Below are 57,671 nucleotides of genomic sequence, written 5' to 3' on the forward strand. Positions count from 1 at the left end.
CATGGCTCGACTTCAATCACAACGGAGGGCGGATGATGAGCTGTGTCCATCTTAGAAAACTGTATGATCTCTGCACCGCAGAGGGGGTCAAGCTCGGTGGTAGCGACTTGGTGCGGTTTGTATGCACTCAATGCGACGAGCAAGAAGTCTGCCCATCGATCTTGATGGAAGAGTACGAAGCGACGCACCATGACGAAGACGAAGGCACGGAGGACTCGTCGGAGCAGGCAGAGAACTAATCGAAGGCTTTGATTTTCACGTTCCGGAACCAAATGGGTGCTCCTGCATGCTTGCCTTGCAAACCCACGCGGCCTTTCGTCGCCAACGTGCTGAAGGGACGGCTAAGCCACGGAGGGATCTCCGACCCGTCCGGGTTCGTTTTCGCACTGGTCCATTTTCGCATGTCCATCGATGTGACGTGCTCGCCATTGAGCACGACGTCGATTTGCTGGCCTTTGCAATAGACGGTCATCCGATTCCACTCGCCCGGTTTTTTGACCACTGATTGGTTGGCAGGCCAATGGCCAAAGATCGCTGCGCATTGCCAACTCCGCGGCTTTGACGACCACTCTTCGGCAAAGTCATCGGCAATTTGGATCTCGACGGAATTTGGAATCCAAGGGGGGGGAATCGATTTGGGGCCGTTATCGTAACTTTCTGCAAAATCTCTACAATGGCACGTCCGCTTGTAACTCAGCCGATCCGACTTGTCGCCTACGCATCCACGCCCCCCTCCCGAAAATGATTCTTAATGCCTAACGTTGCTGCCGATTTTAACGGACTTCATATCGCAGCCCTGGAAAGCCGGCGCGCAGACGATATGGCTCGACTGATCACTCGCCATGGGGGGGTCGCTCACGTCAGTGCGTCGATGCGTGAAGTTCCGATCGATCCGAACCGCGAGGCGATCGATTTTGCATACCGCGTCATGACGGGGCAAATCAGCACGATGATTCTGACCACCGGCGTCGGTTTTCGCTATTTTCTCAAAGCGATTGAGCGGCACCTGGACCAACAACGATTCCTGGATTCGTTGTCCGACATTGTGACGATCTGTCGCGGCCCCAAGCCCGCTGCCGCGATGAAAGAAGTTGGCTTGACACCCACCTATCGCGTGGGAGAACCCAACACGTGGCGAGAACTATTGCAGACGATCGACTCCAACGTCTCGATTGCGAACCAAAATGTGGGGCTGCAAGAGTATGGCGTTACCAACGCGTCCTTGGTCGCTGGGCTGGAAGCTCGCGGCGCCACGGTCGAACCGGTGCGAGTTTATGGATGGGAGTATCCTGAGGATACCGGACCGCTCGAGACCAACGTCCAGGCCTTGGCTGCAGGCCGACGCGACGTGTTGCTGCTAACCAGTGCCCACCAAGTGGTGAATTTGCTTCGTATGGCAGAGCAATTGAAGCTCACCGAACCGCTTCGGCAAGGTTTGCAGGGTACCGTGATCGCGTCGATCGGTCCAACAACCACTCAAATGGCTCATGAATGTGAGTTGCATGTCGACCTTGAACCCTCGTACCCCAAAATGGGGCATCTCGTCGTCGAAACAGCGGCACAATCGCAATCGCTGGTCGCAAACAAACGTCGTATCAAACCGCTAACACCTCATCAAAGCAAGCACGTGAATCCCCATCCATCCAACGATAGCCTTTTCATGAAAGCGTGTCGAAGCGAGCCCACCGAGCGGACGCCGGTTTGGTTGATGCGACAGGCAGGTCGGTACATGGCAGAGTACCGAGAGGTTCGTGCGAAGCAATCGTTCTTGGATCTGTGTGCCAACCCGAAATTATGTAGCGAAGTGATGTGTACCGCCGTCGATCGACTGGGCGTTGACGCGGCCATCATCTTCTCGGATTTGCTTCCGATCCTGGTGCCGATGGGATTTGACTTGGAGTTTGTCAAAGGGGATGGCCCGGTGATCCACAACCCAGTTCGCGTTGCCGCGGATGTCAATCGAGTGAAATCGCTTGAGCGACCGGATGAGCTTGGTTTTGTTTATGAAACCGTTCGCCAAACGCGGGCGGACCTTCCAGCTTCGATCCCGTTGATTGGCTTTGCGGGTGCGCCCTTTACGTTGGCCAGCTATGCCATCGAAGGAGGCGGAAGCCGACAGTACTCAAACACCAAACGATTGATGCATGCTGACAACCGAGCGTGGTCGGATTTGATGGATAAACTGTCGGATGCCATCACGATCTACTTGAACCACCAAATCGCCGCCGGAGCTCAATGTGTTCAGTTGTTCGACAGTTGGGCGGGCTGCCTTTCGCCAGCCGACTACACGACCTTCGTTTTGCCGTGGATGAAACGGATTATCGCAGGCATCGATCCCTCGGTCCCTGTGATCAACTTTGCGACCGGTAATCCAGAACTGCTGCCTTTACTGCGCGGCGACCGGCGAACGGTCGTGGGTGTCGATTGGCGAATTCCGCTCGATACGGCGTGGCAACGGATCGGACACGATTGTGCCGTTCAAGGCAACTTGGATCCGTCGGTCTTGTTGGCCGACCCCGATCTGATTCGCGGCGCCGTGGATCAACTGCTCGGATCGGTTGGCAATCGGCCTGGACATATTTTCAACCTTGGTCATGGCGTCTTGAAAGAGACGCCCGTCGAGCACGCGATCGCACTTGTCGAAAGCGTCAAAGATCTGAGTCAGCGCCCTTAGTTTGCCATCAAGAAGGGGCTGACCCACGGATGCCTGCCAGCAAAATCATCTGCCCATTTTGTTCGTTGCACTGTGACGACCGGTTTCTCGAGCCGGCCGCCCAAGGGGCATGGGAGGTCGACACCGATTGCCCGAAGGCGGCAGGGGAATTTGCGCGGGCACTCAACACTGCGCCGGTGGCCCGAGTCGACAGCTCCGACGCGACGGTCAATCAAGTCGCGACGTTTGTCGCAGAGCAGTTTTCATCAAGACCGATTCTCAACGTGGTGACGGCGGGGACCGACCTTGCAACGGCTCGACACTTGCAAGGCATGGCGTCGGCGGGGAAAATTCAGCTGCTGATCGATGATTGCCCCTCCGCGACCGCGTGGCGAACTGCAAGCGGTCGCGAAGGAAGTGTCACCGCTACGTTGGCTGACATCCGCGGGCACGCGGATCTGGTCTGGGCTCTGGGAGATGTGGAACGAAGCCATCCAAAACTGCTTCAGCGAATTGATGCCGGAGCCAAGCAGGGAATCCTAACCGAGCGTTTGACCGCGACGGCGGTTGCCAATCTCTTCGCATCAATTCGGTCGGGCAAACCGATGGGAACCGCACAATCCATCCGAGAGGCCAAGTACCTTGCGATCCTGGTTGGCGAGGGGGCGTTCGAATCCGATGAAGCGATCGAGACCGCAGAGTTACTCGCCAAACTACTGTGGTTTCTCAACCAGACTCATCGAGCGGTTGTCTTGAGCCTTGATCCTGCGGCGACCAATCGAAGTGTCTCCGCCTGGCAAACCAATACCACGCTTGAGAATCTATCGGACGACCGTTGGTTCTCCACGCCGATCGATGTGCGCATCGGTAACCGCTATCATCACCCTCGCACCGCGATCGTTCAGATCGGAGGCTCCGACCCAGGCCCCGATCATGCAACCGCCTACATGCCGGCGCGGACGATCGGAGTCGACCAAGCAGGTGTCGTCATCCGCGGCGACTCGACGGTGACGCTGCCGCTTGAAGCCATCACCGATCGTAACCTATCGCTCGCGATTGAGTGGTTGCAGCGTTGGCTCTAGCCTTGGCAAATCATTTGGGCCGCCATGATTCCGACCGCTCAATTCGAACTCAAATTTTGATCCGACATGGTACCCCACGCACTGGTCGGGCATCGCACACCAAATCGCCCCGGTTGCCGCGTCTCCGGTGCAATGTGCAGGTCCAATGATCGCCGGTTCAAACCGCTTCAGTTCACGCACCGTTGCCTTGATCCGGTCGCGAGACGCGTTGATCAAGTGCATTCCACCAAACACCGCGTGAAGCGGACGGTGGTTCGTTAGCGAGTCGATGTACTTCAACGTATTGATGACGCCTGCATGAGCACACCCCAATAACACGACGGTGCCTTCGGGTGAATCGAAGTACAACGCTTGATCATCTCGCAAAGGATCATGGTCGGTGCAACCATCATCCAAGAAAAAGGTTTCCGGATCGGCTTCAAAGTCAACGGTACGCGGTACCTCGCCCGTAGCAAAGAGTCCTGGGAAAATCTCGGTCGGTTTCTCGGTCGCAACCAGCGGGTTTCTCAGCCGGTGAAGGGCGAGTTGAGTGGATTCGGTCAAGCCCACATCCCGGACCGTCCGCCGCCCGGCGTGTTGGCTGTATTTCGGTGCAAAAGCATCAGGATGAGCAAACAGTTTTACCCGAGTGTTTTGGTGGATGACTTCGGGCAACCCGCCGGTGTGATCGTAGTGGCCATGACTGAGTACCACTGCATCGACTTGCGTTAGCCGCAGCCCAAGTTTCTTTGCATTCGCTGCGAGCACGACACCCTGGCCCGTGTCGAACAAGACGCGTTGATCGCCATACTCAATCCACACGGCCAATCCATGTTCCGCTAAGATCCCTGGGCCACGGGCTGTATTCTCAACAAGGACCGTGATCTTTGCCTGTGCCCGAGATCCTTCTTTTGCCGCAACCTTCATGAGAAGCCTTCTTCTTTGGTAGTTCTGACAAGTCGGCCAACAACCCTGCGATCGACAAACCGTGCGTTGGCGGACGCTTTCACCGCGCCATCCTGCAATAATTCTGCCGCCATCTTAAAGAGCGGATCCTGTGACGCTTCCACCCAGCCTCGTACAAACGCGGGACGATCGGTTTCAATCGGCTCCCGAAACCGAACGTTCATATCGCCCGTGACCGCGGCAATGCCTTGTGAAAAGAGTGAGTTCGTCATGGCCGCATCAAGTAGCGAGCAGACAACACCGCCATGCAAGATGTTTGGATAGCCTTCGAAGTACCGATCGCAATCGAAGGTCGCCTGAACCACCTTCGGTTCCACCATTTCAAACCGCAACCCCAATCCGTCTGCTAACCGATTGCCACAGATGACACAATTCGGATGCTCTCGCTGACGAGTTTCCGAATATCGAAAAGTGGAAGGCATCGAGGTGGTCCTCTTACTCGTTTGCAGAAAAAGGTCACGCGTCATTTTAGCGTATCGACGATCGGCTCGGGAACGACCCGCGGGCCAAGGGAGTGTGAAAAGATTCGAGTGACTGCGCCGACGGAATGACTCGCACCCGTCGACGCAGCACCCACGCGGCAACGTCATTCAAGCTGCTGCAAAAGGTCCTCAATGTTTCCCGTCAAATGGCATTGCAAGTCCAATCCAGACGAACGCAGGGCCTGTGCGGAAATCAGGTCGATGCCGCCGCACCAAACCTGATCCACTTGCAACTCCAACAAACGCTGGACTCGCTGTTTCGAAGTCCAACCATCCGCAGCCATGACGAATCGATCAACCGTTTGCCCACCTTCGACTGTCACAACTAAAAACGATTTTGCACAATCGAAGCGGGGTGATACACGTTGGTGAAAAATGGGCATCGCTACCTTCATCGACTACACTTCTACTCCTATCGACGATGCGCCGATTTCAGTGCCTCAAGTTCAGTGCCTCAATATCGAATTCCCTCTGACAGCACCAAAGCAATTGACAAAGCAATTGATGTGCCAATGCGGTTTCATCGCCTCGCGGCAGACCTAAGCACTTTGCACCAAAGAACTTATTCCAAAACTCCCCGCAAGAAGGTCTCCAAGACGACCATTGCAAAAATGCAGGTGTGTTGCATTGCAGCGTTGCAACGTTGCAAGCTTGCAAACACCCAACTGCAGGTGGGGTTGCAATGGGGTTGTTTCGGTTGTGCCGTCCAGATGCTGCTACGATCGGCCAGAACGTGTCGTTTCTTTTCCTACACACACCGCCAAACGAAAGGAAAGGTCCTATGTTTAGGTAGGGCAACTGTTTTCATGATATCGATTGGGGCAACATTCGATGGGCCGACGAGGACACAACGGCGTTTCGCTGACGGAGATGACGATGGTCATCTTGATCGTCGGGATCGTTGTCGTGATGACCGTACCTCAAATCACACGTACTCCCCCGCCATCGAGAACCACGACAACCCACCATCAGATCGCAGTGCTACGAAAGGCGATCGAGATGTATCACCATCATACCGGCCACTACCCACCCGCAGACCGATTGCCAGAGGCCATCACCGCTCTACTGAACGGACCGTTTCCCGTTCCCGCGCTCGGTTCGCCGAATGACGATGGCAGTGTCTACTACGACCGGGACCCTGACTCCAGTACGGTTGTGGTTCCGAATCCCGACTTGCCCAGCGGTTGGGCGTACAAGCCCGCGAATGGGACACTGAAACTGAACGTCGCAATCGGCCAGCGAGGGTTTAACTGGTGACCCACCCTGCGCCCTACACGGTTGGACGGGATCCAGCTTCGTCGCGAGGAGTGCCAGCTTCGTCGCGAGGAGTGATTGTGATCGCCGACGATGATCCTGCTCTGCGAAACGTTCTTCGTTTCACCATGCAGAGGATTGGCTTTGCTGTCGAAGGGTTCGGTGATGGGCAACCGACACTCGAGCGCCTCCGCCGCGGAGGGGTCGACCTGCTGATCACCGACCACCAAATGCCTCGTTGTAGCGGTGTCGAGCTGTTGCAACGCATGGTCGCGGACGAATCGATTGACAATGTGCCCACCATTCTGTGCACCGCAAAAGGGCTCGAACTGGACACAAGGAATCTTGCGTCAAAGTTTGATTTGTTGTCGATCGTACTCAAGCCCTTTAGCCCGCGGAAACTTGGGGAGTTCGTCAGTCGCTCTTTGGCTTCGGTGACCCCCTCCTGTTGAGACGTCGTGCAGTTTTTTAGGCTCATCCGGCGGAAGCGTGCGCAGGAGGTTTTCGAGGCATCTCTCCGGTGTCCAATCATTGCTGGCAGGAGCTATTTTCACTTGTTATCGTGCAGTTGCCAGGAGAAACGGAGTTGAGCTCTGCAGCGTTGCAACTTGACAAGGGATATCCCGGTCGACGGTGCGCCAAGGGTGCTAGCGGTTCCCGGCGGACGACCGTCCGTCGGGCACTCTTTTCTAAGAGATCATTGGACACCGGAGCCATACCTCCAAAAAACCTCGAGTCTGGGTTTCGCGCGCTTCCGTCGGATGTGCAGTTTTCAAGTGATTGAACAATAAGCGTTTACGGGCTTCACCCTCCATGCGGGCATTGGTATCTACACAAGTCTGAACGGGAGAGCGTTGGCGGCCATTTGCTTCAGTTGACCGATGTCGATGTCGGGCGATTCTAGCAGATCGGTCATCGAGAGCAGGATCATGTAGCCAGCTAGCAGTGCCGGTGGCGTGGACAGAACTCCATATTTCATTTGTCGCCCGCTCAGACGGATCAGAATTTTTTTGGTTTTATGGGCTTCTTCGCTTGGATCGTTCTGCAGCCCCATCACCACGACGCACGCCATCGAAGCAACCAAGATGCGACGAGCGATCGCTTCACCGCCTTGCTGCTGCCATTGCTCAAGCTCTTGCCCATGGCTTTTGAGAAGTTTGAAATACGTTTCGATCAGCCAACGCCAGTAATACCAAAGTGCGATCTGGTAGCTGCTAATTGACGCGTCGCGAACATTGCAAAGAAGTGTCCACTGGGCCAGGACGTAATTATCTTCGTCAAGCAATCGTGTCACGACCAAGCGAACCGAGAGCGGCTCGCCACTGATGAGACACTTTTTCCCGTCGACCACTTCGCTGTGTTGCCGATGCAAGACGACTTCTGTCTCGGCGACTTCCTGCGTGACGGTTTTGCCGTGATAGAGAGCCTCGCCGCAGGGCTCAAAGAGAATCTCACGATCGAAATGGTCTTCGATCTCTGAAAGCAAAACGCTTTGGCTGTTCCATTTCACTCGGCGATTGTCGCAGCGAACCAAAAACAGGTGTCCTTGCTCGTCCCACTGACGCATCCGCCCGAGCGAATCGGCTTCTCGGTCAATGACGTGAACCAGCTTGCGGTCGAGCCCCCATTGCCGCGATTGATCCATCGTGGGTGTCAATTCGTCCAAACGATGAACGTCGACCGCTGGCGGGTCCGGGGAAGTCGAATGAACGGCGCTGCCCGTCTTGAGATGCATTTGCATCGGTGCGATCGACGCTCCGCTTGCACCATCGATCAGCAGCGAAGTGGACATCTCGTAGCCGATGTCTTCTTTGTGAGTGATCTGGCGGAGATCTTTTTTGGCGGTGTGACTTTTGTAGTCGATCTTGCACCAATCGTGAGCGAGCAGCATGTACTGCGACTGGCTCTGGCTGGCCGCTTGGCGTCCGACCTCGCGAAGCGGTTCGACCAAGTCGAGCAGCGAAACATTGGGGTTGGAAAGAAACCTCCAAGTCGCCTGGGTCGCCGAAAACGCTTGGTTTTCGCCCGACAGAAGAGCTGGACCGGCAGCATTTCGGTTGGCCGATTTCATGTGTTCCTGCACCAATTGCAGATAACGACGTTGCAGACGCGGCTCCAGCCGCGGAAGATTGATTCCATCCAGGGCAGTCTACAAACTAAGGAAACTTGTGTAGATACCAATGCCGTGCGGGAGGCCTGATGAATATCCTACCTGCAGGGCAAGTTGGAGTGAACGCGCAGCGATCACTTCGTCCGATATTCTGGCTCCCTTCTCCCCCGATTTTCGGGGGAGAAGGGCTGGGGATGAGGGGAGCCAGAATCTATCTGCGCAACTTGCGTCGATACCAAGGCGTTCTGGAGGGGTGACGCGAAATTGAATGACCTGTTGATCAGGGCGAGATGGAAACGCCCCAATTCAGCTCTTCGGTGCGTTGATGGCGCGAAGGGGCAATTCGTTAAAAACGGGCGAGCCGAGGTCGGAAAGCTCGCTTCGAGCATGCTGGCGTGATATCATTGGCACTTCCTTCCCGCCCAAACACCCTTCCAACGCGAGTGCCTGTCATGCCCATTATTTTGATCGTGGATGATTCGGAAGTGGATCGCACGGTGATGGCCGGCCTGCTCGGTTCCGACTTGGATTGGTTGATCTCGCAAGCCAGCAACGGCGCCGAGGCGCTGCGGATGATGGCCGATGCAACTCCAGATGCCGTCGTGACGGACTTGCTGATGCCCGAGATGGATGGCATGGAATTGGTCAAGCGGATCTCGCAAACCTATTCCGAAGTGCCTGTGGTGTTGGTCACTTCTCAAGACGACATCAAATTGGCATTCAAAGCGCTGAAAATGGGTGCCGCCAGCTACGTGCCGAAGTCTCAACTCGCCGATCGCTTGCTCGACACGGTTGAGCAGGTGTTGGCCGTCAGCGACATGGACCACTTCGATGATCGTATTGTGCAAGCGACCACCAACACGCGGTATCGCTTCAATTTGGAAAATGACTTGACGCTGATTGCTCCCTTGGTCGACCGAGTGCAAATGGGATTGCTCGGCATGCACCTCTGTTCGCCAACCCAGCGAATGCACATCGGTATCGCGCTCGAAGAGGCGCTCACCAACGCAATGTGCCACGGTAATCTCGAGTTGCCGGTCAGGCATTTGCCGGAGATTCGACGCCAGCTTCACGAGGGCAAGCGTTCCGAGATGGTCGAAGAACGGCGCCATCAGTCGCCGTACAAGGATCGTCGAATTCTGGTCGCCGCCGATTTGACCCGTCAGCGTGCTCAATTCGTCGTCGCCGACCAAGGGGCTGGGTTCGACGAGCAATCCAATCGACCCAAGTCGCTTGATGAAATTATGGAAGGAGAATGTGGTCGGGGGATCTTGTTGATCCGAAGTTTTATGGACGAAGTGGTCTTTAACGAAACGGGGAACGAGATTCGAATGACGTTAAAAGACCTTCGCCCGTCACCGAAGACGAATGAAGGTCGTTCGTCTTAGGAAGCTTTGAATCGATGAAATCGTTGCACGTCTACCTGTACGGTCCCAATCGTGGGCCGATTCCAACCAGTTTTGAGGAGGCTGCGAGCCGGTTGGAGCTTCACCCGCGGCTCCATTTCGAGCCCGACGGGTCATTCGTTTGGTCCCTCGACGCGCAGGAACAGGTCTTCGGCATGCTGTACGACGCCCAACGGCAGCTTCAATATGTCGACCTGCAAGGCACTTGCCGGCTGGAAACCTGGCAGCAATTGGTGGCCGCAGTGGTCGGCGGTTCCGTTGAAAAGTGCATGGTGATGGTAATTCCGACCAGGGAATTGCAAGATCTACCATCGTTCCAGCAGGCAACGTGGGGTTGCTAGTAGATTGGTTCGTCCTCTTTGCGATCGCCGAATCACGCGTAATACCTGCCATTCACCGGAAAAAAGCGACGGTTGTTTCGTTTTTTTGGTGAACTTATTTGGAATCGTGGCGTCTGTACGCGGTATTGGCGCGCAATATGCTTCTCATCTCATTCGTAATCAGCAGTGTCGGTCGAAATGGCAAGGCAATCTGCTGTGAAGAAAGACAAAACGCCTTTACAGGCGAATAAAGGCGTGTTCAACACTTTTCAGGAGGGATTCACCCATGTTAACTGCAACTCTCAACGCAAGCGTCTCGGATTCAGTCACTTTGGTTCAAAATGAGACTCCGGTAAGTGATATCGAGGTCTCTCGCCGTGTTTTGGCGATCCGTTCGAAGTGGAGTGTCGGCGAACGTATTCGCCGCCGTCGCGAAGCGGAACGTCGGTTCACCGATCTCATCGAAGCTTTGGCCTGCAGCGAGGCCGCGTAGTTTGGTTTCGACCACTTTTTGATGCAGGGCCGTCGTTTTCTCAAGCGGCTCGGTCTTGGATCAAGGTGCGTTCGCAAACCGTTGGCTGGGCCCAAAAACGAGCTCAGTCCAGCCCTTCGTTTTCGGCAGGGCGATCCAGCGCCGATTCTCCTGCGATTTTTCCTCGATATCGGCATGCTTCGATGAACGATTCAAGCAGAACCAAGGCTGCGACGGCGTCGATTCGTTTCTTTTTCTTGTTTCGCGTGTAGCCGGCCACTGCCATTCGGTTTGATGCGTCCGCGGTTGTAAATCGTTCGTCGAACAACTGCACTCGCCGTCCCGTTTCCTGCGCCAACCAGCGGGCGAAGTCACGGCACTGGGCGCTTTTTTCGCTTTCGCCGCCATCAAGATGAATCGGCAGTCCGACCACAAACGCAACCACTCGCTCAGCCTTTATCAAATTGCGGTAGTATTCACCGTCTTGCTGCCAATCGATCGCCGAGTGGACTTCATAGGGGCTGGCCAGGATTCGATCGGGGTCGCAAATGGCCACGCCGATCCGCACGCTGCCAAAATCGATCGCCGCGATTCGGCCATTTGTCGGGAAGCCACTACTGTCGAGTTCGCTCTTCATTTTGACAATCGTAGCCAGCGCAGGGTCGATTGAAAACGTGCGACAATTTTCCTCGCATCGCCCAGGGATCCAATCGTGCCGCTTTTGTCGCTATAATCGAAGTTCCGCTTGTGACGAGGCTTAACGGCCGGGTCACGTGCGTCAGTCTGCCTGCCTCGAGTATTCCGTATCAACTTGTTTTTGGGTTCCATCGTTCTTGTAGCTGTTGGCCAGGACCCGTTCTGGCTGCTGAGATCCCTGTCAGCAGAGGTCTTTGAGTATCCCAAAATCATACTGCGTTGAACGACCCGTTTCCCGCCATCCGCATCTTCCCCATACCGACTGAGATCATCGAATGAAGAGAATTGTCTGTCTCGCCTTATTGTTGGCCGCCCTTCCACTTGCCTGCATCGCCGCAGATTTGACCGACCCATGGGAGAAGAAGAAGGCGGAACGCTTCGCAGTCATCACGGCCGAGCAGAAGGAGGGGATTGCGGCAGCCGTGCCGAACGAATTGGCTGCGGAGCCCAAGACAGACCGCCGCATTTTGGTGTTTTTTCGCTGCGAAGGCTTCATTCACACCTCGATCCCTCATGCAAATCTCGCCATTGAGCAACTGGGCAGCAAGACCGGCGCTTTCACGGCGGACTTTGCCGACACTTACGATGTCTTCACAGCCGAAAATCTGAAGAACTACGATGCGATTCTGCTGAACAACACGACGCGGCTGAGGTTTCCCACGCCGAAGCATCAGGACGCCATTCTCGATTTTGTTGCCTCGGGGAAAGGTTTAATTGGAATTCATGCCGCCAGCGATAACTTTGACATGTACCCACAATGTCGGGATCTTGTCGGAGGCATTTTTAAGGGTCATCCGTGGACGGCCGGAGGGACTTGGGCCTTCAAGCTTGACGATCCCGATCACCTCTTGAACGAAGCGTTTGATGGTAAGGGATTTTGGCACCAAGACGAAATCTATCAGTATGACCCTGCATCCTATCAAGGGCCCAAGGTGTTGCGATTGTTGGTGAGCTTGGACATGAGCAAAGAGAAAGTGTCGGAGCGCATCGATGATGGCCCCCGTGAAGTCGCTGTTTCGTGGCTTCGGACCGCCGGCGAAGGACGCGTCTTTTACACGAACTTTGGGCACCGCGAAGAAACCTTTGCCAAGCCGGCGATGCTGAAGCACATTCTCGATGGCACGCAGTACGCGCTGGGTGATTTGCAGGCCGATGCGACGCCAACGGCGACGGCTTCGCAGAAGGAACCTGCGCTTGCACCCGCAACGCCCTAAGCCACCATCCTATCTACTTCAGCCAAAAACAAGGAGCCAATCATGAAACGAAGATCTTTCCTCAAAACGGTTAGTGGCACGGTCGGTGCCGGAGCGCTCGTTGCTGCTGGCATCGATCGAGAAGCGGCTGCCGAGAAGCCGCTGATTGCACCCGCAGCAACTCCGTCTGTGGTCAAGGGAATGCCGCAGCGAGTGCTGGGAAAGACGGGGTTGAATGTTTCGACCGTGACGTTTCCAGGGCTGGCACTCGTTCGAGAAGAACAAGACGCCTGCAATGAGGCGATTCACTCTTCATTTGAACGGGGCATCAACTATTTTGATGTGGCACCGGCGTACGGTAACGGTGACTGCGAAATCAAGATGGGCATCGGCCTGCAAGGTCTTGAGCGTGACGACTACGTCTTGTCATGCAAAACCAAGATGCGAGATAAGGCTGGTGCTCGTTTGGAGCTTGATCGGTCGCTTGAGCGATTGAAAACCGATTACTTCGACCTTTACCAGTTCCATTGCTTCATTGATCCCGAGGAGGTCGCAGAGGTGTTGGCACCGGGTGGCGCGATGGAAACGGTCTTGGAGGCTCAGAAAGCGGGCCAAATCAAACACATTGGATTTTCGGCTCATACGACCAAGTCCGCACTTCGTGCCCTGCGGCATTTTGATTTCGACACTGCGATGTTCGCGATCAACTTTGTCGAGTATTACACGATTGGCTTTGGCAAGCCCGTGTTGGAATTGGCTCAAGAAAAAGGGACGGCCGTGATCGGGATGAAGACGCTTGGCAACGGCCGTTGGCCCAAGGGTGTCGAGAAAACTCGCAAGTGGTGGTATCGAACGGTCGAAACGGATGAACAGGTTCGTATGGCGCTTCAGTTCACGCTTTCGTTGCAACCGGTCGCAACCGCGATACCGCCGTCTTGGCTCGATTTGGTCGATAAAGCGATCGATCAAGCGAAAGGGCTGACGCCGGCAACGGACGAAGACTTTGCCAAAGCGCAGAAGCTATCCGAAGGTTGTGAAAGTGTCTTCCACCAAGTCGAGCAGTCGGTGGCACAAAATACGGGTCAACGCGAATTCTATGCCGACAGCCCCCATGAAGGTCCGCCGTGCATGTTCAGTTAGTTGAAGTCCTCCCTGTTGATTACAACGAAGCGTCACAGACCGAAGCACTATTGAGGTTGCTTCACGAGTACGCTTCGGATGCCGCGATTGGAAGTCCTGGGTTGCCCCGATTTGCGGCCTCAAATTTGATCGACGAGATGTCGGATCGACAGGGGGTGAATGCGATGATCGCGTACGCCACCACAACCGACCCCGATGACAAAACGTCGTTTTTGCGTCAGGCTGCGGGTGCAGTTGTTTGTATCGAATCGTTTTCTACGTTTGCAGCTTGCGGCGTGATCAACATTCACGACATCATGGTCAGCAAACCATTTCGCGGGTGCGGAATCGGAAAACAATTGCTTGCAGCGGTGGAGCGATTAGCAATGGATCGAAGGTGCGCAAAGATCACGCTTGAAGTCTTCGAGAACAATCACGTCGCTCGGCGAGTGTACGAGCGTTGCGGTTTCGCGGCACCGATTGCACCGCAGGAACTTGGTAACACGTTGTTTCTGGCCAAGCCACTCGATGCCAAGCCACTCGATGCCAAGCAGCTCTAGGCCAGCCCCCAGCGGCGGCGAAGGGACCATTCGGTGACGAGGGCGCCAGTGAAAAGTAGGAAGAGCAGCCAACCGCTCAGGGGGTCGTCACCAAGTGTGGCTTTTTCGATCACCGGTGCTTCCGCTTGACGCCGCCGTTTGGTGATTTGTGCGATGAGTTCGTCGATTTGCTCGTAAGAATAGGCACCACCACCATGTTGGGATGTGATTTCCGCGAGTTGACGTAGGTAGACAGGATCGGCGACCGGTGACGACATTTCGCGGCTTTGGTCGATCACCTGAAAAGCTAGCGACTCGGGTTTGATGGTTGCGTTTGCATCCGTCGGGCGAACCCTCAAGCGATAGTATCCCGGCGGCAGCGTAGGGATCTTGCCTGAGAAGGACCGCTGGCTCGCAGTCGACGTTTCGGAAACATCCGATACGGGCGTGACCTCGCCCGATTCTTGAATCACCTCTGCGATCCAATCCAAGGGGGTATTCGCTTCGCCGACGGACGAAAGGGTTGCCTGGAACGCGATGTCGGCGTCGACGGCGAAGCGTCTTGCATCCATTTGCAAATCAATGCGGTCACCCGCATCCTCCTCGCGTGACAACAACCACAGCATCAGTTGTCGCCAGAATCGGCGATGCTCTTCGCTTTTTCCCTCGCGCCACCACTGCCAAGTGGAATCAAATGCGAGTGCCGCCGTGCGTCCGCGTCCATACTCGCCGATGACCAGCAAAGGTTCCTTTTTCGTGGTTTCCAATAAGACTTGCACTCCGGGTGCGACCTTGGGGCCTGCCCACCGATTTGCGCCGAGCAGGGGGGGCAACCGTTTCCAAACCGAGGCAGGGTCCTTTCCACCAAAATCGGTGATCGGATGATTGCGTGACAATTGAGCAGCCAGCGGGCCAGCGATCTGATCAGCGGCATTTGCGGGCACTTCTGCATCAATGTCTCGTCGAAGTGACGGATCCAGCCGAACGGGAATCACATCAGCAAGTGGCGAAGAGGCGTAGCCGCCTGCGCCGTAGGTGTGGTATCCGCCGAGCATCACAAGGCCCGCCCCTTGGGATACCGATTCGGCCAGATTCGCCAGCTGCTCGCGTCCGATTGCGTCGGCATCTACGTCACCGAGGATGTAGATGTCATATTTGCCAGGCCGAAACCCGTCGGCCAAAGGAAGCGGCCATCGCGAAGCGGTATCACGTGGAATCCATTGGTACGATAAATCCAAGTCGGGGAACCGTCGCAAAGCCATCCGTAAAAAGCGTTGTTCGTACAACGATTCGCCCTCGACGTACAGAATCCGTCCCCCTCCCTCGCGGACACTGACGAACGCCGTTTGGATATTGTTTGATGTGATCGTTTCGCCCGACTGTGTTTCTGCTTGGACATTCAATCGATAGGTCCCCGGCTGCGGTGCTCGGACCGGAATGGTCACTCCCTCAGTCAGCTTCGCCGTCTCGGCGATCACGCGTCGCTGAGCGGCAACGGTCACGTTGCCATCTTGATCGACCCAGTTCAGTTGGACCGGGACCGCCATCCCCGCCATTCCACGCAGATGGACCTGGAAACTGACGTCGAAGGTGTTCCCGGCAAACAAATGGTAACTCTCGGGCAACGATTCGATCGCGACATCGCGGTTCGCGGTCGGACCGCCCGCGGGCCCAATCGGTACCGTCCATAGTGGCACGCCCCAGGCCTTCAGCGTTTGGGCAACGCGTTCGGCGCCGGGGCCTTCAAGTGGAGCCGTTTGTGTCCCGTCGCCCATCAGCACCACGCCGGCAAGCGGTTGCCCCTGTGCCAGCGCGATGGACGAGGTCGCCGCCGCGGCCAAGTCGGTTAACTCGCCCTCCGGAGCAATCCCGTCGAGCGCATCTTGGACCGCAGCTAACTCCACCGCGTTCTTTTCATAACCCATCAAGCGAACGTTCATGGTTTCCCGGATCGCGTCCAGGCCAACGGCTAGTTGCTGCCAAGCCTGTTGCTGATGCGTCCACCGATCCGCTCGTTCATCATCGGGAAGGGTCATGCTGCGTGACACGTCGACCGCGACGACCAAGGTCGCATCCGCGGCTCGCGTCTCGGTGCGGACAAGTCCTGGGCGAAACAGTGCCAGCACAAGGACCAGCGCAGCGACCGAGCGGAGAGCGATGAGCCAACGTCGATGAATTTGATTCTCCGTCGGCGGTGTCACCAGGATCAACACGATCACAACGGCAATCGATGCCATCACCGCAACGACAGCGGAATCATAAATCGGTTCGAGTTGCAAGGACGTCACGCTGTGGTTGCTCCTTTGAGACGAGGCGGCTCGGATCCCGTCTGGTGGGTGCCAACTCGTTTCGACTTCGCTGGCCCTCGATAGAACCGATTGCCCAGCAACTGTTCCAGCAGAAAGACCAGCAGGGCAAGCAGCAGGGCAGGCGAGTGGAGCGAAACCCGTTGGCCATCTTGATCACTACTCAGGTCGATCTCATTTTGGTCCGTTACCCACTGGATCCGGTCACTGGCGAGAAGTGTTGCAGCCTGGTCTTGATCGATACGTTCCAAAACGGTTGCGGCTGGGTGGACGTTCGCCGAAAAGCCGGCTCGAAAATCTCTGCCGCGAAGCCAATAGGTGCCCGGTTGATCGATGTTTGCAATACTGACCTGCGAGGCATCTCGATCGACATCGATCGGTACCGCGCTGGCATTTCCGGGAGGGAACAATTGAAAACGTCGGAGGTCGCGATCGGCGATAGTCGTCTCCGGTTCACGAGCATCACGCGAGGAGACAATCGTCGGTTGCGACGAGATTGCGACGGCATGCGGTCGACCGACCAAAAGGGTTGACGTTTCTCCACTGCGTTGTGTCAAGTAATCCGCCATTTGGCGAACCAGCAAGAATGCCGGCCATGCTTCGCTACCGCTAAACAGATCGTTCCATGCCGCTGCGTCGCCGGCCAAGGCTGGAAGCGGCGTTGCCACCACCAGCACGCGTCCGCGTGCTTGGTCGGTGCCGGGTTCCATCGAATCAATTCGCTCGACAATTGCAGGATGCTCCGTGCCAGCGAAACTCGCAAGTTCCCTGAATCGCTCCTCTGGCCTCAATTGCCAATACTGGTTGACGCGGAACGCGTTCCAAGGAACTCCCCCCTCGACGTCAGCAAAGGGGGCTAAGATGGGATGGGAGGAGGATGGCAACTGCAAAAAGGACCCTGGAGTTGGAACCCGCCAACGGCGAACCCGACCGGGCAACAATTCGTCCCTTTTCTGCTCGCGGTCGGCCGCCGGTCCGAGGGCAACGAGCAACCCACACCCTTGGCCAACCACCTCACGCAGCCTGGGGTCGGCAACCGCGTCATTTGGCGGGTCAAGCAGAATGACGGCATCGAAAACGGACAATTCTGCGACGGCAAAGTCGCGATAGTCAACGGTTTCCACCTGGTATTCAGCATTCGGATCGTCGAGAAAAGAGGGAGCGGCGATGGTTTGGCCGATCCGCTTGGGCTCATCCGGGTTGTCACCCACGACTAACACCGGTGACGCGGGCAAGACGTCGATGGTGAAGTACCGCACATCGTCAATGGTTAGTGGATCCTCGCCGACCAATCGGATTTGGCCATGATGGGCTCCAACGCTCAATGGGGGGACATTCAATAACACTTCACTCGAACCACGTCCGCGGATTCGCGTGCTCACTCGATCGACGCTACGTAGGGTTGGACGCTCAATGACTCCGTCACGAACAACCGGTAGCGCCGGATTGGGTTGGAACATCTGCAATTCCGCCGTGACCGAAACATCCGCTGATGTTACATCACCGCCGAGGTCGATCACCGTCGAAACGGGAACCGGTGTCGATGCGGGAGGCGTCGGGTCGTAGATTTTGACGCTCGAGAGCCGGCGATTTGTACCACGGAAGGCTCCGAGATCAAAAAGCGTCACGTTGACCGAGGGATCGGATTCAATCAATTCGTTGAGCGAAGTCTGTTGGATTGCACTTTTCCACGTCGCCTCACTCATGTCGCTAATCACGATCACCGCTCGACTGGTCAGTTCGCTGGACCGCACCAACCCAATGGCCGCCTCGATCCGGGATTCGATCGGCTGCGTGACCACCAACGGTTCGACCTGTTCGATCTGCGAAATGGCACTGGCCGCGTCCAACGCGAAAGCGGGTGGCGTGGCGGAGCGATCGAGCACGGCGATCCTGCTGGCTCTTGGGACTCGTGCAACGATCCATTGGGCAAGGTTGCCAATGCGTAGCATGCGATCATCGTCGGCCGTTTTCCACGCGGCGGTGGGCGAATTGTCGATCACAATCGACAGCGCGATTGGTGCGGTCGTTTCTGTCGACAATCTCGGACCGCTTGCATAAGTCGTTGCTCCCCATATCAAAGCCGACACCAACACGACGGCGGCAAGCCCGATCAAGGTGTATCGCAACGAGGCCGGCTGTGCTCGCATCGTTGCGATGGAAGCCAGCACCAATAGGACAACCCCTAGCACAGCGAACAAACCAATGGTCATCCAAACGACCGACAACGATTGATGGATCAAGGGACGTGCCAGGAACAACGCAACCGCAGCGATCGCGGCGATTCGCAGTGCCAGCAGCCACCAGCGGCGGATCTTCAATCGATTCCGATTCGTCTCATACCGCTGAGTCAGAAACCGAAGTGAGGGGAAAACGACCTTCTTCGGTTCTCGGCGCGCGAGGAAATGCAACACCACCGGCGCGGCTGCCGCGAGAACTCCGAAGATTAAGGTTGCGTTGAGGAAAGTCACTGAGAAGCGATTTTGGGGTTAGGGAGTTCGGGAGTTGGGTTGGACTGATGAAGATGCCGTAGACATGTCCAAGCCGCAAAGCGAAATCGACCTGGCTCCCTTCTCCCCCGGCGCAGCGGGGGGAGAAGGGCTGGGGAAGAGGGGGCTCAGCAGATGCAAGTGGCCGACGAAGTAGCTATAAATCTGGCACGGCGAAAACCCCTCACCCCCGTCCCCTCTCCCCACAAGTGGGGCGAGGGGAGCCAGAGTGTATCGTGTCGTTTGCCAGGTCGAATGCATTTTCGTTAGCCCAGGGATAGGGAGTCAGCCTCGTTTCGCTCTCTCATTTCCTGTCTCTGCCTCTCCATTTAGAAACGTGCTTGGCGCTGCATCAGGTACTCGGTCAACGCCGCATCAAACGGCATGCTGGTGTCGAGCGGCACGTAGTCGATACGCAAATTGCTGCACTTTTCACGGTAAACACTTCTGAACTGCTCGAGTTGGATCAGGTAGTCTTCTCGGAATCCCGTCGCATCCACTGTGATCGTCTCACCGCTTTCGCTGTCCTCAAACTGCACGGGTCCATCGTAGGGAAAATTCACTTCGGCTTCATCGAGAATGTGGAAGACAATCACATCGTGACCTCCGTGCCGAAGCCTTGCCAACGATGCAAGGACTTGTTCGGGATCATCAAGCAAATCCGAGAACAACATGACCAGCGAATGGTGCTTCAGCATCGAGGCAATTTGAGTCAAGCAAGCGCCAAGATCGGTGTTGCCGGTCGGTTCAAGTTGGGACAGCCGTGCCATCACGTCACCAAGATGCCCCCGGCGGCTGCGTGCGGGAAGTTCCGCATGAACCTTTTCGCCCAGTGTCAACAATCCGACGGGGTCTTGTTGCATCGTCATCAAGTAGGTCAACGAAGCGGCTAAGCAAGTTGCGTATTCAAACTTGTTCATGCTTTGCGAATCGGTAAAGCCCATCGATTGAGAGAGGTCGATGGCCAAGTAGCCTGTCAGATTCGTTTCCGCTTCGAAACGCTTGATGTAATACTTGTCCGTTTTCGCGTAGACCAACCAATCGATCAGCTTGGGATCGTCGCCGCGATTGTATCGGCGATGCTCACTGAATTGCACGGAGAACCCGTGGAACGGACTGGTGTGCAGCCCTTGCAAGAACCCTCGAATCACCATCCGAGCGCGCAGGTCCAGCCGTTTGATCTGCTGCAGCGACTCGGGGGATAACAGTGAAGCCATGGAGGAAAGTCTAGTGGACTGTCAAGTTGAAAACTTCGAGTTGGGACGTAGTGGACTTCGCCAGAAGTCCCCAAGACTATTTGAGTTAGGGATTTCTGGCGAAATCCACTACCCTAATATTTGGTGCTGACAGTCCACTAGGACGACTTGGCCATCTTTTCGGGTTCGGGCACGGGCACATCCTTGAGCAGTCGCGCGATGATCGCGTCGGTATCCATGCCCTCGGCTTGGGCTTGAAAATTGGTCGCAATCCGGTGCCTCAGGACCGGCGCAGCGATACGCCCAATGTCACTTGGGTCCACGCTAAACCGGCCCCCCATCGCCGCGAGGGCTTTGGCGCCGTTGATCAAGTTCTGTCCCGCGCGCGGTCCGGCGCCCCAATCCACCAATTCACGGACATAGTCGGGGGCCGTTTCGTCTTTGGGACGCGTTGCGCGGACGAGTTTCGCAGCGTAGCGGATCACCAACGGATTGACGGCGATGCTGGAAACCAGTTTTTGGATATTCAAAATCGCCCGAGACGACAGCACTTTATTGACTTGCTGCGTTTCGCCGCGAGTGGTTGAAGTCAGAATCTGCTCTTCTTCGGCAGCCGATGGGTAGCCGACTTTGATGTTGAACATGAATCGGTCCAATTGAGCTTCGGGCAACGGGTAGGTGCCCTCTTGCTCGATCGGGTTTTGGGTCGCAATCGTGAAAAACGGGGCGGGCAGCGGATACGTTTCGGTGCCTACCGTGACTTGACGCTCTTGCATGGCTTCGAGCAGTGCGGCTTGCGTTTTGGGTGGCGTACGATTGATCTCGTCCGCCAACAAGACATTGGTGAAAATTGGACCCTCGACAAAACGGAAACTCCGCTTACCAGAATCGTCTTCTTCAAGAACTTGCGTCCCCGTAATGTCCGAAGGCATCAAATCGGGGGTAAACTGAATGCGCTTGAAGGAAACGTCCAAGATGTCCGCCAACGTGCTGACCATCAACGTCTTGGCCAACCCGGGAACCCCTTCGAGCAAGCAATGGCCGCGAGTAAAAATTGCCGCAAGCAGTTGTTCAATCGTGTCGGTTTGGCCCACAATGACTTTTGCAAGCTCGGCACGCATCGTTTGTTGGTGCCCAGCGAATTCGCGAAGTACATCACCTAAGTTACGAGCCGCTCCCGCGTTTCGAGCGGGTTCGTTCGGCGTAGCGGGGGCAGGAGGAGGATTGGTCATGGTCGATTACGTACATTCCTTTGCAGAAAATATCGCCTTCGGAAACGAAAGGGCTTCGACCTATCTTAGACAGATCGCGAGGATGACGGGAGGACGCCAAGCCGTGAAGACCCGTTTTGTCTGCGTTTTGATCGCGTTCTTGTTGCCTAGTTTGCTTATTCAACCAGCCTATGCTGAGGTCGATCCGGCGAGCGTCCAACGGGCGATCGATCGCGGAGTTGCCTATTTGCGGGGGACTCAGAATGCTCGCGGTGGGTGGAACGAATACGGAAGCTATTCCTGCGGCTTATCGGCCCTTTGTACGCTTTCGTTGTTGAATGCTGGCGTTTCACGCGAGGATCCGGCGATTGCCTCGGCGATGAAGTATCTACGTAGCTTCGAACCCGATGATACCTATTCGTTGTCACTACAAACGTTGGTGTATTGCCAACTCGGCGCAGCCGGTGATTTACCGCGTCTTCGCCGAAACGTCGGCCAGTTGGTTGCCACTCAGAACAATGGGGGCCCGAAATCGGGCGCTTGGGGGTACGGGAGCCAAATGGGTAGCGGAGATCCGTCGAATTCGCAGTTTGCGCTGTTGGCACTGGGGGCTGCGAAAGACCGTGGCATTGATGTCGACACGACCGTGTTCGAACGCTCGATTAGATACTGGACATCAATTCAACGGTCCGGTGGCGGTTGGGCCTACACCGGTGGCCAGCCACCTACCGGTAGCATGGCCTGTGCTGGGATCGCGTCGATGATCATCGGTCGTGGAGGCATGAAGGGAACGAGTTCGAGGATTGTCGGTGATCAGATTCAATGCTGTGGCAATCCCGCCAACGCAAACGATCCGGTTCAAGCTGGACTCGATTGGCTTGGTAAGAGTTTCTCCGTCGAAGTCAATCCTGGAACCAGCAACTCGGCAACGTATTATTACTACCTCTATGCACTCGAGCGTGTCGGTCGTCTGTCGGGACGACGCTTTATAGGCGGCCACGATTGGTACCGAGAAGGAGCGGAGGCTTTGCTCGAGGAACACGACCAATTTCAAGGTTTTTGGTCAGGTAGCGGCCCCTGGGAAACCAACAACGAGATCGCGACGTCGTTTGCACTGCTGTTTCTCAGCAAAGGAAAACGCCAAGTGGTTGCAGGGCAGTTGCAATATCCAAGCCAAATCCAAGACGAGTGGCGATCGCATCCCGAGGGACTCAAACAACTCGTTCGTCAAGTCGAACGGGATTGGGGACGCGACTTGACGTGGCAAACGATTGTGGGCCAGACGCCCGATGGTGAGGTTGTCGCGGTCGAAGATTTGTTGCAGACGCCCGTCTTGATCATTCGCGGACGTAGCACGCTATCGTTTTCAGCGGAATTAGTCGAACGCCTTGGCAAGTACATCGAACAAGGAGGCACGATCTTCTTTGAAGCCGATGGCGGCGACGGATGTGGGGATGCATCGGCATTTGAGGTGAGTGTCCGTCGACTCTGTGGCATTTGGTTCGAGGGGGCATCGCTCGATCGATTGCCGCCGACCCATCCCGTTTGGTTTGCCGAGCACGAGGTCTCGCCCGATTCGGTGGAGCTGATTGGCAAAGACTTCTGGGTCTACGGCGTCCAGGCTTGTTGCCGCACGGCTGTTTTTTATGTCCCCAACAGTTTGTCGTGTCGTTGGGAGCTTAGTGATGTGCTCGTCGGTCGAAACGAAGTTCCGAGTGCCGTTCGCGGGCAAGTCGACTTGGCGGTCCGGCTGGGCGAGAATGTGATCGCCTACGCCACGGGACGCGATCTGAAAGACAAACTTGAAAAGCGAACGATTCTCGAAGGCGGTGAGGCCCCCGAACCGAATCGGGGGACGATTCACGTTGCGATGCTTGCACTGGGAGCAGGCGGTGATGAAGCTCGTCGAGCGATTCCGAATGCGGCTGAGCTGATTCGGCGACAAGTCAAAATCGACCTGGTTGCGGCAGATCAGCCGATCGGTATCGAAGCCCCCAATTTGAACCGCGTTCCGATCCTCTGGATGCACGGGCGAACTGATTTTTCGCTCAACCTGACGCAACGAGAGATGGTGGCGGAGTTCCTTCGCAACCAGGGGATGATCTTTGCCACATCCATTTGTGGAAACGAAGCGTTTGCGGAGGCGTTTCGCCGGGAAATGGCTTTGGTCTTGCCTGATGCTCCGCTGCAGCGGATGGACGCGTCGCATCCGGCACTGACGAGCGTTTACGGTGGCTTTGATTTGTCGTCGGTCACGATTCGCGAGCCGAGCGATCGGGGCCGAAGCCAAGTGATCGAAACTCGCTCCGGCCCGCCAATCCTCGAATATGCGACGGTCGACAACATGGTCAATGTGTTCTTCTCGCCACTGGACGTCAGCTGCGCGTTGGAGAGTCAGAACTCGGTCCAATGTCCTGGCTACCCCACGGCCGATGCCGCAAAGATCGTTGCCAACATGCTGTTGTACGGATTGAACCAGTAAGGCACCCGTCGAGTCGGCAGGGTAAGGACGGGAGGTGTTAGGACAACATAATCGATTCGTTGTCTTTGTCGAACAGAGCGATCTTGTCGAATCGTGCTGGAATCGTTCCACTGTGTCGTTCGTTGTCCACTAGCGAAAGATTTTGAACATTTTGGGCGTCACCCATGTCGAATTTGCGACCCATCTTTGAAGACGAGCAAGCGACTTATGTGGCGGACACCTGTCAAGCGTTAGCGCGGGGAATCGAGACCGATCAGGTTCAGCTCCATGCTCTGGCTCGTGGGCATTATCCTGGCCACAAGTTGCCTCGCGCAGCATTGAGCGGTGTAAGGACGGTGGGGTATTGGGACGCCATCCATGATCAAGATTGGGGACTCGACTGGCACCGTAACGAAGGCATTGAATTGACGTTACTGGAAACGGGGCATCTCGGATTCAGCGTCGGTGGCCCAGCCCACGAGCTTCAAGCCGGTGATTTGACGATCACGCGACCTTGGCAAGCACATTGCGTTGGGATGCCGCATGTCCGGGCAAGTCGGTTGCATTGGTTAATTCTTGACGTCAACGTTCGTCGTCCCCATCAACGATGGCGTTGGCCGTCCTGGATCGTGCTGTCTCGAAGCGATCGCGACGAGTTGACGGATATGCTGCGTCACAATGAGCATCCCGTTTGGCCGGGCGGCCCCGAGATTTTGGCCTGTTTTCAGAAGATCGCGTCTGCTGTCGAAAGCACGGCAAGCGGTAGCAGTGTGTCGAGGCTTGCGGTGTTGATCAATGAACTGCTTCTCTTGACCCTCGAGATGCTTCGGCGAGCCGATCCCTCCCTTGATCGAGCTTTGTCGAAGACGCAGCGTACCGTCGAATTGTTGTTGGCCGATCTGCAAGAGGCACCGCAGCAGCTTGTTCAAGATTGGACGGTCCGCAAAATGGCGAACTGTTGCGGGCTGGGGGTCACGCAGTTCAGTTCGCATTGTAAGCAACTCACCAACATGTCGCCGTTGCAATACCTGAACCACTTGCGACTTGAAAGGGCGGCACGGCTGTTGGTCGAGCACCCAGACCTCGCCATCACCGAGGTGACTCATCAATGTGGATTCGCATCAAGTCAGTACTTTGCAACGGCGTTTCGTCGCCGTTTCGGCGTCGCGCCGCGTGAGTATCGAAACAGTGCCGCTGCCAAATCCCCGCCGACATCGACATGAGGTGCCGCGTGATGGCCCCATCGCGCGCCGGAGGGTCGTTGCAGCCGAGCTACATCGCCGCAGGGTTGATGTATTCCGCCTGGTCAAGTTTTGAGTCGCTGTTCTTGTCGCGAAGTTGGAACCAGCGTTTGGCTTCACTCTCGTCGCGAGTGACACTGAATTCGTCAAACGTCAAGTTGCCGTCTGCATTCGTATCGAGCCGTTGAAAGGTCACGGTTCGGTCTTGCTTTCCTTGGGAGCTCGCCTTGCTGCGCGAGGGAGGTGCGATTGGCAGCGGTAAGTAGTCGAAGTCAACGATCATTTTCTCCTGAAGCGCCACCTTCAATTCATGCGTGATGGTTTCATAGTCTGAATGGCCATACAGGTTGTGCAACTCGTTGGGATCTTCCTGCAAATCGTACAACTCGTACACGGGCCTCGGAGTGGTAAAGTACAGATTCTCAAACTCCGTTGCCAAGCGATGATCGCCATGAGCTTCGGTGATCTCTTGCCAACTGGGGTTACGCGCACTGTCGACTGGCGAGTAAGGCTGGTGGGGTGTCACATTGTAGATTAACTTGTAGCGCTCGGTGCGAACGCAGCGGCTGTAGTCCACTGCACTGGCCGTCGTGTTGAGCGTGAAGGATGCGCTACCGTGTGGACCACGTTCTGCAAATACAGTGGTGCGCTGCTTTGAAAACGCGTCGCCCCTCAGCAGCGGCAGAAAGCTAATGCCGCTGATTCGTTCTGGAACCGGTAGTCCAGCCGCTTCCAAACAGGTCGGAGCAATGTCTTCGCCCGAAAGCAGAACGCTCGAATCACCGCCTGGATCGATCACCCCAGGCCACCACGCCAGCAATGGCACATTGAGTCCGGGGTCGTGCAGCGAGCCTTTGCCGCTGGGAAAGGCCATGCCGTTGTCGCCCATGAAAAAGACAAGCGTGTTTTCCAATCCTGCTCGTTCACCAGCGATGTCCAGTACGCGTTGGAAGTCGGCGTCGCAATGTTCAATCTCTCCTTCATAATCCGAAAGATCCTTTCGAACGCCGGGCAGATCGGGCAAGTAGCCGGGAACTTCGAGCTGTTCCGCGTCGGGAGCATTCTTGCCAGTGTTCCAAGGATGATGAGGGTCGCTAAAATTCACCCACAAAAAGTAGGGTTTGTCATTCGGACGTTGATCAAAGAACTCCGTCATCGTCTCGGGAACCCTTCCTTGTCCGCTGGCGTCGACATAATCAAAGCGATCGGAAAAGGTCTTCATTTGATACTGCTCAAAAACACGGAGCGTTGCTTCTGGAGCACGACCGGAACCATCCAAGTGGTAGCTGCGTCCACAAACACCAACAAAGTACCCCGCTTCGTTTTTTAGAATCTCCGGAAAAGTGATTTCGTTTTGGGGCAGGGGAGAGGAGAATCGCGTGATTCGGCAAGCGACTGCGGAGCGACCGGTCATGATCGCTGCTCGCGATGGCACACATTGAGGGGCAGCCGTAAACATTCGCCTAAACATCATCCCTTCGGCAGCCATTCGGTCGAGCGATGGTGTTTTCATCTCGGAGCGTCCATAACATCCAAGGTAGGGATAGCTATGGTCGTCGGAAAGCACGAACAGAATGTTGGGCGGAGTGGCTTGCGTCGAAACTACACCAAGCAACAGGCCGAGCAGGATACCGAATATCTTCATCAGGCGGGATTCCAAGGTTTGAAAGTCATGCAGTTTTTATGTTGTTTTTCAATAAGAGCTTAGCAATGTCACCTTTCCCATGGTGAGGTCGTGCCGTTTTTAAGTTGTAACGAATACAGTGTTTAGGTATCCATCCACCCCTGCCCGCGCAGCGCTCGTTGTACCGCGCATCTCGGGTGGTGTCTAATACATCTGCGGGGTAGGTGACGAGATTTCGCTCTGGACTTTCGACAAACCGCTGCGAATGATTGTTGCCTTGCGGTTCGCGCTGGTGCTGCGAACATGGGCAAGCCTGTTGCACGGAGGTCCGGTTCATGGGTGCGGTGGCTCTCGGACTCCTCGGTCAAAAAACCGGCTCATCCGACCGAAGCGCGCGGAACCCAGACTCAAGGTTTTTTGGAGGTATGGCTCCGGTGTCCAATGATCTCTTAGAAAAGAGTCCCCGACGGTCGGTCGTCCGCCGGGAACCGGTAGCACCCTTGGCGCACCGTCGACCGGGATATCCCTTGTCAAGTTGCACCTCTGCAGAGCTCGACTTCGTTTCTACCGGCAACGGCACGATAACAAGTGAAAATAGCTCCTGCCAGCAATGATGGGACATCGGAGAGATGCCTCGAAAACCTCCTGCGCACGCTTCCGCCGGATGAGCCAAAAAACCTATGTGCGTTAGAGCCTCAGCAAGCTTACACCTTCGCAAAAATCGGACAAGCGACGCAGTCCTTGTGGATCGGAATGCAACGCTGCCACGACCTGTCCAACGCATGGAACACATTCGGACCAGGAGCCAAAAACATATCACCGGATTAGGATGTGGGGTACAACGAGCCGCGCAGCGGGAGGGAAATCTTGTAAGTCATTTTCGATTAACAACTTAAGAACGGCACGACCTCTTGAGGAGGGGAAGGAAGCGACACCACGAAGTCGCAGCGTGGGGGCCAAGCCTGGCCTTGTGGGGCCATTTTACGGTTGCGGATCCGTTATGGGAAAGTGTTGGTCCACGATTGCGTAAAATTCTTCCGCGCTCGAAACGCTTGCGACGTGGCTTCGGAAATGCCTTGCGCCCCGTTTTCCCTGAGCATAGCAGCAGGCGTACTTGCGCATCAGAATGGTTCCCTTGTCTTCTCCAAAACGCTGTGTCACCAAACGATAGTGGTGCAGCATCACGTCGCGTTGTTGGGCCAAGGTTGGTTCGGGGGGGATTGTTTCGCCACGAAGCGCCGCCGCAGCTTGAGCAAACAGCCACGGTCGACCGAGGCAAGCACGAGCAATCATCACGCCATCGACGTTGTAGTTGTCAAACGCAGCGACGACCTTCTCGGCCGAATCCAAGTCACCGTTTCCAATCAGCGGGATCGCGCGTAAGTGACTCTTGATCTCACTGATTCGCTCCCAGTCGGCATTGCCGCGAAACATGTCCTTTGCCGTGCGGCCATGGACCGTCAACGCAGCCGCACCGGCCTCTTCGACCACCCGAGCCACTTCGTTACAGTTGACGTTCTCGGGCGAACACCCCAGTCGGATTTTTGCCGTCACGGGGGTAGGGCGGCATGCTTTGACCAGCCGCTGAATGATCTCGAACATCCGCTGAGGTTCACGCAACAAGTAACTACCACTGTGGGCCTTTTCCGTCACCTGACGGACCGGGCAACCGAAGTTGATATCGACAATGCTGACACGATACTCCTCGACCAAGCGGCGACCGACCTTGGCCATGGTTGCGGCGTCATTGTCCCAGATTTGAACCGCCAACGGGCGGGGTTCGTCGGCGACACCCCACAAACGATCCGGATGCTCCGCCTCATTCTCATCGAGCCAAACAAAGCCGCGGGCGTTGACCATCTCGGTCGCAAGCAGCCCCGAACCGCCAAATTCTCGCACAATTTGGCGAAAGGCGGCGTTGGTAAACCCTGCCATTGGGGCTTGCAAAATCGGCGGATCGACGACAAGGTCGCCGATTCTTAACGGAGCGGGCACGAGCATCCTTCGGAAACGAAACGCTCTGTTCTACACCAACTTCTGTTGGCCTGGAACCGCGAACCCAACCGGTGCTCCGGGGCCTTTGATGTTCAGGTCCTTGGGGAACAAATCCAGTTTGGACTCGTTGGTGAGGAAATCCCAGCTAACTTTCTGGCCGGTGTAGGCGGCCATCCGTCCAAGCACCGCCGTCAAAGAACTGTCGGCGGTGTCGCGAAGTTCAACGATCGGTTTTTCGGCGAGAATGGAATCGACCAAATCCTTGTGCTCTTGTTTGTAGGCGGCTCCGATGTCACCGGGCATTTCCCAAATTGTTTTCCCGTTACGATCGACGATCGAGGCTCCACTATTTCCGCCCTTTATCGTCGCGATTCCCTCACTGCCGTAAATCACGTTGCTGTTATCCCCCTGCGTGGATGGGATTTGGCGGCACATGAAGGAGATCACACGGTTGCCTGGGTAGACATAGTCGACCGCGACGTTGTCCCACATCTCGCTGTCTTCGGGGCGGGTGAATCGTCCACCGCCACCATAGGCCGTTTCCGGCGGACCGCCCATGATCCAGTTGATGGTGTCAATGTTGTGAACCGCCTGCTCGGTGATTTGATCACCCGAAAGCCAAATGAAGTGCATCCAATTGTAGAGTTGATATTCCATATCACTCATGCCTTCTTTTCGCTGTTTGTACCAAATCCCATTGGAACAATAGCGAGCGGTTCCGCTGATGATCTCGCCGATCGCTCCTTCGTGAATTCGACGGATCGCTTCTACATAATTGGTTTGTCGGCGATATTGAGTTCCCGTAACAATGGCGGTCTTGTTGGCTCGCGCCTTCTCATCGGCTTCGATGCAGGCCTTGTGCCCGACCGGATCGACGCAGGTCGGTTTTTCCGCAAAGACGTGCTTTCCGGCCTCGACCGCCTCCAGGACGTAGCTGGGGCGGAACCCAGGGGGTGTCGCAAAAAGCACGAGGTCCACATTGGGGTCATCAAGAACACGTTTGTATCCGTCCAAGCCGCTATGCAGGCTGGTATCTTCGACCGCGATCTTGTCGCCAAAGTCCTGGTTCCGCTTCAAACGTCTGCGAAGCGATTCTCCCGTCGCCGCTTCCAAATCGGCAATCGCGACGAGTTGGACGTTGTCGTTAATCGCCAACGAATCCGTGACCGCACCGGCGCCTCGACCTCCGGCGCCGACCAATCCGATCCGGATCTTTGGCGCAGTGGCCGCTTGCGGTTCATCACCACGGATCATACGTGTGGTCGCCATGGCGGACGCGACCGCAGCAGATGCCGCACCGGATTGTTTGATGAATCGCCGACGGTTTTGCGTTTGAGGGCTTGCTGAGGAATCACTCGAATGTTTGTCAGTCATGATTGGGTTCGCTAAGGAAGTAAGAGAGTCAGAGGAATTAGGATTATTTGAGTTCACGGACACGAATGTCCTTCCAACGCACTTCGAAGGGGCCTTGGTCGTTGCCGATTCCATGAACTTGCAGACCGAAGAATCCCTTTTGACTTGAATCAGGGTCAGCAATGTCAGCAATCAATTGACCGTTGACCCAAGTTTGCAGGCGATCACCTACGGCTCGAACGATGTAGCGATTCCATTGGTCATTTTTGAATGCATCCTTGATGGGCTGTTCGGTCGTGATCCATCCACGCGACGTTCCTTCGCTATACAAGTACCCCGATTCACCAGGAGCCGACTCAATCTCGACTTGCGGGCCATGCACGCGGCCGTTCTTGAACTCCTTCGTGCTGACCGAACGGAATTGCACGCCACTGTTGAGTCCATTATCCACTTTGACCTCAAAGGTGAGTTCGAAGTCGCCATAGGATTCGTCGCTACATAAAAAGGAATTGGGACTCCCTTGTGACGTTTTACCGACGATGGCTCCCTCTTCAATACGATAGGTTGCCGTCCCGTTTTTCTGAGTCCAACCACTGAGGTCGGTTCCGTTATAGATGGAAACCCAGTCTTCGCCCTCGAGGTTCGGAGTGGTTTCCCAGGCCACGTCGTTGGTTTGCTCGGTGTTGGTTTGCTCGGGGGGATCCGACGGGTCTTTCACGGCGGCTTGCTCCTGGGTCAGCGTTTGCTCATCGACGTCGGGAAGGGTGACCTCGCCGGTTGCTGCCCATTCGGTGCCACGTTGTAGCGTGACCTGGAACGCGACTCCTTTGATCGCTTCGACATCATGACCAAGCGTGGTATGAAAAACGCGGCCGTTGCCAAATTGAATGGTCATCAAGAGAGGCTCGTGTTCGCCTGTGCCTCCAGTCTCGGTCGCACTGAAGCCTGTTGCCAGAATGTTCATGTTTTCCGCAGGGCCCCGTAGTTTGCCGTACAGTTCGTCGACATGCTGCATGAACGAGCCGGGCAACCCTCGGGTGATCGGGTGGTTGGCGTTACGGACGACCACCATGAACGGCGTTCGTTTCCCATGCGATCCACCTTTTCCCGGAGAATCATCACGGGTAAATCGTTGAAGGTCTTCCTTCCAGCGGACATACGGGCCATCCTTTTCGCTACGTCCGCCCCAACCGCCGAGCCCAATCATTTGATTGTAGGCGACCCATTCGGAGAACGAATTGTCTGCGGCATGGACGCAAACAAATCCGCCACCGTCGGCAATGTAGGTTTCAAACGCCTTTCGCGTTTCCGGGCTCCATGATTGGCCGTTGTAGTTCGAGACGACGACATCGAAGTCGGAAAACGCCGGCTGAAAGCGACTCATGTCTCCGCCCTTGGGCGGCGTCGTTACCACATCAACTTTGAACCTGCCGCAATTCTCGAGCGTCTGCTTGATCACAGGTGTGGTTTGCTGCCAGGCATGATTGTTTTGGCCGTCGACTAGCAACACGGACAATGGCTCTTTCGAAAACACCGTGTTTCCGAGCATCAAGACAAATAGCAAAGTGGCGGCAAACCGCGGGGAATCGTGTTTCATGAGATACTTCGGCATGAACGGTAGGCGAGTGAGAAACGTGGGAGGGGGAGGCAAGGTCGATGCGATCAGTATGGCGAAAGCAACACGTGATCGCCACACCATTGTATCAGCTTTTGAAGCTTGGTTGCGTCGCGGTTGCCGGTAGAAACGGAGTCGAGCTCTGCAGAGGTGCAACTTGACAAGGGATATCCCGGTCGACGGTGCGCCAAGGGTGCTAGCGGTTCCCGGCGGACGACCGACCGTCGGGGACTCTTTTCTAAGAGATCATTGGACACCGGAGCCATACCTCCAAAAAACCTCGAGTCTGGGTTCCGCGCGCTTCCGTCGGATGAGCCGGTTTTTTTAGACGATCGGCGACCGCGTGGCGAGTCGCCAATTGTGGCTCCGCTACCCTAGGCCCTATGATAGCCGGCAAGCCGATTCACACTTCGAATGAGAGATCCACGAATGAGTCAGAGTATCAGGGGGCCGTATCCCACCACACGGATGCGCCGTGTGCGGCGTCACGAATGGTCCCGGCGATTGGTTGCGGAAAACCGATTGTGCGTCAGTGATCTGATTTGGCCTGTCTTTGTGTTCGAGGGCAAAGGGCGGCAACCAATACCAAGTCTGCCGGGCGTCGATCGGCTCGGGACCGATCAAATCGCCCGAATGGCTGACTCGGCTGTCCGGCTCGGGATCCCCGCGATCGCACTGTTTCCCGCCACGCCGATCGAGCTAAAGACGGAGGACGCAGCGGAGGCCCTCAATCAGGACAATTTGGTTTGCCGGACCGTTCGCAGCGTGAAAAAACATGTCGGTGATTCGCTCGGCGTGATTTGTGATGTCGCTTTGGATCCCTACAGCAGCCACGGCCACGATGGGTTGGTCCGTGACGGCTATGTCGTGAATGACGAAACCATTGAGATGTTGTGTCAACAAGCCATCGTCCAAGCCACCGCAGGGTGTGACATCATCGCGCCGAGCGACATGATGGATGGACGGATCGGAGCGATTCGCAAGGCGCTGGACTATGGCGGATTCCATGACGTCCAGATCATGGCCTACGCCGCCAAATATGCCAGCGCGTTTTATGGACCGTTTCGTGATGCCGTCGGTTCAGCCGGCAACCTCGGCACCGCGAGCAAAAGCACCTACCAGCAAGATCCAGCACAGAGTGACGAAGCGATCCAAGAGGTTGCGTTAGATCTTGCCGAAGGGGCTGACTCGGTCATGGTGAAACCGGGCATGCCCTACTTGGACATTGTCCATCGCGTCAAAGCGACCTTTGGTGTTCCGACTTTCGCTTATCAAGTCAGCGGTGAGTACGCGATGTTGTCGGCGGCGGCTCAGAACGGGTGGCTCGACCGCAAAAGGGTTGTGCTTGAGAGCTTGTTGGGATTCAAGCGAGCCGGTGCGGATGGCGTCCTGACCTACTTTGCCGAAGAGGTGGCACAGTGGTTGGTGGAGTAGCGTCCGACCAGGTGCGCTAGCGGGCGTCGCGGCGGAGCCAGCTTGTCACTTCGATTGATTTCATCGGTGCGTCACAGCTGAAATCTTCGCATCGATACAGCGTGGGCTCGCCGTCAATGGCATATCGGCTTTGGTTCAATGCGACCATTGGGCCCGATGGGGGTGGTTCGCCGATGACCCAGGAAAGCGTCGTGTGTGGCCGAAAACGACTTAGTAGCAATGAACGCATCGACTGCATCGTTTCCTTGTCTGAAACCGCCAACACCAATTGCTCGGAATCGTTGTGGAAATGGTCTAGCGCCGCGACCAATCCTGCGCAGGCAGCCGATTGCGATTCCAAAATGTCCGAGGCCATCCTTAGTGTGCGCTCAGCAGCATCACGGAAATCGTCCCGATCACCGAGTCGCGATAATTTCAATAGGCTCATCACAGCCGACGCATTGCCACTGACTAGGCTGCCGTCATGCCAATCCTTGGTACGCGTGATCAGCGTTTCCGAATCATCTGCGGTGTAGAAAAAACCACCCGCATCTTTGTCTTCAAAGTGCTCGATCATCCGTTCCGCAAGCTTGACCGCTCGCGCAACGCAGCGAGCTTGACCGGTGACTTCGAACAGCGAAAGAAGAGCCTCGATCGTAAAGGCATAGTCATCGACGTAGCCTGCGAGATGTGATTGTCCCTGGCGGAATGCATGCTTCAATCGGCCGTCGTCGGTCATCATGTTGCCGAGCGTGAACTTCATCGCGCGTCGAGCGATCTCGATATAGCGAGGGCAATCCAAGACGCCACCGGCAACCGCAAACGCGGAAATTGCCAACGAGTTCCAGGCTGTCAGAATCTTGTCGTCGCGCCCGGGGTGGATTCGGCTATCACGAATCACCCGCAGTTTCTCTCGCTGCCCCGCCAATTGTTCCGCAAGATCAGGCATCGACCACTGCACTGCCCAGCTCTCGATCGAGCGAGGCAAATTCGCGATGCTATTGCCTTCGAAGTTGCCAGCTTCGGTGATGTCGTAAACTTGGCAGAACCGCGCTCCCTCGTCATCCCCGAGTATCTGTTTGACTTCAGCAGGCGTCCAAACGTAGTACTTGCCTTCGACCCCTTCACTATCCGCATCTTCGCTGCAGTGAAAGCCGCCGGAGGGATCGATCATCTCGCGATCAAGATAGTCGAGGACTTCGCGAGCGACCGCAGCATGTCGCTGGTTTCCGGTAACTTGGAACGCTCTTACGTACACTTGAGCCAACAACGCATTGTCGTAGAGCATCTTTTCGAAATGGGGGACCAGCCATTTTCCGTCGACGCTGTAGCGGGCAAACCCACCGCCGATGTGATCGCGGATACCGCCGTCAGCCATCCGGTCGAGTGTCAATTCCGCAGCATCCGCAAGCTCGTTGTCCTCCGTGGTCAGACTTCGGCGAAGCAGCAGGTTCAAATCCGTTGCGTGGGGAAACTTTGGCGCGGAACCAAAACCGCCATCTTTGCGATCAAGGACTTGCAGCAATCGTGAAGTTGCCTGTTGAACAATCGAATCCCCAGGTACAGAGCTTGCAGGCTCTGCAGTGCCGCTTGCGAGCTGATGCAGCGAGTCGGTGATCTTACCCGCGTGATCCTCGACTTCTTCCCGTCGGTTCTTCCAAGCGTCAGCGAGCGCATCGAGAACATTGGTGAAGCCTGGCATACCCCCTCGCGGCGTCGCAGGCCAATAGGTCCCTGCATAGAACGGTTTCCGGTCATGATCCAGAAAGACACTCATCGGCCAACCGCCCCGCCCGGTCATCAACTGGACGGCGTTCATGTAGATCTGATCGATGTCCGGTCGCTCCTCGCGATCGACTTTGATGGAGACGAAGTTTTCGTTGAGAAATCGGGCGATCGATTCGTCCTCGAAACTCTCGTGCTCCATCACATGACACCAATGGCAGGCGGCGTAACCGACCGATAGAAAGATGGGGCGGTCGGTTTCGCGTGCTTTCTCGAACGCTTCCTCGCCCCATGGATACCAATCGACTGGATTATCCTTATGCTGGAGCAGATAGGGGCTGAGTGAGTTGGAAAGAAGATTCATGATGCTACCCGCGGAAGCTACACATCCAGGTTTCGGACGTCGAGCGCGTGCTTCTCGATGAATTCACGACGTGGTTCTACTTTGTCGCCCATCAGCAGACGGAACATCTCGTCCGCCGCACCGACATCGGTCAAGTTGACTTTCACCAGTGTCCGGTTTGCTGGGTCCAGCGTGGTTTCGCGGAGCTCTTCCGCATTCATTTCCCCCAGTCCCTTGAACCGCGTCAATTGCAACCCCTTTTCGCCAGCCGCGCGCACTTCGGCAAGTAGCTCGCGAAGATCCACGAGAGGGCGTCGGATGTCCTCGCCTCGAATCAACTCAAACCGCGGCGTGGTTGCTCCGGTGCGCTCGATCGGAATGATGTCCTCCAGTCCAAAACCGAGTGGCTGCAAGTCCTTCAACCCGCTGTTGATTGTTCGAACCTCGTGAAGCTCGGCCAGATGGGCCATCACTTCGGGCTTTTCCGGTTCCACCTTCGCTTCGGCGTCGTCTTCGTTGATCTCGACCGAATCGTCTTCTTCAATTTCTTCGTTATCAAGCAACCAACCCTTTTCATTCAGCAGCGTTTCGACCTCTTCTTGAGTGTGGAACCAATGTTCTTCGTTCTCATAGGTCAGCAGCAGCGAAGGCAACTTCCCGGCGACCGGATCGAGACGTTCGGCGTGGATACGAAGCGACACACCACGTCGTTCGAGCGCGAGGATCGCGTCTTCCATCGAGGCGAGCGTGGTGCACAGTCGACGCATCGTTTCGCCCTCGGCTCGACGACCGTCTTCGGCCTCAAACACGGTGTCATTGAGACCGCGTTCGAGCAGTTGCCCCTTCATCTCCTCTTCGCTTTGCACGTAATAACGCGACTTGCCATGCTGGACGCGAAACAGCGGTGGTTGTGCCACATAAACGTGACCGCCAGCGACCAATTGGTACATTTGACGATAGAAGAAACAGAGCAGCAGCGTGCGAATGTGGCTTCCGTCCACATCCGCGTCCGTCATGATGATAACTTTGTTATAGCGACGTTTGGTCAAATCCTGATCGGCGCCGATGCCGGTTCCGATCGCTTGGATCATCGATTGAACCTCTTCGTTGGCAAGCACCTTGTCTTCGCGGCTCTTGTAAGCGTTGATGATCTTTCCACGCAGCGGCAAGATCGCTTGGAATTCTCGCATTCGGCCTCCTTCGGCCGATCCGCCGGCCGAGTCACCTTCGACCAGGTAGACCTCGCACTCCTCCATGTTTTTGCTGATGCAATCTCGTAGCTTTCCAGGCAATCCACCACCACCGAGCGCGTCTTTACGTTTGCGCAACAGGTCTTTTGCTTTGCGGGCGGCTTCGCGAGCCTCGGCAGCCAACAACCCCTTGCGGACGATCGTCTTGGCAATTCGCGGGTTCTCTTCCATGTACTTTGCCAACTGCTCACCAACGCCCGTGTTAATGATCCCTTCGACCTCACTGTTGCCGAGCTTCGTTTTCGTTTGCCCTTCGAATTGTGGATGAGGAACCCGCACGCTAATGACCGCCGTGATCCCTTCACGAAAATCATCCCCTCCTGGGATGGTAGATCCTTTGAAAAGATTCTCTTTCTTTCCGTAAGTATTCAGTGTTCGTGTCAGCGCCGACCGGAACCCCGAGACATGCGTTCCCCCTTCAATCGTGTGAATGTTGTTGACATACGATTGAACATTCTCCGTGAACTCGGTGCTGTATTGCAACGCGATCTCATATTCCGTTCCGTCTTTCTCGCCGATAAGTTGGATCACATCGCTGTGCAGCACATCGCTAGCGCGGTTGAGGTGTTCGACAAATTCAACGATCCCACGTTCGTACTTGAAATCCCCCCCCTCGCCATTGCGCTCATCGTGAAACTTGATGTGGACGCCGCTGTTCAGAAACGCTAACTCCTGCAACCGCTTGTTGAGCATGTCGAAACTGTACTTGGTGACGCTAAAGATACGGCTGTCAGCCTTAAACGTCGTTTTGGTTCCGGTGCGTTTGGTCGCGCGCCCTTTGACGACCGGTCCCGTGGGCACGCCCCGTTCGTATTCTTGCGTCCAAGTGAACCCGTCGCGGCTGACCTCGACTTCGGCCCATTGGCTGAGGAAGTTCACCACCGTCACGCCAACCCCATGAAGGCCGCCAGAGGTTTGGTAGGCTCCCTTCTCAAACTTGCCGCCAAATTTCAAGACGGTCATGACGCCTTCGAGCGTGCTGACTTCACGATCAAGCTCTTCGGAGAGTTGGTCATGACGCGTGACGGGGATTCCACGTCCATCATCTTCCACCGTCACGCTGCCGTCGGTATGGACGGTGACCGAAACGGTGTTGGCAAACTTGGCCATGGCCTCGTCAATCGAATTGTCGACCACCTCGTAGACCAAATGGTGCAGCCCTCGGTTCGCCGTATCGCCAATGTACATCCCTGGACGTTCACGAACGTGTTCGAGGTCCGAAAGGTGTTGCAGATCTTTATCGGTGTATTCTGCATTCGCACTCAGTCGGGGCTTCGCTGCCACGACGGGTGCGTCCGCGCTAGCTGATGCGTCGGGCGTTTCGCCAGCATCCGTGACGTGCTTGAAATCGGGATCCGAAGGGGTATCGTCGCTCATGAAAAATCCGAGTGAACATCGCAGTGACTAACACAGGAAAAAACGCCGAAAAATCGACGTTTTGAGAAGCAGAAATTGTACCCTTCTTAGGCCGTTTCCGCGATGGGAGGTCAAATGCCGAAAAACGGCCTTCCGAGAGCTTGAACTCGCCGCTGCAGCTCGCCGCGTCCGACACCTATTGAGCGCGGCGTGAGAGGTATTTTTGGTACGCCTGCACTGCCAATTGGTCACAGCGCTCGTTCTCGAGATGGCCGTCGTGGCCTTTGACATGATTGAAGAGGATCGAGTGAGTTTGCATCAACTGATCGAGCGATCGCCAAAGCTCCTCGTTCTTGATCGGGACCAACTTTGAACCGTCTTTGCGTTTCCAGCCACGGCGTTTCCAGCCCGCCATCCAACTGGTGATCCCTTGGCCAACATAGGTGCTGTCGGCGTGCAGCGTCACTTCGCAAGGCTCTCGGAGCGCTTCGAGGCCTCGGATCACCGCAGTCAACTCCATCTTGTTGTTGGTGGTATCGGGGTCACCATCGCTACGTTCGAGTTCCTTCTCGGTTTTGCTGCATCGCAGAATAAATGCCCAACCACCTGGGCCCGGATTTCCACTGCATGCTCCGTCGGTATAGAGATCGACCTTCTTCATTCGTTATCCTGTTGCCGTTTCCTTTGATGGGTTGAGTGACTCGAGTTCCGCCGGTGACGCTCCTGCAACGGTGGGTGAACCCAGAGGCAATTCTGCTGCGGCCCGATCGCTTAGCCGCCATGGGAGTGTCACCCAAAACGTGCTGCCGCGCCCCAGCTCGCTTTCAAAGTCCACCTCGCCACCAAGCAGCTTTGCAAGTTCCTTGACAATCGAAAGCCCCAGTCCCGTGCCTGCGAATTCGCGGGTCAATCCCTCGTTGTTCAACACCTTCTGGCTCTGCCGGAACTTCTGGAAGATAATCGGTTGATCCTCCTCGGCGATGCCAACTCCCGTGTCTTTGACCGACAAACGAAATCGACCCTCGCCTGCGTCTTCCACGCGGACGGTAATCATGCCACCCTCAGGTGTAAATTTGATCGCGTTGCTAAGCAGGTTATTGATGATCTGACCCAGCTTGTTTTGGTCCTGGTAGGACTTTGGTAAATCCTCAGCCGTTTCCACTGACAACGAAATGTTCTTCTCTTCCGACAGCGAATGGATCATATCGCATTGGGCGGAAACCAGTCGCCCCACGTCAAACTCGCTCCGCCGTAGCTCCATTTTTCCGGCTTCCACTTTGGCCAAATCTAAGATGTCGTTGATCATTTCAAGCAACAAACGCCCGCTTTTTTGGATGTTTGACGCGTATCGCCTCTGTTTGTCGTTGAGTGAGTCGATCCCGGAAAGCACCTCGGAGAAGCCGATGATGCTGTTCAGTGGCGTTCGTAACTCGTGACTCATGTTGGCCAAGAAGTCGCTCTTCAAACGGTTGGCTTCGTAAAGCTGCAAGTTCAATTGAGCGAATTGGTCCACCCGCGCGTCGAGTTCGCGGTTGACTTCTTGAATCTTGTCTTGCGTTTCGGTCAAGTGGCGCAGCATTCGGTTGAATGCATCGGCGAGTTCTCGGAATTCGTCTTCGGTGTCAATGGTCGCACGTTGGTTCGTGTCGCCGTGAGTAATGGCGTCGCTCACGTCACGCAGGTGATAAAGAGGTTGCAACACAAGGAACCGGACAATCGCGTGCAGTACGTACAACGTTGCCGTAATGATCGCCATCGCTAAGGCAATGACAATGGCGCGAATCATGTCCGTCTGGTCAGCCGTTTCCTGATAGGGCATTCGGATGCGAAAGACTCGATACGGATACTGCTCGGCCAATGTCATGGGATCGACATCGGGCGAGGTCGAAAACTCTCTGCCGACCGGATGGTGGCAAGACAAAACACAAGTCGGCTTGAAGAAGACGGGGTAGTAGAAAACATAGCGATCGTCGATCGGCCCGTCTTCGGCAAACACGGTCTTTCCGAGTAGCCCAATCCGACTCATCGCCTCGTTGTCGCCCAAGTCAAGCGGACGCTCCACATCGGGTCGGTCTTGGCCGATTTGGCGAGCAAGCCAAGAACGATACTGCGGCTCGAGTCCCTTCAACAGCTCAAGCTCGTGCGGCGTTTCCGGCTGATCGATCGTGGGGAGCTTTTCGTACGGCATCGAATCTTGCAGTGCCAGCACCTCGAAGTCGATCGTCGCCGTTAGCAGTTCGGCACGCAGCTCGTTGAGCGACTCTTGGTTGCTGGTCACCGTTTCGCTCGGCAGTTCCGCGGACCATTTGGCATCGCTATGGATGATGTAAAGCTCTTCTGCGGCGTAATCGCGAGCCCGTTGGCGCGTCGTGTTGGTGACCAGCCGCTTCGCGAGCAATTGGACCACAAAGAACGCAGCACACATCAAAACGAGAATCGCAGAACCGAAAAAGAGCAGACACTTCCGCTCTAGGCTCATGGATGCGAAAACGCCTTTGATGAAGCGAAACATAAATCTACTGAATCAGGGTTAACTGCGTTTGAGAGGGCGACATTTGCAGGAAGGGGCGTGTTCGACCGGTTGTTTGGCAAACGGTCGGAAGCTCTCGGTTGAGCGGTCCGTCAAGAGTGTGACGAATTGTTCCGTCTAGCGGCACCCGAGTTTTTTAAGTGTGAACAAATGTATCTGCATGACCCCTGTAAAGGGAACTTAATACCCAAGTACCTCAATTTAACCAGTTTTCGCTTCTTGCTTGTCGTTTTTTTGATAACTAGCATAGAGCGGTAATCGAATCGTCGTCGGTTTCCCCGTTTCGTGGGGAGTCACCGCCGACTTAGCTGCCCACCCGAAACCCCGCATGCGATCCACACTGAATGAGTTGTGGAGGAGACGAAACCACTATGAACCGCACGGCCCAACGATTTTACCGATGGAGTCTCGTTAGCTCCCTTATCTTGCTTTTGGGGATTAGCCCCGCATCGGCCGGTTGGCTGTTGCATCACGCCCGTTGTGCAAACCAGGCGGCATGTTGCCCCGCCGAACCGGTTTGTCCCGCACCGGTTCCGTGTTGTCCCGCACCGGTGACTTGCTGCCCCGCGCCCGTGACTTGTTGTCCCGCACCCGTGGTAAACGATTGCTGCGACTCAGGCTCCGTTTCGTATGATGCCGTTACGGTGGAGACCGGATGCTGTGATTACAGTGCCGTCGATGCGGGAATCGTCGAATCAGGAACCGTCATTTACGACGCTCCCTTGATGAGCGACGGTGCCGCCGCGATGGAAAGTGGCATGGTTCTCGAACAGACGCTGGACTCCGGCGAAATCGTTGTCGAAGCGGATTCCCCTTTCGATCAAGCGGTTGAAGAGGAAGGTGCCGTCGGGGCATCGGCGTCCGACGTTCCCCTGACTCCGGAAACCGAGGCCTCGGAAGCGGCTGCAACTGCCGCGGAAGAAGCGGTTGTCGAAGAAGCGGTTGCGGAAGAAGCCGTGATGGAGGAAGCGGTTGTCGAAGAAGCGGTTGCGGAAGAAGCCGTGATGGAGGAAGCGGTTGTCGAGGAAGCGGTCGTGGAAGAGCCAGCTATCGAAGAGCCAGCTATCGAAGAGCCGGCCGCTGAAGAGCCGGCCGCTGAAGAGCCAGTGATGGAAGATCTGTTTGGCTCGAGCGATGCTGCCGATGCGACCGTGGAAGAGCCAGCGATGGAAGCAGATGACCTTTTTGGCGAGTCGCCCGCAACGGAAGCACCGGCTGAGGAAGCTCCCGCAGTCGAAGACGATCTGTTTGGTGAGCCACCCGCAGCGGAGGCACCCGCAGCGGAGGAACCTGCGGTGGACGATCTGTTTGGTGTCGAAGACGATGCTGCGGAGGCCGCTGAAGCCGCCCCCGACGATTTGTTTGGTGAGGCTCCGATGGATGCTGAAGAGCCCGCCGCGGATGCAGTCGACGACTTGTTCGGCGGTCAAACGGAGGAAACACCCGAAGCGGACCTTGAATCGGCCACCGACGACCTGTTCGGTACACCACCCGCCGACGAAGCACCCGCAACTCCGGCGTTGGACGACTTGTTTGGGGAACCCCCGGTCGAAGCGCCCAGCGAAGAAGCAGCCGCTCCAGCGGACGATCTGTTTGGCATGCCGGAGCCCGCCGCCGAAGCAAGTGAGCCCTCCGAATCCCGGATGACCATTGACGATTTGTTTGGTAGCAACGAGACGCAGAAAGGACACCACCAATTGGTCGTTTCGGAGAAGAGCGTTCCTGCGATGAAGTCGCTCTCAAACACTCGCTCGCGGGTTTGGATCGACGATACCGGCAGCTATCGTACGCAGGGTCGCTTGGTCGAGATCAATTTGGGCCACATCCGTTTGCTGAAGGCGAATGGCAAGACCTGCACGGTTCCCTATTCCCGGATGTGCAGCGCCGACAGTGCTTACGTCGCTTCGATTGAAAAGCAGATCGAGGCTTCGCGTGTGGCGATGTTGACCAGCCGTTAGTCGACGGCCCTGACACGAAAAATCAGATGACCGAGCGAGTATTTCAGAAAATGCTCGCTCGGTTTTTCGTGCACTTTCAAGAATTCCCGTTTTTGAGGGGATAGTCGCAGTACAATTCGAGAGGGTCGCCGTTGGGGGCTGGTGACGCGGGGCAGCGCGACCCTCGAACAGGACGCGCTCTGCAATCGCCCATTTTTTGGACGCACTTGATTGGCCAGCTCAGCGTCAGAAAATGGTGAGGGATACGGCCTTTGCATCACCTTTTCGAAACAGGGATCTTTATGCGGAAAGAACAAACCGATCTGCTGCGGCGGATGCCCGCATTTGGTGGACTACAGAACGAATCGATTGAATTGATCCTCTTTCACTCTCGTGAATGGGTGTTGGAGGCCAACGACTATTTTTTCCGGGAAGGCGAGCCTGGGGATTCCTTGTTTGTCATTGAAATTGGGACGGTCCTGATCCAAAGATCGTGGAAAGGTACGCCGATCGTTCTCGGCCGCTTGGCCGGCGGTGATTGCTTTGGCGAAATGTCCTTGATTGATTTTCAAAAACGTTCGGCATCGGTGATTGCCGAATCGAGCTGTCAAGCGATCGAAGTACCCAGTAAATCACTGCGTTCGCTTTTTCAGCATGATCTCGAGCAATATGCGATGATCATGATGAATCTCGGGCGTGAAGTGAGCCGCCGATTGCGAGCCGCTGATGAATGTTTGTTCCAACTTCAACAGGATCCTACGATGGCGATTGAGTCGCGGGTTGCGACTTGATCGGGCGAGTTGCATTCTGGTTTCGCAGTTTCGTGGCTTGCCAAGCGGCTTTTTCGGTTTGAATGCGAATCTCAGGCTTCCCTGTCAGTGGCCAATTGGGGTCGGATTGATGAGCGGATGCCATAATCCTCTTGGCCTGCTCCTCTTGCTGCGGATGCTCCTTCGCTATGTCCCGCGTTTCCGCCACATCGGATCGCAAATCGTAGAGTTCGATCGCGGAATGAGAACCATGCTTCACGGCTTTCCAATCACCGAAACGGCACGCCTGGATCGGTTGATTCTCATGCAATTCCCAGTAAAAGTAATCGCGCTGAGGGGCATTGCCACCTTTCAGAAATTCGACGATCGATTGACCGTCGGTGGTGGTCCGGTTGTCGAGCTCGACGTTGGCCAGTTCGGCGGCGGTCGGTAAGAAATCCCAGAAAGCCCACGGCTGATCAGTCACGCGTCCCGCCGGGACGGTGCCGGGCCACCACGTGATCGCCGCTTGCCGAAGGGCCCCTTCGTAGAGGCCACGTTTGTAGCCGCGGAGTCCATTGCTGGCCTGCTTGAACAACACGCCCATCTCGCTGTCCGGCTCGAATGACGATCCATTGTCGCCACTGAAAATGACGAGAGTCTTTTCGGCGATTCCTCGATCGTTCAACGTATCGAGCAACTCGCCCATGTCACGGTCAAGGCGAGTGATCTGAGCCGCGTAGGCCTTTTGTCTTGCCGGCCAAGGTTTGTCTTTATACTCGCCAAGTGAATCAATCTCATGTCGCCCATGCGGCAGGGTGACCGCGTAAAACAAGAAGAAGGGCCCCGAGTCATGCTCGCGAATCCAATCCATCGCATCCTTTTGAATCAAGGCTTGCGAATACGTTTCACCCACATCGACGCCATTGTTACCCTCGAGCCAGATCTTTTTGTCGTTGTTGTACAGGTAGCGAGGGAAATAGGAGTGAGCTTCGCGCTGGCAGTTGTAGCCAAAGAAATGATCGAATCCCTTTTTCATGGGGCTGCCTGAGGTGTCAAAGAAGCCCATTCCCCATTTGCCGCAGCACGCCGTAGAGTAGCCAGCCGATTGGAGCACTTCGGCAACCGTGGTCGTCTCGGCCGGTAACGGTAGCTGGCCCTCGGGTGGGACCTCGTAATTTCCTCGCACGGGGCAATGCCCACAATGCAACCCTGTCATTAACGAGGAACGGCTCGGCGCACAAACGCTTGTCCCCGAATACGCCGAAAGGTATCGCGTTCCCTGCTCGGCCATGCGGTCAAGGTTGGGGGTCGCAATCAACTCCTGTCCGTAACACCCCAAGTCGCCTTGCGCCACGTCGTCGGAAAGCACAAAGATCAAGTTAGGCTTCGCGTCGCTGGCGTGGGTCGCGAGCGGAAAAACGGCGAGCAGACAGAAAAAGGTTTGAGGTAGAGAGGACATATCGGCGGAAGCACCCGGCTGCACGAGAAACAATTGAGGATCTCTCGGGCATTGTAGCCCTTTTTTTTACCGACGGTGTTCCGAATCCGGCTGCTATCCCCGCGGAGATAACGAGATTGGCCCTCCCCCAGCTTTGCTGGTTGCTCACTCTGTGTGTATTGTGTTATTTACCGCGCCGGACGCATCCTGGATGTATGCCTCATTTAACGCAATCAAAAAAGCAGGGTGGTATGGTTACAAGCGTTGAAACGGCAAATCATGAAAATTTTGATGGAATTCAGCTTGGCCAATGGTGGCGCCGTCGGCTTGTCTGTAACATGATGCGAGAATCAATTCCCTCGGGCCTCGCTGTAAATTGAGATATTTTGGCGTCTTGCCACTGGCGTTGGCTCTCCCACCACCCTCACTTTCTTGAAGGAAACGTACCTTTGTCTGTATTGAAGCAATTCCGGCCTCGCTCCCGGGCAATATTTGGGATGTTTGAAGGTCCCCGTTTGACGCTGGCCGCACTGGCGATCGTGACCACTCTGGCAGCCTCGCCTTGTGGTGCAGAGACCGGCGGAAAGATCACGCCGACCCGATGGAAGTACACGCTTGACGCGCCAGCGGATGGCTGGGAACAACCCGACTTCGACGACTCGGAATGGTCGGAAGGTTTTGGCGGATTTGGGACTCGCTCGACTCCCGGGGCACGGGTTTCAACCGAATGGACGACCAACGACATCTGGCTCCGAAAATCGATCCAACTGGAATCGGTTCCGGCGGATCCGGCCTTGTACGTTGCGCATGACGAAGATGCGGAAGTGTTCATCAACGGTGAAAAGGTGCTGGCCGTGACGGGCTACATTGGTGAATACCGTGTTTTCAAGTTGGCTGAGGAAGAGAGCAAGGCTTTGAAAGCAGGCCGAAACGCGTTGGCCGTTCATTGTCATCAAACCAGCGGTGGCCAATTCATCGACGTTCACGTCATCGATGCCAACACGATTCCCAAACTGCCTCGAGCCAAACGACCGACCACTCCGTTCCAATCCGAGTTGATCACGAAGTGGGGCGAGGCATTGACCGCTGAAAACGCCTGGACCGAGTATCCGCGGCCGATGATGGCTCGCGAGCAGTGGCAGAATCTGAATGGAAATTGGAACTACGCCATTACGGACATCGAGCGAGCTGAAACCCCAGAGAACTGGGATGGCAAGATCTTGGTTCCCTTCGGACTGGAATCGAAGCTTTCGGGTGTTCAACGTTTGCTTGATGAAAGCGAAGCGGTTTGGTACCACCGCAAATTTTCAGCCGATACAAAGGCAGGCGAACGTTTGTTGCTTCATTTTGAAGCGGTTGATTACTCCTCGAAGGTGTTGGTCAACGGGCAGCTTGTTGGCGAGAACGTGGGTGGCAATAACCCGTTTTCGTTTGATATCACCGACGCACTGCAAGCGGGTGAAAATGACTTGGTCGTCCGCGTCGAAGACGCTACCGAGGGATCGCAACTGCGCGGCAAGCAGGTTCTCGAAGCACGCGGCATTTGGTACACCCAAGTTTCTGGCATTTGGCAAACGGTTTGGCTTGAACCGGTGTCCGCGCGGCACATCGAGGATACGACGGTTCGAACCGAACTGAATGAGGATCACAGCAAGGCAACGGTGAGAATGGATGTCGATCTTGCCGGCGAGCATGTTCGCGGTGAACAGCTTCGGGTAACGATCCTGGATGGCGAAAAAGTGGTCTTTGTTGGCACGCAGAACAGCGACGACTTCGTTGCCGCTGACATCGAATCGCCGAAACTCTGGTCGCCGTCGTCGCCGCACCTCTATCAAATGAAGGTGGCGATTGTGGATGCTCAGGGTTCCGTGATCGACGAAATCGATTCGTACGTCGGTATTCGAACGGTCGGAAAAACGACGGATGAAAACGGGAACCTGCGGTTTACTTTGAATGGAGAAACGATTTTCCATCTCGGACCGCTCGACCAAGGTTGGTGGCCCGATGGATTGCTGACGCCGCCTTCGGACGAAGCGATGTTGTTTGACATTGAATACTTGAAGGAAGCGGGATTCAACATGATTCGCAAGCACATCAAGGTCGAACCGCGAAGATTCTACTATCACTGCGACCGGCTTGGGATGTTGGTTTGGCAAGATCAACCCAGTGGCGGCGTTTCGCCGCCTTGGACCCGCATGAAGCCGGACCCCGTCGATGCGGATTGGACGGCGGTGAACCATGCCCAATACATGTTAGAACTCGAACGCATGATCGATTCTCTCGAAAACCATCCCTCGATTGTCATTTGGGTTCCCTTCAACGAAGCATGGGGGCAGCACCGAACCGTGGAAGTCGGCCGTTGGATCAGTCGGCGCGATCCGTCACGGTTGGTGAATGTTGCCAGCGGCGGGAACTTTTGGCCGGTGGGCGATGTCGCGGACCATCACGCCTACCCCCATCCCGATTTCCCGCTTGATCAGTCGCGTTTCAACGACTACGTCAAAGTGGTTGGCGAATTTGGCGGTCATGGCTTTCCCGTCAAAGGGCACTTGTGGGATGCTGGCCGTCGGAACTGGGGGTACGGTGGTTTGCCCAAAACGATGCAAGAGTACAAGGATCGATACGTCGAATCGATGCGTCGTTTGCAGGAGCTAAAAGCCAAGGGTATCGCCGCAGGCGTCTACACGCAGACGACCGATGTGGAAGGCGAAATCAATGGGCTCATGAGTTACGACCGCAAAAAGATCAAGATCCCGGCCAAGAAACTCCGTCCCATTCACGCAGGATTGGTGGAGTAACCGATCCCCCATGGCGCGGGAGCGTTTTCGTCCCGGGTCGCTGGTGCCCACTCGCTGAGAGGCCTGGGTTGCGGCAAGCCGCGGCCCAGGCCTGCTGGATGCAAAAGCCAGGCCTGCTGGATGCGAAAGCAATCCAAAATGAGGCTTTCGCATTGCAACCTGTGCCGCCTTGCGCTTTTGGGCAAGGACTTGCTAAGGATCCTTCTTTGCTTCTTTGGCCTCAACCGCTCCGCTGAAGATTTCGTGCGCGACCAACGTGACCATGCCAAACAACAACGGCAGCACGTAGTACAAGATGCGAAAGATCAACACCGACGCGAGCACCGACTCGCCCACCGTCCCCTTGAGTAGCGTCACCAAAATCACTTCCAACACACCAAGTCCACCCGGAACTTGGGTCAGCAGCGAAATTGCAATGGCACATAGATAGGCGGCTAAGACTTGCGCGAACGGAACGGTTGCTTCAATGGGAAGCACCAGGTAGAGGGCCGTCGCGGAAATCAACAAGTCGACTGCGGCGACCGATGCTTGCACCGACATCAAGCCTGGTGCTGGTGGACACAAGTGCAATTCTCCGATCGGCCACGGTTTATGCCACAGCCAACATACGGCAGCGTAGCCAACCGAAAAGGTCAACAGGATTGCACCAAGCGCACGCGTGCCCAACGGTAAATTGACTTCCGCTGGCAATTCAATCGGAATAAACACGAGCACGGTGCCACCGAGCAGCCACAAACCGCTCCAGAACGTCAAGCCACAGATCGAAATCAGCACGACGATTTGCCGGGGGGTAAGACCCCAGCGGGTATAAAACCGAAACCGGATCGGGGCGCCGGCCATCAACGTGCCGAGATTGTTGCCAAGTGTAAAGCCAAGAAACGACACCAAGGCGACACGGCGCAGCGGTAACGATCGGCAAACGTAGCGAAGAGCGAGTAGATCGTAGGTGATCAGCAGCCCATAGTTCAAAGCGATCAAAAACGCCGCGATACAAAGGTAGATTGCGGGAACTCCCGTAAAACCTGCTTTAAACTGTTCCCAGGTCACCTCGTGGGCTTCTCGCCACAGCAAGTTCATCGCAAGCACGAACAGCGTGGTCGCTAGTGCTGGGCCAGCGATTTTGCGAAGTTTTTTCTTAGACAACGTGGATACCGGCGCTCGGCTTAGGGGTTCTAGCGTTGGGAACAAAGGGAAAGGGCCGTGCATTGTCACCTCTCCCAGAACTTCGGCAAGCCCCGCGATGAATGCCCCATAGCCGAACCCGGGTGGTATTTGGCACACTGTTGAGAGGTCTACGTCCCAGGTTCTCTCCCTCAACCACTCCATTTGATATGAAAACCGTTCGGCATGAATTAGTCATTCTTGGTGGGGGTCCCGCTGGTTACGTTGCAGCGATTCGCGCCGCACAACTCGGGATCGACGTCGCTTGCATCGATGAGAATGATCGGTTTGGCGGCACCTGCCTGCGAGTCGGTTGTATCCCCAGCAAGGCGCTGTTGGAATCAAGCCATCTCTATGAAGAAGCGAAGCACCGGTTCGCCGGTCATGGATTGAAGATTGGGGAGGTCGGGTTGGATCTCGACGCGATGATGGCTCGAAAAGACAAAATTGTCGATGCGCTGACGGGTGGGATCGACATGCTGTTTAAGAAGAAAGGCGTGACCCCCTATCGCGGTCGCGGGAAGTTCACCGATAGCCAATCGGTCCAGGTTCAAGGGACCGACAACGTGCTGGTCCAAGCGGGCCGAATTCTGATCTGCGCTGGCAGTCGCCCTGCATCACTCAGCTTTGTCAAAGAAGACAACGACCGGATTGGCAATAGTACCACGGCGCTTGCGTTCCCCGAGGTGCCGAAACGCTTGGTCGTCATTGGTGGTGGCTATATCGGCTTGGAGATGAGTAGCGTTTGGAACCGCCTCGGTAGCGAAGTGATTGTCTTGGAAGCCCTCGACCATATCATGCCTGGCATTGATGCCGAATTCGCTCAACTTGCTCATCGAGTTTTCAAGAAACAGGGACTCGATATCCGCACCAGTACGTTCGTGGAGTCCGCGACTCGTGATGGAGACGAGTGTATGGTTGCGATCACAGGAGGTGAGCCGATTCGATGCGACCGAGTGCTGTTGTCGACAGGTCGCAGTCCTGCAACCGATGACATCGGCCTCGAAGCAATCGGACTTGAGACGGACAAGAAGGGGTTTATCTCGGTCAATGCCAACTACGAAACCGCCGTCGAGGGTGTCTATGCGGTTGGTGATTGCATCGGTGGCGCGATGTTGGCACATAAGGCGATGGAGGAAGGGATTGTTTGCGTCGAGCAGATGTCTGGGATCAAGACCCACATGAATTACGATGTGATTCCTGCAATCGTCTACACGCATCCCGAGATCGCGATGGTTGGAAAAACGGAAGAGCAATTGAAGGAAGCCGGGATCGAGTACAACAAGGGGGTCTGCCCCTTTGGTGCAAACGGCCGTGCTCGAACACTGGGCGAAATCGAGGGGCGAGTCAAAATTTTGGCAGATGCCAAGACCGACCGTGTGCTTGGTGTTCACATCATCGGCGCACGCGCGGGCGATCTGATTGCCGAAGCCGCCACCGCAATGGAGTTTGGGGCGAGCAGCGAAGACATCGCTCGTACCTGTCACGCACATCCAACGCTTGCCGAAGTTGTCCATGAGGCAGCATTGGCGGTTGACGGGCGTGCGATTCACACCGTGTAGAGTGGCCATAGGATGATCGATCGAGATTCGACGTTGGGTGCATTTTTTCGACAGCGAAGATCTGCTTGTTGAAATGACAGCAGGCGACGAGGACATCGAAACGCTTTGGAAAACAACCTCACTCAGGCAAATCGAATTCTGGAATCCGGGTCTACCCAAACGGCGATACAATCGCCCACAGGAATTCTCGTTGGAAGGAGGTGCACGCCCCTCGGCACCCATCCTCACTGGATCCCTTTGCCCCCCGCTCTGATGTTGTGCAGTTTTTAGTCGTGACGACTGCAGTGTTTAGATCTCCAACCACTCCTGACCGCGCGGGACGTGCGATAAATAACTTGCGTGTCTTGACTGTTGTCCGACTGTCCAAGTCGTTTTGTGTCGAGGGAACACTAGCCATTCTTTGAATGGCACGCTGCTAGCTGACGCTGAGGGACGTCGATTTCATCAATGATGCCAAAGGCATCAAAGACGGTAGCCCCGGGTCGCTGCAAGCGGACCCGGGGAAAACGCTCTCGCGGTCAGATTCGTGCTTGTGCTCGACCCACGTCTACCCTCTTGTAACCGCTAGCCAAGGATCTCGTCGACGATGCGGCCGTGGACATCGGTCAATCGGAAATCGCGACCGGCGTAACGATAGGTCAATCGTTTGTGGTCGAAGCCCATCAATCGCAGCATCGTTGCGTGCAGGTCATGAACATGGACGCGGTTTTCGACCGCTTGGAATCCAATCTCATCGGTGGCGCCGACAACGGTTCCGCCCTTGGCGCCACCGCCAGCGAGCCAAACGGTGAATCCGTAATGGTTGTGGTCACGTCCATTCATTTTTCCTTGATTGGAACCTTCTTTGGGCATCTCCACCACCGGCGTGCGACCGAATTCGCCACCCCAGATCACTAGCGTTTCATCGAGCAAGCCGGTTCGTTTTAAGTCCGAAAGCAACGCAGCGATCGGCCCGTCCACTTGGTTGGCTAAATCACGGTGGCGATCGTTCAAGTCGTCGTGGTTGTCCCAGGGTTGACCGGCGCCGGTGTAGAGTTGCACGTAGCGAACGCCTCGCTCTACCAAACGCCGCGCGATCAGCGTTTGTCGGGCAAAGTCGCCGGGGCCGTAGGCAGCAAGTGTCGCTTCCGATTCACCCGAAACGTCAAAGACATCCGATGCTTCATGTTGCATTCGGTAGGCAAGTTCGAACGATTCGATCCGCGATTCCAAGCGGGGGTCGAGTGGACGCGCCGAAGCATGGGTCTGGTTCAACCTTGCCAGCAGATCCAATTGCTGACGTTGGTCGGTTCCCGAAACGGCCTTCGAGCGAATGTTGTCAATCAGTTTTTCGACCCGCTCATGGCTCGAGTCAATGTACGTGCCCTGGTACTTCCCCGGCAAGAAACCGTTTTGCCAGTTCTGCGATTCCTTGATGGGATAGCCGCCGGGGCACATCACGATGAACGATGGTAAATTCTCATTCTCGCTGCCAAGTCCGTACGTTAACCACGACCCGACGCTTGGACGGACCAGTCGAGATTCGCCAGTGTTCATCAACATCAGCGACGGTTCATGATTGGGCACGTCGGCGTGCATCGAACGGATGACGCAAATATCATCGATATGGGCAGCGGTCTTCGAAAACAACTCACTGACCTCAATTCCGCTTTCCCCGTAAGGTTTGAACTTGAACGGCGAACGCATCACATGGCCCGTGGGTCGTTCGGTTTTTAAGTGATCGATCGGAGCGGACTTTCCATCGAACTTCAGCAATGCTGGCTTGGGATCAAATGTATCCACATGGCTTGGGCCGCCATTCATAAACAGGTGAATGACGTGTTTTGCCTTCGCAGGGAAATGCAACTCGACACGGTCGGATGCAAAGACTTCTCGAGTCAGCATGTCACCCAGCGCAATCGCACCGAGCCCGGTACCGCATCGATTCAGCCATTGCCGCCGAGAGATTGAGTCCATATTTGGGGTCATGGATCCATTGTACCAGAATCGCCAGCTACTTCAGTTCCTCGAAGCCGGCAACTTCGTCCTCAACGAGGGGCTCGCCGCCTCCAAATTCCTCCTCCGCACCAAATCCTTCATTTTCGCCAAATTCCTTTTCCACGGGCTGGTCTTCGGAAGCAGGATCCGCCTTGGAAACGGGGCCGCGAGCTTTCCGTTTGTTCAAAAAGGAAACAACGGGCACCGCGAAAACCACTGCCAGGAGAAACAAAACCCACAGAATGAAGTAGAACATCGAGCACGCGTTGCATGAGGCGAGAGAAACAGAATAGCCAACTTCTGAGGATAGTCGATCGCTGGCCGAAACACAAATCTTTGTCCCGGCCTTGCTGCACGAAACCCTAAGATCAGGGCCGTGTTTGCGGCTTCAACTCGTGGCAATCAAGAACCCGGCCCGCAATCGAGAGACCGGCCAGCACCGATTCGAATCCGTCGGCGGCCGGAACCGGTTCGTTTTGCGAGCCTGGTTCTAGTGCGTTGTCCAGATTAAAAATGAGGGTGAGACCGGACGGCTCGCGCCGTTCCGCTACAAGTTTTAGCGGCAGGGCGCGAGCCCTCCGGTCCCTCGAACCCTAGAATTAGAGATTGACAAAGCACTAGCCTGCGAGCGATCACTCCGTCTAGGCGGCGGTTTTTAGGAACTCTGCCAAGCGATCGGCACGCGAGGGGCTTTGTAGTTTGGCAACCGCTTTCGCTTCGATTTGTCGGACCCGTTCGCGCGTGACCTTGAAAATGCGACCACACTCTTCAAGGGTGTAGCTGTAGCCGTCGACCAAACCATAGCGTAAGCGAATGATTTCGCGTTCGCGGAACGTCAAGGTCTTCAAGAGTTCGTCGATCTTGCTGCGCAGGATTCCGCTGGCCGCGACCTTGACGGGATTGTCGTCGTCGCTGTCCTCGATGAACTCACCAAAGCTGCTGTCTTCACCTTCGCCGACCGGACGGTCCAAGCTTACCGGATGTCGTCCAATATCCATCACGCGTCGTACCTCTTCGAGAGGAATTTCGGTGGCCTGAGCGATCTCTTCGTAGGTCGGTTCGCGACGCAGGTCTTGGGTCAAACGCTTTTGTGCCTGACGTAGCTTGCTGAGCACATCGATCATGTGAACCGGAATGCGAATCGTGCGTGCCTGGTCCGCAATCGCTCGCGTGATTGCCTGGCGGATCCACCATGTCGCATACGTGCTGAATTTGAAACCTCGGCGATACTCATACTTGTCGACCGCTCGCATCAAACCTGTGTTCCCCTCTTGGATCAAGTCCAGGAACGACAGACCGCGGTTGCGATACTTTTTCGCAATCGAAACGACCAATCGCAAGTTGCCACTGCTGAGTCTTCGCTTCGTCGCTTCGTACTCGTCAAAGTGTCGCCGTGTTTTGGCAATGCGGTTATGCAGGCTCTTGGGACTTTCCTGAGTCACGATCATCAACTCACGCAATTCCTGTCGCAAATCGGCTGCCTCATCGCGACTCATCGCATCGTTGCCAAGATCCGCTAGCCGATCGCGAATGAAGTTCATCCGGCGCGAGATCTTTTCGAGTTGGCCAAGCAGCGGTGTGACGCGGCGGCTACGCAGGCTAAGCTCTTCAACCAGTTGCAAGCACTTGCGTCGATTGCGGATGAACCGACGTCGCAGTTCAGCCTTCAATCGTGGCGAGACGCTTTTGCGGACCATTTGGTCAAAGTCCTCTTTGTTCTGAGCAATCAAAACATCAAGGGTGCGCAAATTGTGAGGCATCCGAGCCGTGATTTGTTCTTTCGTCAAACGCTCGGTCAGCGAGACCTTGATGGTTCGGTCGAACGGCAGTTCACCGTCGTGGACACGGTGTAGGACCTCGACGGTACTGCGCAGTGCATAGTCGGATTCCAGCAGGGTGCGGCGGTATTGGCGACGAGTGATTTCGATCTTTTTAGCAAGCGAGATTTCTTCCTCGCGAGTCAGCAGCGGAATCTCGGCCATTTGGCTCAAGTACATTCGGATCGGGTCATCGCTCGCCTTAGGAGCTTCGACAGAAACCAGCGGGGTCTCCTCCTCGGTGAACCGCATGTCGGCCAGACGGGGTTCCGGTGTCTTGCCAGCCGCTTCGATCGCTTTCTTTTCCGAAGCCTCGATCAGTTGGATGCCGTGCCGTTCGATGGCGACCATCAAACCTTCAAGCTTTTCGGGATTGACGTCTTCGTCGGGAAGGTACGCGTTGACTTCGTCGTACGTGAGGAATCCATCCTTGGATCCGCGGGCGATTAATTGCGAAAGAGATTGGTCCATCAATTGCATCTGAAAACCTCATGTTTTGCGACGTCACCTTCAAATCGGTCCATGGAAGGGCGAACGTCTTGGGTCGAATGAAAAATCGTTTTTCGGTCGGACGGTTTTGGCGGATCAAATCGTTGGATCCACTGATCTCCTGCGGGTGCCCATCAGAGGCGTTCGGTGATCAAAAAATCGTCAAAAAATCGGTTGCTTGCTTATCGGGAAAGCGAGCGAGAATTTGCCGGGGTCTCCTCTGGGGCCATGGGATGGGAAGTACGGTAAAGCCTATTCATTTTCGATTCCGTGGCGTGACCGCTCGGCATCGAACAGGCTCTTCAATAGAGCCTCCTCTTCGTCAGCTGCCAATACCAAAGATTCAAGTTTTGCGATTTGACGAGTTTTTTCTTCCGAGAATTCTCGTTGGTGATAGTTCAGAATGACGGTTGCATACCGCTGTTGCGGGGTTTGTGTCGACATGCCTTCGCGGCGTTGAACGCGATCTTGGAGTGTGACAACTTCGTTTTTTAGGTACTCGTTCTCAAGGACCAGCAACAAGGAATCCACCGACAAGTCCCGTCCTTCAAAATCCAAATCCTGGTAGGCGGACAACAACATTTTGGCGGTGATCGAATCGAGCCAGTTGGGATCAATCGACTCGACCGCCATGGCAGCGAGCGACGGCGACTCAATCAATGTTTCGAACAGTTCCCGGTCGGTTCCGCTTAAGGGGCTCAGTCGATCCGGCGGGGCCGACTCGGCGACCCTTGCGGTCGTGGGGGACGAGACGTCCATCCCTGCAAAGTCGGACTCCATCTCACCCGCTTCTGCAAAGGCGTCATTGGGATCGAACGGCCGGCGTGCGGTGGGTGGGCAGGAATTTGGATTTCGCTGCGGCTGCGACCGAGGGGTTGGTGGCCGCGAGTTCGGCGGGCCCGTGCTTGAGCTGCGCTGTGGCGCGGGACGACGGGCCGATTTTGTTTTGCGGATCTGATCGAGCCGCTGGTTCAATCGTTCGCTCGCAATCCCAAAGGTCCGCGACATTCGCAGCATCAGCTGGTCGACTTTTAAATTCGCACCGCGTGGTGCCTGGGCGACGATCCCCAGCAGTGACTCGATCGCTTGCGTCACCTGGTGAGTGTCGCGAGTCACATCAACGCCGTCGGTCAAGCGATTCAATTTGTGTTCGAGAGCATCCGGCGCCTTGGCAACAAGCTCGTCAAAGGCGGCTCGACCTTGGGCAGCCAGGAAATCCGCAGGGTCGTTTCCTTCGGGAAGCGTCAACACTCGCAAATCCACATCTGCGCGGACGAACAAATCGAGTATCTGGTCGGCTCGGGTTTGCCCCGCAGCGTCACCGTCGAGCACCAATACGACGCGCTGCGAAAAACGCTTCAGCAATCGAATGTGATCCTCACCGAGTGCCGTACCGAGCACCGCAACCGCCGATTCAACTCCCGCTTGGCGGGCCGCGACAACGTCGGTGTAGCCTTCCATCACCAAGGCTTCGCCGCCGCGTCGAATCGCTTCACGAGCGAGTTGCAAACCGTACAGTTGGTGAGACTTTCTATACAACCGGGTTTCTGGCCCGTTGATGTATTTGGCTCCGCCGCCGTCATCGCCACGTCTCGACGCGATCGCTGGGATGACACGACCTCCGAGCGAGATCGGTCGGTCCTGCAAGTCGTGAATGGGGAACATCAATCGGCCGCGGAAACGATCGTAGTGGCCGCCACCGCTGCGGGAAATTGCCAAGCCTGCTGCTTCCGCCACTTCGCCCGTGAAGTTATTGTTTCTCAATAAGTCGACGGCAAACGTCCACGACTCGGGGGAGAAACCCACTTGAAATCGTTTGCGGTTTTCGTCATCAATCCCACGCTCCGCCAAATAATCTCGGGCAATTTTGGCATCGTCGCTGGTGCCGTCTTCTAACTGGGCGAAATAGGCGTCGGAAACCAACTTCATCGCCGCCAACAACGTCGCCTTGTCGTCAGGGCTTCCCGGTTGTGTCTTTTTGCCTTGGCGAAATTCTTCGATTTCAATACCGGCTTGTTCGGCCAGCATGCGAAGGGCGGATGGGAAATCGACGCCGTCACGCTGCATCACGTAGCTAAAGATATCGCCACCGATGTCACAAACCCAACACTTCCAGGTCTGACGTTCTTGGTTGACCGTCAACGACGGACGGCGATCATTGTGCCACGGGCAGCGGGCAACAAAATTGCGCCCCGCGGGATGCAACTCTAGCGTGCTGCCAACAACATCAACGATGTCGACACTCGCACGCACACGCTCTTTTAGGTCGAAGTCCGCGGGTAAGGACAAACGACGTACTCCTATCCTAGGAATCGTCTTGCCGCGACATCGGGGGTGTTGCCAGGCAAAACGTCTCGATCGGTCGACCCAACGCAGCGCCACCGACAAGGCGGGCGGATGCGGTTACCGGTTCGGGGCAGTCACACAAGGGCTTCCCAAAAAGGCAACGGGCAAATTTCGATCTTCGCAGTCCATTGCAGCGTAACAGAATCCCTCGACTCGCCAAGCACCATCTTGCAAAGAGCAGGTTTTGGCGAGAAGAAAAGAATGGGTTACGAGCGACCCAGGATTGTGCAAATCGCCCCCCTCGGCGTCAAGATCAATTTTCTTGAGCAAAAATGAAAATGTCAGAAAAGGCTCGGGTACTTTATCACAGCTCAGTGATCGGCCCCTATCCCGGATTATTCATCCGTCCAAACCTATTCCCCGTAACCCTTTGTATGCAATCAGCCTACACCGATTGAGTAAAAAACAGAACAGACTGCGCACGTTGGATTCGTAGGCTTTAGCCAATTCAGCAAGGATCCAGCACGCAATCGGCTAAAGCCTACCACTCCAACGAATCATCCGGGCTAATCGGGAAAGGAGAGACGCTTCTCAATTTCGAGCGATTCTCGTAGGAACTCGGACTGCGCCGCGCGGGCTGCGTCGAGTATCTCGTGAGTTTCCTCCAACAATGCCTTCCATTGAACCTCTTCGCTTTTGGTAATCGCATCGATCTGAGCTGCCGCTTCCACGATCGAGTCGATTCCGCAGCTGTCGGCGGTCTTGCCGAGACAGAGGACATGCATTGCGATGCCTTCGAGATCCTGGTTCTCGATGGCTTCGGCCAATCGTTCCACATCTTGTCCAATCTGAATGGCTGCTTGTTTGCCAAGTGCAAATGCACCCGAGGTCACGGTGGGCGTCCGGTTGTCGATCGAAGATGCGAACAGTTCCACCAACTCAGCATCGAACTGCGTCCCCGCGCAGCGACGCAGCTCAGCAATCGCTTCTTCGTGAGACCGGCCCTTGCGATAAACGGTATCGGAGAACATCGCATCGTAGCTGTCGCAGATCGTCAACAGTTTGGCACACCACA

The 57,671-nt window shown here is 55.8% G+C and carries 43 protein-coding genes (1 of these 43 running past the window's edge); 18 read left to right on the forward strand and 25 right to left on the reverse strand.

What is annotated here, in order from left to right:
• Nucleotides 1-32: 32 nt before the first annotated feature.
• Nucleotides 33-239, forward strand: coding sequence for a hypothetical protein (locus tag Poly41_RS08490; RefSeq protein WP_146525464.1), 207 nt, complete (start codon nucleotides 33-35; stop codon nucleotides 237-239).
• Here the strand turns inward: Poly41_RS08490 and Poly41_RS08495 are convergent.
• Complete coding sequence (locus Poly41_RS08495; protein ID WP_146525465.1) at nucleotides 236-697, reverse strand: 3-keto-disaccharide hydrolase; 462 nt, start codon at nucleotides 695-697, stop codon at nucleotides 236-238. The genes Poly41_RS08490 and Poly41_RS08495 overlap by 4 nt on opposite strands.
• Nucleotides 698-751: 54 nt before the next feature.
• On the opposite strand from Poly41_RS08495, the gene hemE reads away from it, so the two are divergent.
• Both hemE and Poly41_RS08505 read left to right on the forward strand, forming a co-directional pair.
• Nucleotides 752-2,674 (forward strand): uroporphyrinogen decarboxylase, encoded by a 1,923-nt coding sequence (gene hemE / locus Poly41_RS08500; protein ID WP_146525466.1) that lies wholly within the window; start codon nucleotides 752-754, stop codon nucleotides 2,672-2,674.
• Nucleotides 2,675-2,703: 29 nt separating this feature from the next.
• Nucleotides 2,704-3,735 carry a molybdopterin-binding domain-containing protein gene (locus Poly41_RS08505; protein WP_146525467.1) on the forward strand — a complete coding sequence of 344 codons (1,032 nt, stop codon included), beginning with the start codon at nucleotides 2,704-2,706 and terminating at the stop codon, nucleotides 3,733-3,735.
• Here Poly41_RS08505 and Poly41_RS08510 read toward each other — a convergent pair.
• The 3 genes from Poly41_RS08510 to Poly41_RS08520 form a co-directional block, all read right to left on the reverse strand.
• On the reverse strand, nucleotides 3,697-4,641 hold the full coding sequence (locus Poly41_RS08510; RefSeq protein ID WP_146525468.1) for an MBL fold metallo-hydrolase: 945 nt from the start codon (nucleotides 4,639-4,641) through the stop codon (nucleotides 3,697-3,699). The two genes, Poly41_RS08505 and Poly41_RS08510, sit on opposite strands and share 39 nt — an antisense overlap.
• On the reverse strand, nucleotides 4,638-5,102 hold the full coding sequence (locus tag Poly41_RS08515; RefSeq protein WP_197231161.1) for a PaaI family thioesterase: 465 nt from the start codon (nucleotides 5,100-5,102) through the stop codon (nucleotides 4,638-4,640). Before Poly41_RS08515 ends, Poly41_RS08510 begins: the two co-directional genes overlap by 4 nt.
• 164 nt (nucleotides 5,103-5,266) lie before the next feature.
• Complete coding sequence (locus tag Poly41_RS08520; RefSeq protein WP_197231162.1) at nucleotides 5,267-5,545, reverse strand: NifB/NifX family molybdenum-iron cluster-binding protein; 279 nt, start codon at nucleotides 5,543-5,545, stop codon at nucleotides 5,267-5,269.
• 448 nt (nucleotides 5,546-5,993) lie between these two features.
• Here Poly41_RS08520 and Poly41_RS08525 point away from each other — a divergent pair, with 448 nt between their 5' ends.
• Entirely contained in the window at nucleotides 5,994-6,419 is a 426-nt protein-coding gene (locus Poly41_RS08525) for a prepilin-type N-terminal cleavage/methylation domain-containing protein (protein WP_146525471.1), read from the forward strand.
• Nucleotides 6,416-6,868 (forward strand): response regulator, encoded by a 453-nt coding sequence (locus tag Poly41_RS08530; RefSeq protein ID WP_197231163.1) that lies wholly within the window; start codon nucleotides 6,416-6,418, stop codon nucleotides 6,866-6,868. The genes Poly41_RS08525 and Poly41_RS08530 overlap by 4 nt, the downstream gene beginning before the upstream one ends.
• Before the next feature lie 377 nt (nucleotides 6,869-7,245).
• On the opposite strand, the gene Poly41_RS08535 is transcribed toward Poly41_RS08530, so the two are convergent.
• On the reverse strand, nucleotides 7,246-8,487 hold the full coding sequence (locus Poly41_RS08535) for a transposase (RefSeq protein ID WP_146525473.1): 1,242 nt from the start codon (nucleotides 8,485-8,487) through the stop codon (nucleotides 7,246-7,248).
• A 491-nt stretch (nucleotides 8,488-8,978) separates the two neighbouring features.
• On the opposite strand from Poly41_RS08535, the gene Poly41_RS08540 reads away from it, so the two are divergent.
• The 3 genes from Poly41_RS08540 to Poly41_RS08550 all read left to right on the forward strand — a co-directional run bounded on the left by Poly41_RS08540 (nucleotide 8,979) and on the right by Poly41_RS08550 (nucleotide 10,745).
• Nucleotides 8,979-9,914 (forward strand): ATP-binding response regulator, encoded by a 936-nt coding sequence (locus Poly41_RS08540; RefSeq protein ID WP_146525474.1) that lies wholly within the window; start codon nucleotides 8,979-8,981, stop codon nucleotides 9,912-9,914.
• Nucleotides 9,915-9,928: 14 nt separating this feature from the next.
• Nucleotides 9,929-10,273 (forward strand): hypothetical protein, encoded by a 345-nt coding sequence (locus tag Poly41_RS08545; protein WP_146525475.1) that lies wholly within the window; start codon nucleotides 9,929-9,931, stop codon nucleotides 10,271-10,273.
• A gap of 265 nt (nucleotides 10,274-10,538) precedes the next feature.
• Entirely contained in the window at nucleotides 10,539-10,745 is a 207-nt protein-coding gene (locus Poly41_RS08550) for a hypothetical protein (RefSeq protein WP_146525476.1), read from the forward strand.
• 103 nt (nucleotides 10,746-10,848) lie between these two features.
• Here the strand turns inward: Poly41_RS08550 and ruvX are convergent, their stop codons facing one another.
• Nucleotides 10,849-11,361, reverse strand: a complete 513-nt coding sequence (ruvX, locus tag Poly41_RS08555; protein ID WP_146525477.1) for a Holliday junction resolvase RuvX — start codon at nucleotides 11,359-11,361, stop codon at nucleotides 10,849-10,851.
• Between the two features lie 334 nt (nucleotides 11,362-11,695).
• Here ruvX and Poly41_RS08560 point away from each other — a divergent pair, with 334 nt between their 5' ends.
• The 3 genes from Poly41_RS08560 to Poly41_RS08570 are packed head-to-tail and all read left to right on the forward strand — an operon-like array spanning nucleotide 11,696 to nucleotide 14,292.
• Entirely contained in the window at nucleotides 11,696-12,634 is a 939-nt protein-coding gene (locus tag Poly41_RS08560; protein WP_146525478.1) for a ThuA domain-containing protein, read from the forward strand.
• A 42-nt stretch (nucleotides 12,635-12,676) separates the two neighbouring features.
• Nucleotides 12,677-13,753, forward strand: a complete 1,077-nt coding sequence (locus Poly41_RS08565) for an aldo/keto reductase (protein WP_146525479.1) — start codon at nucleotides 12,677-12,679, stop codon at nucleotides 13,751-13,753.
• Nucleotides 13,738-14,292, forward strand: a complete 555-nt coding sequence (locus Poly41_RS08570) for a GNAT family N-acetyltransferase (protein WP_146525480.1) — start codon at nucleotides 13,738-13,740, stop codon at nucleotides 14,290-14,292. The genes Poly41_RS08565 and Poly41_RS08570 overlap by 16 nt, the downstream gene beginning before the upstream one ends.
• Here Poly41_RS08570 and Poly41_RS08575 read toward each other — a convergent pair.
• The 4 genes from Poly41_RS08575 to Poly41_RS08590 form a co-directional block, all read right to left on the reverse strand.
• Nucleotides 14,289-16,559: a glutamine amidotransferase gene (locus Poly41_RS08575; RefSeq protein WP_146525481.1), complete on the reverse strand. Its 2,271-nt coding sequence runs from the start codon at nucleotides 16,557-16,559 to the stop codon at nucleotides 14,289-14,291. The two genes, Poly41_RS08570 and Poly41_RS08575, sit on opposite strands and share 4 nt — an antisense overlap.
• Nucleotides 16,556-19,048: a BatA domain-containing protein gene (locus tag Poly41_RS08580; RefSeq protein ID WP_146525482.1), complete on the reverse strand. Its 2,493-nt coding sequence runs from the start codon at nucleotides 19,046-19,048 to the stop codon at nucleotides 16,556-16,558. Before Poly41_RS08580 ends, Poly41_RS08575 begins: the two co-directional genes overlap by 4 nt.
• 347 nt (nucleotides 19,049-19,395) lie before the next feature.
• A complete protein-coding gene (locus tag Poly41_RS08585; RefSeq protein ID WP_146525483.1) occupies nucleotides 19,396-20,283 on the reverse strand; it encodes a DUF58 domain-containing protein in 888 nt (295 codons plus the stop codon).
• Between the two features lie 137 nt (nucleotides 20,284-20,420).
• A complete protein-coding gene (locus tag Poly41_RS08590) occupies nucleotides 20,421-21,494 on the reverse strand; it encodes an AAA family ATPase (protein WP_390621409.1) in 1,074 nt (357 codons plus the stop codon).
• On the opposite strand from Poly41_RS08590, the gene Poly41_RS08595 reads away from it, so the two are divergent.
• Together Poly41_RS08595 and Poly41_RS08600 are read left to right on the forward strand one after the other, a co-directional pair.
• Nucleotides 21,493-23,955 carry a DUF4159 domain-containing protein gene (locus Poly41_RS08595; RefSeq protein WP_231615517.1) on the forward strand — a complete coding sequence of 821 codons (2,463 nt, stop codon included), beginning with the start codon at nucleotides 21,493-21,495 and terminating at the stop codon, nucleotides 23,953-23,955. The two genes, Poly41_RS08590 and Poly41_RS08595, sit on opposite strands and share 2 nt — an antisense overlap.
• Nucleotides 23,956-24,119: 164 nt before the next feature.
• Complete coding sequence (locus Poly41_RS08600; protein WP_146525484.1) at nucleotides 24,120-25,157, forward strand: AraC family transcriptional regulator; 1,038 nt, start codon at nucleotides 24,120-24,122, stop codon at nucleotides 25,155-25,157.
• 49 nt (nucleotides 25,158-25,206) lie between these two features.
• Here the strand turns inward: Poly41_RS08600 and Poly41_RS08605 are convergent, their stop codons facing one another.
• The 4 genes from Poly41_RS08605 to Poly41_RS08620 form a co-directional block, all read right to left on the reverse strand.
• Nucleotides 25,207-26,820, reverse strand: a complete 1,614-nt coding sequence (locus Poly41_RS08605) for a sulfatase-like hydrolase/transferase (protein ID WP_146525485.1) — start codon at nucleotides 26,818-26,820, stop codon at nucleotides 25,207-25,209.
• A gap of 960 nt (nucleotides 26,821-27,780) precedes the next feature.
• Nucleotides 27,781-28,794: a tRNA dihydrouridine synthase DusB gene (dusB, locus tag Poly41_RS08610; protein WP_261344890.1), complete on the reverse strand. Its 1,014-nt coding sequence runs from the start codon at nucleotides 28,792-28,794 to the stop codon at nucleotides 27,781-27,783.
• Nucleotides 28,795-28,824: 30 nt separating this feature from the next.
• Nucleotides 28,825-30,168, reverse strand: a complete 1,344-nt coding sequence (locus Poly41_RS08615; protein ID WP_146525487.1) for a Gfo/Idh/MocA family protein — start codon at nucleotides 30,166-30,168, stop codon at nucleotides 28,825-28,827.
• A 43-nt stretch (nucleotides 30,169-30,211) separates the two neighbouring features.
• On the reverse strand, nucleotides 30,212-31,696 hold the full coding sequence (locus tag Poly41_RS08620; RefSeq protein WP_231615548.1) for a family 16 glycoside hydrolase: 1,485 nt from the start codon (nucleotides 31,694-31,696) through the stop codon (nucleotides 30,212-30,214).
• 495 nt (nucleotides 31,697-32,191) lie between these two features.
• Between Poly41_RS08620 and hemB the strand changes: the two genes are divergently transcribed.
• Nucleotides 32,192-33,196 (forward strand): porphobilinogen synthase, encoded by a 1,005-nt coding sequence (hemB, locus tag Poly41_RS08625; RefSeq protein ID WP_146525489.1) that lies wholly within the window; start codon nucleotides 32,192-32,194, stop codon nucleotides 33,194-33,196.
• Between the two features lie 16 nt (nucleotides 33,197-33,212).
• Here the strand turns inward: hemB and Poly41_RS08630 are convergent, their stop codons facing one another.
• From Poly41_RS08630 to Poly41_RS08645, 4 genes are all read right to left on the reverse strand, one after another.
• Nucleotides 33,213-35,264, reverse strand: coding sequence for a thioredoxin domain-containing protein (locus Poly41_RS08630; RefSeq protein ID WP_146525490.1), 2,052 nt, complete (start codon nucleotides 35,262-35,264; stop codon nucleotides 33,213-33,215).
• Between the two features lie 17 nt (nucleotides 35,265-35,281).
• A complete protein-coding gene (locus Poly41_RS08635; RefSeq protein WP_146525491.1) occupies nucleotides 35,282-37,870 on the reverse strand; it encodes a DNA gyrase subunit B in 2,589 nt (862 codons plus the stop codon).
• A 175-nt stretch (nucleotides 37,871-38,045) separates the two neighbouring features.
• A complete protein-coding gene (rnhA, locus tag Poly41_RS08640; protein WP_146525492.1) occupies nucleotides 38,046-38,510 on the reverse strand; it encodes a ribonuclease HI in 465 nt (154 codons plus the stop codon).
• Between the two features lie 3 nt (nucleotides 38,511-38,513).
• On the reverse strand, nucleotides 38,514-40,361 hold the full coding sequence (locus Poly41_RS08645) for a sensor histidine kinase (RefSeq protein ID WP_146525493.1): 1,848 nt from the start codon (nucleotides 40,359-40,361) through the stop codon (nucleotides 38,514-38,516).
• A gap of 389 nt (nucleotides 40,362-40,750) precedes the next feature.
• Between Poly41_RS08645 and Poly41_RS08650 the strand changes: the two genes are divergently transcribed.
• Complete coding sequence (locus Poly41_RS08650; RefSeq protein WP_146525494.1) at nucleotides 40,751-42,337, forward strand: SHD1 domain-containing protein; 1,587 nt, start codon at nucleotides 40,751-40,753, stop codon at nucleotides 42,335-42,337.
• Between the two features lie 251 nt (nucleotides 42,338-42,588).
• Nucleotides 42,589-43,107, forward strand: coding sequence for a Crp/Fnr family transcriptional regulator (locus Poly41_RS08655; RefSeq protein WP_231615518.1), 519 nt, complete (start codon nucleotides 42,589-42,591; stop codon nucleotides 43,105-43,107).
• Here the strand turns inward: Poly41_RS08655 and Poly41_RS08660 are convergent.
• Nucleotides 43,073-44,527, reverse strand: coding sequence for an arylsulfatase (locus Poly41_RS08660; RefSeq protein WP_146525495.1), 1,455 nt, complete (start codon nucleotides 44,525-44,527; stop codon nucleotides 43,073-43,075). The genes Poly41_RS08655 and Poly41_RS08660 overlap by 35 nt on opposite strands.
• Nucleotides 44,528-45,003: 476 nt before the next feature.
• Between Poly41_RS08660 and Poly41_RS08665 the strand changes: the two genes are divergently transcribed.
• Nucleotides 45,004-47,304: a glycoside hydrolase family 2 protein gene (locus Poly41_RS08665; protein WP_146525496.1), complete on the forward strand. Its 2,301-nt coding sequence runs from the start codon at nucleotides 45,004-45,006 to the stop codon at nucleotides 47,302-47,304.
• Nucleotides 47,305-47,496: 192 nt separating this feature from the next.
• Here Poly41_RS08665 and Poly41_RS08670 read toward each other — a convergent pair whose 3' ends face one another.
• A complete protein-coding gene (locus Poly41_RS08670) occupies nucleotides 47,497-48,447 on the reverse strand; it encodes a putative bifunctional lysylphosphatidylglycerol flippase/synthetase (RefSeq protein WP_231615519.1) in 951 nt (316 codons plus the stop codon).
• A gap of 188 nt (nucleotides 48,448-48,635) precedes the next feature.
• Between Poly41_RS08670 and lpdA the strand changes: the two genes are divergently transcribed.
• Nucleotides 48,636-50,027, forward strand: coding sequence for a dihydrolipoyl dehydrogenase (lpdA, locus tag Poly41_RS08675; protein WP_146525498.1), 1,392 nt, complete (start codon nucleotides 48,636-48,638; stop codon nucleotides 50,025-50,027).
• A 564-nt stretch (nucleotides 50,028-50,591) separates the two neighbouring features.
• Here lpdA and Poly41_RS08680 read toward each other — a convergent pair.
• The 5 genes from Poly41_RS08680 to Poly41_RS08700 form a co-directional block, all read right to left on the reverse strand.
• Entirely contained in the window at nucleotides 50,592-51,983 is a 1,392-nt protein-coding gene (locus tag Poly41_RS08680) for a DUF1501 domain-containing protein (RefSeq protein WP_146525499.1), read from the reverse strand.
• Nucleotides 51,984-52,020: 37 nt separating this feature from the next.
• The gene (locus tag Poly41_RS08685; RefSeq protein ID WP_146525500.1) at nucleotides 52,021-52,260 is read right to left on the reverse strand and encodes a hypothetical protein; all 240 of its coding nucleotides are present in this window, start codon (nucleotides 52,258-52,260) and stop codon (nucleotides 52,021-52,023) included.
• A gap of 385 nt (nucleotides 52,261-52,645) precedes the next feature.
• A complete protein-coding gene (locus Poly41_RS08690) occupies nucleotides 52,646-54,301 on the reverse strand; it encodes a sigma-70 family RNA polymerase sigma factor (RefSeq protein WP_146525501.1) in 1,656 nt (551 codons plus the stop codon).
• A gap of 261 nt (nucleotides 54,302-54,562) precedes the next feature.
• Nucleotides 54,563-56,599 carry a DNA primase gene (dnaG, locus tag Poly41_RS08695; RefSeq protein ID WP_231615520.1) on the reverse strand — a complete coding sequence of 679 codons (2,037 nt, stop codon included), beginning with the start codon at nucleotides 56,597-56,599 and terminating at the stop codon, nucleotides 54,563-54,565.
• A 563-nt stretch (nucleotides 56,600-57,162) separates the two neighbouring features.
• On the reverse strand, nucleotides 57,163-57,671 hold the 3' portion of the coding sequence (locus tag Poly41_RS08700; protein WP_231615521.1) for a diguanylate cyclase. It continues 1,873 nt past the right edge of the window; the window shows 509 of its 2,382 coding nt (coding positions 1,874-2,382); the start codon falls outside the window, past its right edge; the stop codon is at nucleotides 57,163-57,165.

Origin of the sequence: Novipirellula artificiosorum (genome assembly GCF_007860135.1) — a bacterium.
GTDB classification, from domain to species: Bacteria; Planctomycetota; Planctomycetia; order Pirellulales; family Pirellulaceae; genus Novipirellula_A; species Novipirellula_A artificiosorum.

What these genes read in the sequence shown, in the direction of transcription:
- Poly41_RS08605 (WP_146525485.1), bottom strand. Translation starts at nt 26,820, where the DNA reads ATGAAGATATTCGGTATCCTGCTCGGCCTGTTGCTTGGTGTAGTTTCG.
- Poly41_RS08650 (WP_146525494.1), top strand. Translation starts at nt 40,751, where the DNA reads ATGAACCGCACGGCCCAACGATTTTACCGATGGAGTCTCGTTAGCTCC.
- Poly41_RS08665 (WP_146525496.1), top strand. Translation starts at nt 45,004, where the DNA reads ATGTTTGAAGGTCCCCGTTTGACGCTGGCCGCACTGGCGATCGTGACC.
- Poly41_RS08540 (WP_146525474.1), top strand. Translation starts at nt 8,979, where the DNA reads ATGCCCATTATTTTGATCGTGGATGATTCGGAAGTGGATCGCACGGTG.
- Poly41_RS08615 (WP_146525487.1), bottom strand. Translation starts at nt 30,168, where the DNA reads ATGACTGACAAACATTCGAGTGATTCCTCAGCAAGCCCTCAAACGCAA.
- Poly41_RS08490 (WP_146525464.1), top strand. Translation starts at nt 33, where the DNA reads ATGATGAGCTGTGTCCATCTTAGAAAACTGTATGATCTCTGCACCGCA.
- Poly41_RS08600 (WP_146525484.1), top strand. Translation starts at nt 24,120, where the DNA reads ATGTCGAATTTGCGACCCATCTTTGAAGACGAGCAAGCGACTTATGTG.
- Poly41_RS08560 (WP_146525478.1), top strand. Translation starts at nt 11,696, where the DNA reads ATGAAGAGAATTGTCTGTCTCGCCTTATTGTTGGCCGCCCTTCCACTT.
- Poly41_RS08680 (WP_146525499.1), bottom strand. Translation starts at nt 51,983, where the DNA reads ATGGACTCAATCTCTCGGCGGCAATGGCTGAATCGATGCGGTACCGGG.
- rnhA (WP_146525492.1), bottom strand. Translation starts at nt 38,510, where the DNA reads ATGAAGAAGGTCGATCTCTATACCGACGGAGCATGCAGTGGAAATCCG.
- Poly41_RS08545 (WP_146525475.1), top strand. Translation starts at nt 9,929, where the DNA reads ATGAAATCGTTGCACGTCTACCTGTACGGTCCCAATCGTGGGCCGATT.
- Poly41_RS08505 (WP_146525467.1), top strand. Translation starts at nt 2,704, where the DNA reads ATGCCTGCCAGCAAAATCATCTGCCCATTTTGTTCGTTGCACTGTGAC.
- Poly41_RS08550 (WP_146525476.1), top strand. Translation starts at nt 10,539, where the DNA reads ATGTTAACTGCAACTCTCAACGCAAGCGTCTCGGATTCAGTCACTTTG.
- Poly41_RS08685 (WP_146525500.1), bottom strand. Translation starts at nt 52,260, where the DNA reads ATGTTCTACTTCATTCTGTGGGTTTTGTTTCTCCTGGCAGTGGTTTTC.
- Poly41_RS08565 (WP_146525479.1), top strand. Translation starts at nt 12,677, where the DNA reads ATGAAACGAAGATCTTTCCTCAAAACGGTTAGTGGCACGGTCGGTGCC.
- Poly41_RS08590 (WP_390621409.1), bottom strand. Translation starts at nt 21,494, where the DNA reads ATGACCAATCCTCCTCCTGCCCCCGCTACGCCGAACGAACCCGCTCGA.
- hemB (WP_146525489.1), top strand. Translation starts at nt 32,192, where the DNA reads ATGAGTCAGAGTATCAGGGGGCCGTATCCCACCACACGGATGCGCCGT.
- Poly41_RS08660 (WP_146525495.1), bottom strand. Translation starts at nt 44,527, where the DNA reads ATGTCCTCTCTACCTCAAACCTTTTTCTGTCTGCTCGCCGTTTTTCCG.
- Poly41_RS08620 (WP_231615548.1), bottom strand. Translation starts at nt 31,696, where the DNA reads ATGCTCGGAAACACGGTGTTTTCGAAAGAGCCATTGTCCGTGTTGCTA.
- hemE (WP_146525466.1), top strand. Translation starts at nt 752, where the DNA reads ATGCCTAACGTTGCTGCCGATTTTAACGGACTTCATATCGCAGCCCTG.
- ruvX (WP_146525477.1), bottom strand. Translation starts at nt 11,361, where the DNA reads ATGAAGAGCGAACTCGACAGTAGTGGCTTCCCGACAAATGGCCGAATC.
- Poly41_RS08645 (WP_146525493.1), bottom strand. Translation starts at nt 40,361, where the DNA reads ATGTTTCGCTTCATCAAAGGCGTTTTCGCATCCATGAGCCTAGAGCGG.
- Poly41_RS08630 (WP_146525490.1), bottom strand. Translation starts at nt 35,264, where the DNA reads ATGAATCTTCTTTCCAACTCACTCAGCCCCTATCTGCTCCAGCATAAG.
- Poly41_RS08690 (WP_146525501.1), bottom strand. Translation starts at nt 54,301, where the DNA reads ATGCAATTGATGGACCAATCTCTTTCGCAATTAATCGCCCGCGGATCC.
- Poly41_RS08585 (WP_146525483.1), bottom strand. Translation starts at nt 20,283, where the DNA reads ATGGCTTCACTGTTATCCCCCGAGTCGCTGCAGCAGATCAAACGGCTG.
- Poly41_RS08520 (WP_197231162.1), bottom strand. Translation starts at nt 5,545, where the DNA reads ATGCCCATTTTTCACCAACGTGTATCACCCCGCTTCGATTGTGCAAAA.
- Poly41_RS08535 (WP_146525473.1), bottom strand. Translation starts at nt 8,487, where the DNA reads ATGAAATCGGCCAACCGAAATGCTGCCGGTCCAGCTCTTCTGTCGGGC.
- Poly41_RS08635 (WP_146525491.1), bottom strand. Translation starts at nt 37,870, where the DNA reads ATGAGCGACGATACCCCTTCGGATCCCGATTTCAAGCACGTCACGGAT.
- Poly41_RS08525 (WP_146525471.1), top strand. Translation starts at nt 5,994, where the DNA reads ATGGGCCGACGAGGACACAACGGCGTTTCGCTGACGGAGATGACGATG.
- Poly41_RS08510 (WP_146525468.1), bottom strand. Translation starts at nt 4,641, where the DNA reads ATGAAGGTTGCGGCAAAAGAAGGATCTCGGGCACAGGCAAAGATCACG.
- Poly41_RS08595 (WP_231615517.1), top strand. Translation starts at nt 21,493, where the DNA reads ATGGTCGATTACGTACATTCCTTTGCAGAAAATATCGCCTTCGGAAAC.
- Poly41_RS08515 (WP_197231161.1), bottom strand. Translation starts at nt 5,102, where the DNA reads ATGCCTTCCACTTTTCGATATTCGGAAACTCGTCAGCGAGAGCATCCG.
- lpdA (WP_146525498.1), top strand. Translation starts at nt 48,636, where the DNA reads ATGAAAACCGTTCGGCATGAATTAGTCATTCTTGGTGGGGGTCCCGCT.